Below are 56,211 nucleotides of genomic sequence, written 5' to 3' on the forward strand. Positions count from 1 at the left end.
GCAACTCGATGCCCAGCTCCTCGAACACCCCCTGCACGGCAAAGATCGCGGCCTTGGCGTTCAAGGTATCGAAGATGGTTTCGATCAGGATCAGGTCGCTGCCACCCTCGATCAGGCCTTTGGCCGCTTCGGTGTAGTTTTCCACCAGTTCATCGAAGGTCACGTTGCGGTAGCCGGGGTTGTTCACGTCCGGCGACAGCGAGCAGGTGCGACTGGTCGGCCCGATCACGCCAGCGACGAAACGCGGCTTGTCCGGAGTTTCCAGGGTCTTGGCATCAGCCACCTTGCGCGCCAGGCGTGCGCCTTCTACGTTTAACTCGTATGCCAGGCCCTGCATGCCGTAATCGGCCAGGGATACCTGGGTGGCGTTGAAGGTGTTGGTTTCGAGGATGTCGGCGCCGGCATCCAGGTAGGCTTTTTCGATCGAGCCGATCACGTCCGGGCGAGTCAGCACCAGCAGGTCATTGTTACCCTTGACGTCGCTCGGCCAGTCTGCGAAGCGTTTACCCCGGTAATCCTGCTCCTCGAGCTTGTAGCTCTGGATCATGGTGCCCATGCCGCCATCGAGAATCAGGATGCGCTCTTTGAGGGCGTGCTTGAGAGCTTGAAGGCGAACACTGCGATCGGACATGTGGACTACTCGGAAAGACCATTACGAAGGGCCGGGATCATAGCAAACCTGCGCGCTTTTAGAGCATGTACCGGTTTTGCATGAATATCGCTCATGTTGGTGATAGCCCCGTGCCGGTAGAATCGCGGCGTTTTCTCATGATCGGGACCAGGGACATGTCGTATCGCTTCGTCACCAGCATGATTGTGCTGTGTTTGAGCTGGGGCGCTGCGGCGCAGGAGCCGGCCATTTCCTATACGCGGGATATTCAACCGATCTTCACCGAAAAGTGCGTAGCCTGCCACGCCTGCAATGACGCCGCCTGTCAGTTGAACCTGGGCAGCGGCGAGGGCGCGGCGCGGGGCGCCAGCAAGACCCCGGTCTACGACGGCGAACGCACCAGCGCGGCCGCGCCAACCCGGCTGTATTACGATGCGTTCGGCAAGCAGGCCTGGCAGCAGAAGGGCTTCTATTCGGTGCTCGACGCCCGGGCGAGCCAGGCTTCCCTGATGGCGCGGATGCTGGAACTGGGCCACCGCACGCCGTTGCAGCCCAATGCCAAACTGCCCGAGGAGATCGCGCTTGGCCTGAACCGGGCCAACATGTGTGCCATGCCGGGCGAATTCGACGGCTACGCCGGTGCCCACCCCAAAGAGGGCATGCCGCTCGCAGTGACAGGCCTGACCGACCAGCAATACCAGACGCTGCAACGCTGGCTGGCCTCGGGTGCGCCCATTGATGAGCAAGGCCTGCAGCCGTCCGCCCGGGAAGCATTGCAGGTGCTGCAGTGGGAAAACCTGCTCAATGCGCCGGGTGCCCGGGAAAGCCTGGTGGGGCGCTGGTTGTTCGAACACTGGTTCCTGGCCCACCTTTACTTCAAGGACGGCGAGCCCGGGCACTTTTTCCAGTGGGTGCGCTCGCGAACACCCACCGGCCAGCCCATCGACCTGATCAAGACCCGTCGTCCCAACGACGATCCCGGGACCCAGGTGTATTACCGCCTGCGGCCCGTGCAAGGGGTGATCGTGCACAAGACTCACATCAGCTACCCGTTGAGCGCGCCGAAGATGGCCCGGGTCAAGAGCCTTTTCTACACCGGTAACTGGCAGGTCAACGCCTTGCCCGGCTATGGCCCTGAACGGCGGGCCAATCCGTTCAGTACCTTCGAAGCGATCCCGGCCCAGGCGCGCTATCAGTTCATGCTCGATAACGCCGAGTACTTCGTGCGCACCTTTATTCGCGGTCCGGTGTGCCGTGGCCAGATTGCCACCGACGTGATCCGCGATAACTTCTGGGCACTGTTCCAGGCGCCGGAGCACGACCTCTACATCACCGACCCCAACTATCGCGGCCAGGCCACGCCGCTGCTGGCGATGCCCGGGCAGGACGATGAAGTCGGCAGTGTGCTGACCCTGTGGCACGACTACCGCAATAAACGCAATGAGTACGAAGCCTTGCGCCGCGACAGTTATGCCGACGCGCCGGCGCCGAGCTGGTCGACGCTGTGGGCGGGCAATGACAATGCGCTACTGAGTATCTTCCGCCATTTCGACAGCGCGTCGGTGACCAAGGGCTTGATTGGCGAAGTGCCGCAAACGATGTGGCTGTTCGATTATCCGCTGCTGGAACGCACCTATTACCAGCTGGCGGTCAACTTCGACGTGTTCGGCAACGTGTCGCACCAGGCGCAGACGCGGCTGTATTTCGACCTGATCCGCAATGGCGCCGAGCAGAATTTCCTGCGCCTGATGCCCGCCGATTCCCGGGAGGGCTACCTCGACGACTGGTACCAGAACAGCGGTAAAATCAAGATGTGGCTGGATTACGAGAGCATCGACGACGACAAGGACACTGCGCTCAAGCTCGATGAAAAGGACCCCAAGCGTGACTTTGCCCGGCTGTTGCTGGCCCGCTACGGCGACCTCAACGCCAGCCCCGACCCGATCAATCGCTGTGACGGTGCGTATTGCTCGCGCCCCAACATCGACCCGGGCTTGCAGAATGCCGATCAAGCCTTGAGCCGCTTGACCTCGCGCCCGGCCGCCGGGCTGAGGGTCATCGACCTGTTGCCGGAAGCCACCCTGTTGCGCGTGCAGAGTGCCAGCGGTCAGCGTGAGGTCTACAGCCTGCTGCGCAATCGCGCCCACAGCAACGTCGCGTTTCTCCTGGGCGAGTCACTGCGTTATCAACCCGGCCTGGACACCCTGACCATTTTTCCAGGTGTGCTGAGCAGCTATCCGAATTTCATCTTCAACATTCCTGCCGACCAGGTGCCAGCTTTCGTTGATGCCATGGAGAATGCCAAGGACGCCAACCGCCTGGAGAAAATCATCGAGCGCTGGGGCATCCGCCGCAGCCATCCGCAGTTCTGGCAGTACTTTCACGACCTGAGCCGCTATGTGCACGAGACCCAGCCGGAGGAAGAGGGCGTGCTGGACATGAACCGCTACGAGAATCTTTGATAGACCTTTGCCGGCGCGCCGTTGTCCGATCTACAAGGCACACTTATGTACCTGTGGCAGCGAGCCTGCTCGCTCCCACAGATCGATTGCGGTGGTTTGTGGATGTTCAACGGAGGGCAATCAATGCTGATTTCTGTACAGGCATTACGCGCCCTGGCCGCCTGGACGGTGGTTTGCCACCATTTCATGCAGATATTCTTCGACTTCAAGGCCCGTGGCCCGATCGGGCAGATGTTCATCGACAAGGGCGCGGTGGGCGTTGATATTTTCTTTGTGATCAGCGGCCTGGTGATCTTTCTGTCCACCGAAGGCAAAGCACTGCCGCCCGGAAAATTCCTGTTGTATCGACTGTTTCGCATCGTTCCGGCCTACTGGTTCTACACCCTGTTGATGGCGCTACTGGTGGTGTTCGCCCAGCCGGTGCTACCAGACCAGACCGTTGACTGGTCGCACTTCCTCCTGTCCCTGCTGTTCGTTCCCAGCGAAAACCCCGGCGGCTACGGCATTTATCCGACACTCAATGTCGGCTGGACCCTCAACTACGAAATGCTCTTCTACGTGCTGTTCGCCTGGGCGCTGTTGTTTCGCCTGCAGGTCAGGCTGCTGGTGGTCGGGGCGTTATTGTTCGCGGTGTGCCAGGCATGGACGGGTTATGGCTGGGTCAGCCAGTTCTATCGCTCGGACATCGTCTATGAGTTCCTGCTGGGTATCGCCATCGGCATGCTGTACCGCCGGGGCTGGATCCGCCCGGGCCTGTGGCTGCCACTGGTGGGCATTACCGGCGCGTTACTGATGATCTACCATTCGCCCCCGCAACCGCGATTTTTGGTCTGGGGCCTGCCAAGCGCGGTGCTGGTCATGGCGTGCATGGCGCTTGAGCGTTTCTTTGAACACAATCGAACGCTCAAGCTATTGGGCGATTGTTCCTACTCGGTGTACCTGATGCATGTGCTGGTGCTGTCCGCCGGTGGTTTTATCGCACAACGGTATGGTGTGAACCCCTACGTCATGTTTGTGCTGTGCGTGCTGGCGATCGCCGTGGGTTCCTGGGCCAGCTACCACTGGGTGGAAAAATCCAGCTATCGGTGGCTTAAACAGCGTGTTGATGGCAAAACCGAGGCTCAACCGTCGCCGGCTCTTTCCCGACAAAAATACTAGGACTTTGTCCCGCGCGTTGATTGGCGTAAACTGCGCCCAAGCCTGCGAGGAGTTTCCATGACCGCTATTACCATCACTGACGCCGCCCACGATTATCTGGCTGATCTGCTCTCCAAGCAGAACACCCCGGGTATCGGCATTCGCGTCTTTATCACCCAGCCCGGCACCCAGTACGCCGAAACCTGCATTGCCTACTGCAAGCCGGGCGAAGAAAAACCTGAAGACACGGCGCTGGGGCTCAAGAGCTTCACCGCTTACATCGATTCGTTCAGCGAAGCGTTCCTGGACGACGCGGTAGTCGACTACGCCACCGACCGCATGGGCGGCCAACTGACTATCAAGGCACCCAACGCCAAGGTGCCGATGGTCAACGCCGACAGCCCGATCAACGAGCGCATCAACTACTACCTGCAAACCGAGATCAACCCGGGCCTCGCGAGCCACGGCGGCCAGGTCAGCCTGATCGATGTGGTCGACGACGGCATCGCCGTCCTCAAGTTTGGTGGCGGTTGCCAGGGCTGCGGCCAGGCAGACGTGACCTTGCGCGAAGGCATCGAGCGCACCTTGCTCGAGCGTGTGCCGGAGCTCAAGGGCGTGCGCGATGTGACTGACCATACGCAGAAAGAAAACGCCTACTACTAAGTAAGGTGTTCGCTGCGCAAGCAAAAAAACGGCACCCGTGAGTGCCGTTTTTTATGCCTGAAGCCAAAAGATCTTCTATTCTTGGGGCCTGTACAGATGCGCATGCCCCGCACGATACAGCGAAGACTCGCTGAACTGATCACTGCCCAACACCCGACCCACCAGAATCAGCGCTGTACGCCGGAAACCCTTGGCTTCAACCTTCCCGGCAATATCTGCCAAAGTCCCCACCACCCAATCCTGGTCAGGCCAGGTGGCCCGGTGAATCACCGCGATCGGGCATTCGGCACCGTAATGCGGGATTAATTCGAACACGATCTTGCGCAGGTGGCTGACCCCCAGATGGATCGCCATGGTCGCGCCATGTTGTGCCAGGCTTGCCAGTTCTTCACCGGCCGGCATCGCCGTCTTGTCGGCGTAGCGGGTCAGGATCACGCTCTGGGAAACGTCCGGCAGGGTCAATTCAGCACCCAAGAGCGCGGCACAGGCTGCCGTGGCCGTCACCCCGGGAATGATCTCAAAAGGGATACCCAGCTCGCGCAGGTGGCGAATCTGCTCGCCGATGGCGCCATACAGGCTCGGATCGCCGGAATGCACCCGCGCCACATCCTGGCCCTTGGCGTGGGCAGCCTTGATCAGTTCGATGATCTGTTCCAGGTGCAATTCGGCACTGTTGACCACCTGTTCAGCATGATGGCCTTCGAGCACGGCGGCGGGCACCAGCGAGCCGGCGTAAATGATGACGGCGCAGCTGCGAATCAGGCGCTGGCCTTTGACGGTGATCAGTTCCGGGTCGCCGGGGCCGGCGCCGATGAAGTAAACGGTCATCGTCGTATCCTGTGAAAAAGCGACATGGGCAGGCTTCAGATGAAGATTGCTCATGATCAGGCATGGGATTATCGGGGATTTTAAACGGCGCGGGCCAACGCGAGGGTGGCCTGGGCGTATTTTTGTCGTGAAATCAACAGTTTTGCCGGGGTGTGGGTTAGCTGTTCGGCCAGGGCGAGGGCAGCGCTTTCAGCGATTCCATAGCAACCGGTACGTTCGAAAGCGATGTCCGAGTGATGGCTGAGCTGGCCCTGATACCTGGCCAGTGCCTCACTGCTGAAAAACTGCACCTCAAGCCCAAGCTGGACGCCGAGCTCAATCAGGCCCGGCTCTTCTCGCTTGAGGTCAATGCTCGCCAGGGCACTGATCTGCTCGAGCTCGATAGAGTGGGCCTGCAGCGCCTGGTCCAGCAGCGCCCGCAGCGTGCTGAGAGGGCAGCCACGCTGGCAGCCAAGGCCGACGACCAGCGTCGGCACTTTGCCAGCTTGGGTCATGCCGGGTATTGATCAGGATTTTTGCGCCGGAACAGCCAGGCGCTGATCAGGCCGAGTGCCAGCCAGAACGCCACGTTGGTCAACTGTGAAGCAATCTTGAACTGGGTTTCCAATGCCTCTGGCGCGAGCATCGAATGCACCTGGGGTTGTGGTGCTCCGATCACGTGTGGCACGGCCAGGATCGCCACGCCAAGGACCTTCATCAGCCAGTGACGGCTGAAGACGATCAACGCAATACCGACCGCTGTGGAAGCGGCTGTACCCATCCACCAGATCTGCCGTTGAGTCAGGTCCGCCGCTGCAGTGCCCGGCAATTCAGGGGGCAGGCCGAGGGTTGGCGCCAGGACGAAGGTCGCGTAGCCGGCCAGGCCCCAGAGCAGGCCCTGGGACGTGCGAGTTGGCGCGCGCAGGGTGTAGAGGCCGGCCAGCATCAGGGCGAAACCCACGGCGACCACCAAGTTGCCGCCAGTTGTCGACAGCAGGCGCTGCCAACCGTTTTCCGGTTCCCAGGCTTCAGCGTCGTGGCTGTGCGCTGCGGTAGCGCCGGCTGCGTGTTCGTGGATTTGAACCGTGGCAGGTTCGGATTGTTCGTAGGTTTCCGCCTGCAGAATCAGCGGAGAGACCCAGAGGCTTTGCAGCAGGGTCAGCAGCAGGGCGGCCAGCAACCCGGTAAAACCTGCGGTTTGCGCGATACGCTTGATCATCTGGGCAGGTCTCAGTGGCACGGGAACGCGGAGCTGTGACGGGTATCGTGCGCCGCGTTGTGCACCGCCTCGATGTGCGAAAAACCGGCAAAATACACCAGGCCGGCGCCCAGGATCGACGCGAAAACAGCGGCGGTCAGGCGTTGGGTCAGGGTCGTGGTACTGCTGGCGGTACGGCTACCGGTGGTGCTGATGGTCGACATGGCGCTTCCCTCTGGTCTGTCAGCGGGGTTATGGAGCGCATGGCAAACCCCTGCGAACGGGCACGCAGAAGCTCAAACAGCGCCCGCCCACCGCGGGTTTGTTGGTCAGCGAACCTGATGTTCGCCATGTGTTGCGGGCCGGTCTCCGGGCTCGCGAGGGGTGCGGGCTTGCGCCTGTACCTGCAAGAGTCGCCTTCCCATGCCGTACTGCTGGCACAGTGGATCTGACTCTTCGCTCGCTTACCGTTGCGGGGGCAGCACCGGACTGACATGAGCTTCTAGTAAAGCACATGATTCACCGGTTTCCCGTTTCACCCTGTGAAGGGCACCCGTAACAAGTTGCGTAGGAGAGCATGGGGCGGGGTTTGGCGTCAATTGGCAGAGGTTCTCAATTGGGGATTGGCCCCGGTAGGAGCTGCCGGAGGCTGCGATCTTTTGATCTGGCTTTTTGACAGACACAATCAACTGATCGCAACCTTCGGCAGCTCCTGCAGGGGATAGCGTTTACCGCAGGAGCATTGACCCGCCCCGATACCATGCGTAGCCTTGCGCTTTCGAGGTTCTTCGGCGTTGGCCGAAGCTAAGAAGGGAACGCGGTCAATGCCGCGGCTGCCCCCGCAACTGTGAACGGTGATGTTCGCTGCCACGCCACTGCAAGCCCTGTACAACGGGTTCGCGGGAAGGCGCAGAGAATGCCAGGCTGCATGCCCGGCACGCCGTCAGCCAGGAGACCTGCCTCGATACAGTTTCTCACTACAACCGGGCGGGGTGATCCGGTGGCGAACTCTCCCGCGCGCGCTTCAGTCGCAGCGATTGTCGTCCCGTATGCCCGCCACCTTGCCAAAGGGCATCCGATGAAAACACTGGCCAAACTTCCCGTCACCATCGTTACCGGCTTCCTTGGCTCGGGCAAGACCACCTTGCTGCGGCACATGCTCGACAACGCCCAGGGCCGGCGCATCGCGGTCATCGTCAACGAATTTGGCGAACTGGGTATCGATGGCGAAATCCTCAAGCAGTGCTCCATCGGTTGCACTGAAGAAGAAGCCAGCGGCCGCGTCTATGAACTGGCCAACGGATGCCTGTGCTGCACCGTCCAGGAAGAGTTCTTCCCGGTGATGCGCGAGTTGGTGGCCCGTCGCGCCGACCTCGACCACATCCTGATTGAAACCTCCGGGCTGGCCCTGCCCAAGCCCCTGGTGCAAGCCTTCCAGTGGCCGGAAATCCGCAGCGCCTGCACCGTCGACGCTGTCATCACCGTGGTCGACAGTCCGGCCGTGGCGGCGGGCACCTTTGCTGCGTTCCCTGACCAGGTTGACGCCCAGCGCAAACTCGACCCGAACCTGGATCACGAATCGCCACTGCACGAACTGTTCGCCGACCAGTTGGCCAGCGCCGACCTGGTCATCCTCAACAAGGCCGACCTGATCAGCCCGCAAGACCTGGCCCGGGTGCGCCTGGAAGTCGCCGAGGAACTGCCGCCGGCGGTCAAGGTCATCGAAGCCAGCAGCGGTCGTGTGCCCCTGGACGTGCTGATTGGCCTGGGTGTCGGTTCAGAAGAACACATCGACCGCCGTCACAGCCATCACGATCATCACCACGAAGGTGAAGACGATCACGATCACGACGCCTTCGATTCGATCTCCATCGAACTGCCCCAGGCGGATGAAAGCCTGCTGCTGGACGCCCTGACGCAACTCGTAGTCAAGCACGGCATCCTGCGGGTCAAGGGTTTCGCAGCTATTGCGAACAAACCGATGCGCCTGCTGATCCAGGGCGTGGGCACGCGTTTCGACAAGCATTTCGACCGTCAATGGGGCGCCGATGAAGCGCGCACCACCCGCCTGGTGCTGATCGGCCAGGAGCTGGACGCCGCCCAACTCGAAGCACAACTGCGCGCCGCGCTCAGCGTATAAGCCATGCACCTGCTCAGGACCCAGCCCGGCGGTTTCGTTTCGGATGACAATATTGCCGATCTTGGACAGACCCCTGCTGAGCTGGTGATCCTGTGCAGCGGCGACTCCAGCCTGGCGTTGCTCGCCGAAGCCGCGCAACAGTTGCCCGACGACTATCCAAGCGTGCGCCTGGCCAACCCGATGCAGGTGCAGAATCATGCCTCGGTCGACCTGTATGTCGATGAAGTGCTGCGCCATGCCAAGGTGATTCTGATCTCGCTGCACGGCGGCATCGCCTATTGGCGTTATGGCGTCGAGCGCCTGGTGCAATTGTCCGAACGGGGCGTGCGACTGATTCTGGTGCCAGGCGATGACCGTCCCGACCCGGAACTCAGCGACCTCAGTACCGTGGGCGCCGAAGACCGCGACCGGCTCTGGCAGTTTCTACGCCAGGGCGGTCTGGGCAATGCCCTGGATTTCTTTCGCTGCCTGGCCAGTCGTTGGCTGGAACGCGACTACCCCTGGGCGGAGCCGCAGGCTTTGCCGCGCACGGCGATCTACCATCCGCAGCGAAGCCCAGCTGTACTAGCCGATTGGCAAGCCGACTGGCAGGCCGGACAGCCCGTGGCCGCCGTGCTGTTTTATCGCTCGCACCTGCAGGCGGCCAATACCGCCTTCATCGATATTTTCTGCCAGCGCCTGCAGGCGGCGGGGTTGAACCCGCTGCCGATTGCCGTGGCCAGCCTGAAAGAACCCGGCTGCCTGGCGGTGGTCGAGGACTGGCTGGACGAAGTCAGCGCCTCGGTAATTCTCAACACTACCGGCTTTGCCCAGTCGAGTCCCGAAGCGCCGCATATCCGGCCGTTTCGCCGCAATATTCCGGTGATCCAGGCCATTTGCGCCCAGGATAACGAGGCCGGTTGGCAAGCCAGCGACCAGGGTCTCGGCCCGCGGGACCTGGCCATGCACATTGCGCTGCCGGAACTGGACGGGCGGATCATCAGCCGACCGATCAGCTTCAAGGACCTGGCGTGGCGCAGCGAGCGCAGCCAGTCGGACGTGGTGTGCTACCGCGCGCAGCCCGAACGAATGGATTTCGTCGCTGAACTGGCGCGGCGTTGGACCGATCTGGCCCGAGTACCCAACCGCGAAAAACGCATTGCGCTGATCCTGGCCAACTACCCGACCCGCGATGGTCGCATCGGCAATGGCGTCGGGCTCGATACGCCGGCGGCGGCGCTGAATATCCTGCGCGCGCTGCGCCAGGAAGGTTATCCGCTGCCGGATCAACTGCCGGAAAGCGGCACCGCGCTGATCCAGCAACTGCTCGGCGGCGTCAGCAACGACCTCGACACTATTGATCAGCGTCCATGCCAGCAAAGCCTCGGGCTGGATGACTACCTGGCGATGTTCAACGCGCTGCCTGAGGCCAACCGGCTGGCCGTGCTGCAGCGTTGGGGGGCGCCAGAAAAGGATCCGATGTTCCGCAGCGGCCGGATGATGATCGCCGGCCTGCGTTTTGGCCTAACCTTTGTCGGCATTCAACCGGCTCGGGGGTATCAGGTTGACCCTAGCGCGGTGTACCACGACCCGGACCTGGTGCCGCCGCACGGCTATCTCGCGTTCTATTTCTGGTTGCGCAACACCTACGGTGCCCACGGTGTGATTCACGTCGGCAAGCATGGCAACCTCGAATGGCTTCCGGGCAAGGGTGTCGGGCTGTCGCAGCATTGCTGGCCGGATGCGCTGCTCGGGCCGTTGCCGAACATCTATCCCTTCATCGTCAATGACCCGGGCGAGGGCGCCCAAGCCAAGCGGCGCACCCAGGCCGTGATCATCGATCACCTGATGCCGCCGCTGACCCGCGCCGAAACCTATGGCCCGCTGCGCAACCTGGAGCTGCTCGCCGACGAGTACTACGATGCGCAGCTGCTCGACCCCCGTCGGGCGCGGGAGCTGCAGCGCGACATCCTGCAACTGGTGCGCGACAGCCATATCGACCGAGAGCTGCAGCTGGACGAACAGCTGGACAGTGATGCCGACGCGGCCATCTGGCTGCCGCGCCTGGACACTTATCTGTGTGATCTGAAGGAGTCGCAGATCCGCGACGGCCTGCACATCTTCGGCGAGTCGCCGAGCGGTCGGCTGCGCATCGACACCTTGCTGGCGTTGCTGCGTATTCCTCGTGGCGATGGACGCGGTGCCCAGTCGAGCGTGCTGCGGGCGCTGGCGAAGGCGTTCGAATTGGGCTTTGATCCGCTGGACTGTGCATTGGCCGAGCCGTGGACCGGGCCGCGTCCCATTGAACTGCAATCCATCAATGATGATACATGGCGCACCGCGGGCGACACCCGCGAACGCCTGGAACTGTTCGCCACGCAACTGATCGAGCAAACCACCTGTGGGAGCGGGCTTGCTCGCGAATACGCAGTGTCAGCCAAACTTGATTTGCCTGACACACCGTATTCGCTCCCGCAAGGTGAGAACTGGGCGCAAGTGTCGGCCATCCTCGACCACCTGCGCGAAGCCGTCGCCCCCCGCCTGGACGCCTGCGGCCCGGCAGAGATGCGCGGTCTGCTCGATGCGTTGAACGGCCTCTTCGTCCCTGCCGGCCCAAGCGGTGCACCCAGCCGGGGACGACTGGACGTGCTGCCCACGGGCCGCAACTTCTATTCGGTGGACGTACGCAACCTGCCGACCACCACCGCCTGGCGCATCGGCTTCCAGTCGGCCAACCTGATCCTTGAGCGCCATCTGCAAGACCACGGCGATCACCTGCGCCAGATCGGCCTGTCGGTCTGGGGCACCGCGACCATGCGCACCGGTGGCGACGATATCGCCCAGGCGATGGCCTTGATGGGCGTGCGGCCGGTGTGGGCCACCGGCAGTCAGCGGGTTGACGACTTTGAAATTTTGCCAGTGAGCCTGCTGGACCGCCCACGGGTGGACGTCACGTTGCGGGTGTCCGGGTTCTTCCGCGACGCGTTCGCCAATCTGATCCGGCTGTTCGATGCCGCCGTGCAAGCGGTTGCCGAACTCGACGAGCCCGACGACCTCAATCCACTGGCTGCCAAGGTGCGTGCCGAGCGGGAAACCCTGTTGCTGGCGGGGCTTGACCAGGAGGCTGCGCGCCGCCAGGCCGGGTGGCGTATTTTCGGGGCGAAACCGGGGGCCTATGGTGCTGGCGTGCAGGGCGCGGTCGAGGGTCGCTTGTGGCAGAGCCGCGAAGACCTGGCCGAGGTTTACCTCAACTGGGGCGGCTACGCCTATGGCGGTTCAGACGAAGGAACGGCCGCCCGGGAACAGTTCGCCCAGCGCCTGAGTCAGGTCCAGGCCGTGGTGCAAAACCAGGACAACCGTGAGCACGATTTGCTCGATTCCAACGACTACTATCAGTTCCAGGGCGGTATGCTCGCTGCCGTCGAAAGCCTGAGCGGGGAAGCGGCGGCCAGTTATCACGGCGATCACAGCCAGCCCGACCTGCCGAAAATCCGCACCCTCAAGGAAGAACTCAACCGGGTTATTCGCTCCCGCGCAGCCAATCCCAAGTGGATCGACGGGGTGAAGCGCCACGGTTATAAAGGCGCGTTCGAAATGGCGGCGACGGTCGACAACCTGTTTGCCTTCGACGCCACCACGCAGTTGATTGACGATCACCAGTACGCGTTGCTCGCCGATGCTTACCTGCTGGACCCGGCGACTCGCGAGTTTGTGCGCGAGCACAATCCCCATGCCCTGCGCGACATGACCGAGCGCATGCTCGAGGCGCAGCAGCGCGGCATGTGGAAAGAGCCCGGCGAGTACCAGGAGGCGCTGGAGAATCTGCTGCTGGACATTGAAGAAGATACTTGAGACTGCAATTACCCCCCCCTGTAGGAGTGAGCCTGCTCGCGATACTGCGACCATGACCATGACCGAGACTGACTAATGACTGAAACACCGCATTTTCCTTTATCCGCCGTGGTCGGCGCCGACGATCTGAAGCTCGCCCTGTGCCTCACCGCCATCGACCCGAAGATCGGCGGCGTGTTGATCGAAGGCCCCCGGGGTATGGCCAAGTCCACCCTGGCCCGGGGCCTGGCGGACCTGCTCGCCAGCGGCCTGTTCGTCACGCTGCCGCTGGGTGCGACAGAAGAGCGCGTGGTCGGTACCCTCGATCTTGATGCGGCACTGAATGAAGGCCGCGCGCGATTTTCGCCAGGCGTCCTGGCCAAGGCCGACGGCGGCGTATTGTATGTCGATGAAGTCAACCTGCTGCCCGATCACCTGGTGGACCTGTTGCTCGACGTGGCGGCCAGCGGCATCAACCTGATAGAACGCGATGGCATCTCCCATCGGCATTCGGCGAAATTCGTCCTGATCGGCACCATGAACCCTGAAGAAGGTGATCTGCGTCCGCAGTTGCTCGATCGCTTCGGCCTGAACGTTGCGCTCGGTGGCCACACTGTACCCACCGAACGCGGCGAAATCATTCGCCGGCGCCTGGCGTTTGATCATGATCCCGCGGCGTTTTGCGCCGAATGGGAAGCCGCCCAGCACGCCTTGCGCGAGCGTTGTGAGCAGGCCCGGAGTGTACTGGCCAGCATTCCTCTGGATGACCAGGCCTTGGGCAAAATCACTGAGCGCTGCTTCGCTGCCGGCGTCGATGGCTTGCGCGCTGATCTCGTCTGGTTGCGTGCCGCCCGGGCCCACGCGGCCTGGCGCGGTGCACAAGGGATAGGCGAAGAAGATATTGAAGCGGTTGCCGAGTTCGCCTTGCGCCATCGTCGGCGCGAACACACACCACCCGCGCCGCAAGCCAGCCAGCCACCCACAAGCCAAGGTTCGCAGCCAGGGGAAGGGCAGGGCCAATGGGGCGAAATGCCCGCCCAGGCACTGCCGACTGGCGCTCGCCGCGAAGTGCCGAGCTGGCCAAAAAAGCCCTAGGCATTCGCCCTCGATCTGCAGCGGGGGCGAATGCCAAAGCCCGCGCCGGACATCTCGACAGCGGCAAGCAAGGCCCGCAGCGGGTGACGCGCGAAGGTTCGGTCAACTGGCCAGGCACCTTGCTCAATGGGCGACCGCGCCAGCGTGATGACTTGCAATTTCAGGCACGCACTCGCTCGCCCCATGAACTGTGGCTGGTGATCGTCGACGCCTCTGCGTCCACTCGTCGCCACCAGGCACTGAGTGATGCCAAGGGTTTGCTCGCGCAGGTGTTCGATGACGCCTATCGCCAGCGTGCGCGGCTGGCGTTGCTGACCGCCAGCGGTACGACCCCGAGCTGGCAGGCACAAGGTTTAAAGGCGTCCAGCGGTTTGCACGCCTGGCTGGATCAATTGGGTGCCGGAGGCGGCACACCTTTGCTGGCAGCACTGTCCGAGGCGGAACAATGGCTGGCTAAGCGGCAAAAGCGCTTGCCCGCCGAGCAACAGCGGCTATTGCTAGTCACCGATGGGCGGTTGAAGGAGTGGCCGATACTGTCGTCGCTCAAGTGCCCCGGGCTGCTGATCGACATAGAGCGCGGCCCGATTCGCTTGGCACGAGCGAAGCAATTGGCCGCAGAGTTAACCATCGACTACCGCCACATCGACGAACTTGTCCCCCTGTAGGAGCTGCCGAGAGAAACGAGGCTGCGATCTTTTAATCTCGTGGCCTTTACCGGTTCATCCCGCCGCCCCGTGTCATCGTTTACGACCATCGCTGGCAAGCCAGCTCCTACAGGACCTAACCGGCCCTCAACGAAACAGATTAGTCCGCGCCAACTCGATCACCTCATCCCCGCGCCCGCTCATCACCGCCTTGAGCATGTACAAACTGAAACCCTTGGCCTGCTCCAGCCTGATGGTCGGCGGCATGGCCAGTTCCTGGGTTGCGGTCACCACGTCCACCAGTACCGGCCCGTCATGCGCCAGCGCCCGACGCAATGCCGCGTCCAGATCTTCGCTGGCCTCGACGCGAATCCCGAGGATGCCCATCGCGTTGGCCATCGCCGCGAAATCCGGATTATGCAGGTCGGTGCCCGTATCCAGCAGCCCGCTGGACTTCATTTCCATCGCGACAAAGCCCAGGGAGGCGTTGTCATAGACGATGATTTTCACTGGCAACCTGAGTTGCGCCAGGGAAATGAAATCCCCCATCAGCATGCTGAAACCACCGTCACCCGACAGGGAAATCACCTGGCGGTCAGGGAAGGCTGCCTGCGCGCCGATCGCTTGCGGCATCGCGTTGGCCATAGAACCGTGGTTGAAGGAGCCGAGCAGGCGCCGTTGGCCATTCATCTTCAGGTAGCGTGCAGCCCACACCGTTGGCGTGCCGACGTCAGCCGTGAAGATCGCGTCTTCATCCGCCAGTTCACTGAGCAGGCGGGTCAGGTACTGCGGGTGGATCGGACGCCCTGGCGCCGACGGCTGGGCCAGGTCATCCAGGCCCTGACGGGCTTTTGCGTAGTGCTTGAGTGATGACTCCAGGAAGCTTCGACCAGCCCGATAGGGCAGGCGTGGCAACAGGGCCGCGAGCGTCTCGCTGACGTCGGCGACTATGCCCAGGTCCAGGGCCGTGCGCCGCCCGAGGGCCTGCGGGTCGTGGTCGATCTGGATGATGGTTGCGTCGGTGGGATAGAACTGGCGATAGGGAAAGTCGGTGCCGAGCATCACCAGGGTGTCGCAGTTGAGCATGGCGTGGTAACCGGAGCTGAAACCGATCAGGCCGGTCATGCCCACGTCGAACGGGTTGTCCCACTCCACGTGTTCCTTGCCGCGCAAGGCATGCACCACTGGCGCGCCAAGGGCGTCGGCCAAGGCCACCACCTGATCATGGGCGCCCGCGCAGCCGGCTCCGCACATCAGGGTAACGGCCTTGCTTTGGCTCAATAGCTCGACCAGTCGATCGAGGTCATGGGGCGCCGGCAGGATGCGCGGTTGGGCGAGCGCGGGCCAGGGCTTGAAGGCGTCGTCAACTTCCTGCAACGCCACGTCACCGGGAATCACCACCACCGCCACGCCGCGGTTGAGGATTGCGCTGCGCATCGCCCGGTGCAGCACCTGGGGCATCTGCGCCGGGTTGCTCACCAGTTCGACGAAATGGCTGCACTCCTTGAACAGTTCCTGGGGATGGGTTTCCTGAAAGTAATTAAGGCCGACCTCCGACGATGGGATCTGGGCGGCAATTGCCAGCACTGGCACGTGGTTCCTGTGGCAGTCGAACAACCCGTTGATCAAATGCAGATTACCCGGCCCGCAACTGCCGGCGCACACCGCCAGTTCGCCAGTGACCGCCGCGTCGGCACCGGCGGCGAAGGCGGCGACCTCCTCATGGCGCACGTGCATCCACTCGATACTGTCCATGGTGCGCAGCGCTTCGGTCAGGCCGTTGAGGCTGTCGCCCGTCAGGCCCCAGATGCGCTTGACGCCGGCCTGTTCAAGGGTGGTTGCCAGTAGCTGGGCAAGGGTGATTTTCGCCATGGGGTACTCCGTTTTCCAAAAATCGAGCGATGAATTGTCCTCGGGTTAAAAGAGGACAACTCAATGCCGGTCATGACTCCCCTGTTTATTTCGCGCTCAGGGACAAGCCGCTCTGCACCGGAATCGGATGACGCATCAAGGTGCCGACTGCCAGCGCGCCCAATCCCGCCAACAGCCCGGCAACCAGCAGTAACAAGCTGAAGCCACTGATGAACGCTTGCCGGGCCAGAGGCTCCACCAACGTGCGAGCGGCCTCGGGCAGCAGGCTCATGGCTGCGGGCATGTCCCCGGCGACCACTCGCGAGCTGATACCTTGAGTGTGCTCCAGCCATTGCGGACCCTGGTTCGTCAGTTCGGCGTGCAACACCTGCGAGGAGTGGCTCGTCAGCAGGGCACCGTACACGCCGATTGCCAGGACGATGGCGCTGAAGCGCATGGTGGTGCTCATGCCCGATGCCATCCCCGTGCGTTCGCGGGGCACGCACGCCATGATGTTTTTCTGGGTGTCGCCATTGAGTAATCCGGCGCCGGCGCCGGTGACTGCAATCGCCAGGGCGAAAGGCAGGTAGCTGGCGCTGCTGACCGCCAACGCACTCAACAGGTTGCCGCTGGCGACCAGGGCCAGCCCGGTCGCCATCAACGTGCCTGGCGTAAATTTAGTGGCCAGGCGTGCACCGACCTTCGGGAAAATCAGCATGGTCGCAGCAAACGGCAACATGCCCAGGCCCGAACTGATGGCAGATAAGCCGAGGCCGTTTTGCAGATAGAACGGTAGCAGCGTCATCATTACCTGGGCGCAACCAGCGTAGGCGAACATGCCGAGCAGGGCGCCGATAAACCGCGGATGGCGGAGCAGCTGCAGGTCGACCATCGGCCTTTGCTGCATGCGCTCGATGAGCACAAACGCCCCCATCAATAAAGCGCCGCCGATGAGCCGGGCGTAGGTCAGCGGATTGCTCCAGCCAATGCGGTTGGCCTCGATCAGCCCCCAGATCAGGCACAGCAGGCTGGCACTGAAGGCCAGGCTCCCCCAAGGGTCCAGACGAGCGGACTGCGGGTCGCGCGATTCGGGAACAGCGCGCCACACCATCACCATCAGGAACGCTCCCACCGGCAGATTGAGGTAGAAAATCCAGCGCCAGCCAATGGTTTCCGTGATCAGCCCGCCGAGGGTCGGTGCGGCTGTCATCGCCACGCCCATGCAGGCACCCCAGAACGCCCAGGCCTTGGCCCGTTCCACCTCATCGTGAAAGGTATGGCCGATGGACGCCAGGGCCGAGGTCAGCAGCAGCGCTGCGCCAACGCCCTTGATCGCCCGCGCGATGTCCAGGACCAAAGCGCTGGGTGCGGCCCCGCAACCGATAGAGGCCAGGATAAAAATGCCCAGGCCCCACAGGAGGGTTTTCTGTCGGCCGAATCGGTCGGCAATACTGCCCGCCGGCAGCAACAAGGCGGCGAACGCCAGCATGTAGGCGCTGACTACCCATTCGATGTCGGCAAAATTGGCCCCCAGGTCGCGGGCAACGGTGGGCAAGGTGACGGCGACGATGTTGGTGTCGAGGACGATCAGTGAGCAAACGCCTGAGGCTGTAAGTAACGTCAGGCGTGGGCTGACCCGGGGTTTGACGAGCATGGCGGTTGTTCTCTAGGGTGGGAGTCGTTCAAGCTTATGGCTGCCAGCTACTGTCCGCGTTAGGCGAGCACCATGACTTCGTTACCTTTGAGCTAATACGCCTATGGATATCCGTCATTTTCGTTATTTCCTGGCCGTCGCCCGTCAGCGCAACTTCACCCGCGCCGCCGAGCAACTGGGTATCGCACCGCCGACCCTGAGCCGGCAGATCCAGGACATGGAAAGCGAACTCGGCACCCGGCTGTTTAACCGCCATCAACGTGACGTCAGCCTGACCGAGGCCGGCGTCGCGCTGATGCCCGAGGCGGACGCTGCCGTGCGCCAGTTTGAGGCGGCGCAGAATAATGCCCGGCGTGCCGGCCGCGGGGACATCGGCCACATTGAATTGGGATATGTGGCCTCGGCAGTCTATTCCGGGCTCCTGCAAAAACAGGTGCAGGCCTTCACTCGCGAGTATCCGGACGTCAGCGTGAGTGTGTGCGAAAGCCCGATGGCCGCCCTACCGGCGATGGTCCTGGATGGACGATATGACGTCGGTTACGTGCGCTCGCCCATGACGTTGCCGGACGGCCTGGAAGCTGTACGCCTGGATGCCGAAGGTTTTGTCCTGGCGGTATCGGGCGAGTCATGGCTGAGCCGGTTGCCGATGATCAGCCCGAGGCAACTGCAGGATGAGACCTTTATTCTGCCCGAGCAGATCAGCGGTACGTTGCAGGTGGCTGCCGAGGGCGGCTTTGCGCCAAAACTGGGGGCCCAACCGGGCGGATTGGTGGCGGTGCTGGCGCTGGTGTCCCTGGGGCAGGGCGTGGCCGTAGTGCCGGAATCGGTGGTCGGCCATGTGGGTTTGCCCGGGGTCTGGTATCGGCAGATTGACGGCTGTGAGGCGAGTTCGTGGTTGTCCTTGATCTATCGGCGGTTTGAAAAATCTGCGGCGGTGGGCCGGTACATCGAGCAGATTCGTTGCAGGAGCGAGCTTGCTCGCGATGGTCGTCAACGATAGCGGGGCAAGCCTGTCACCCTGCAGCGCCCTCAGGTTTTTCGCGAGCAAGCTCGCTCCTACAGATTTTGTAATGATTTCCATGTGTAGGAAAAATAGGATTCCGCTGTACGCTTGGAATCCTTTTTTCCCGCAGGATTTGCATGAACACCCTCTCGGAGCCTCCCAGTTACCCGTTCGCCCGGCGCCGCCGCGCAGTCTTGATGCACGCGAAGCACCCAGTCTTCCGCCCCCAGATATCCATTTCCCAAGTATTTTCACGGCCTGTGCGCCGCGCTTTGCCGTGCCTGGCATTCTGAATCAACTGAAGAGGTAGAGAGATTTTCATGGAATGGATTGCTGATCCCACCGCGTGGCTGGGCCTGTTGACCCTGATTGTGCTGGAACTGGTACTGGGTATCGATAACCTGGTGTTTATCGCGATTCTGGCGGACAAACTGCCCCCCGAGCAGCGCGACCGCGCCCGGCTCATCGGTTTGTCCCTGGCGTTGTTGATGCGCCTGGGCCTGCTGGCCAGTATTTCCTGGCTGGTGACCCTGACGCAGCCGCTGTTCGAGGTGTTCGACAAGAGCTTCTCCGGCCGCGACCTGATCATGTTGTTCGGTGGTGTATTCCTGCTGTTCAAGGCCACCATGGAACTGCACGAGCGGCTCGAGGGCCATGTCGGCGAGCGCACGTCCAATACGGCGTACGCGATGTTCTGGCCAATCGTGGCGCAGATCGTCGTGCTCGACGCGGTGTTCTCCCTGGACGCGGTGATCACCGCCGTGGGTATGGTTGATGAACTGGCGGTGATGATGATCGCCGTGATCATTTCCATTGGCCTGATGATCGTCGCCAGCAAGCCGCTGACCCGCTTCGTCAACGCGCACCCGACAGTGATCATGCTGTGCCTGGGCTTCCTGATGATGATCGGCTTCGCGCTGACCGCCGAAGGCTTGGGCTTCCATATTCCGAAAGGCTACCTGTACGCGGCCATCGGCTTCTCGATCCTGATCGAGGTCTTTAACCAGATCGCCCGCGCTCGTCGCAAACGCTCGGTGCAGGGCGTGCGGCCGATTCGCGAACGCACCGCGCATGCCGTGATGCGTTTGCTGGGCGGGCGCACGCTGGCAGCGGAGGAGGTCGACGACGAGATCGCCGACCTGCTGGACAATGGCGAGGCACCGAGTGAAGCGCTATTCGACCGGCGCGAGCGGGTGATGATCAGCGGTGTATTGCAGTTGGCCGAGCGGCCGATCCGCACCTTGATGACGGTCCGTGCCGACATCGATCACATCGACCTGGCGGATGACGCCGAAGCCATTCGCGCGCGGCTGATGCACTCGTCCTATTCGCGCCTGCCGCTGATTCGCGACGGCGCGGTGGACGAGCCCCTGGGCTTTGTGCACAAGAAGGAATTGCTCAAGGAATACCTGGCCGGCAACGAGCCGGACCTTGAGCACCTGGCGCGCAAGACTATCAACCTGCTGGACAGCTATTCGATCCTCAATGCCCTGGAGCAGATGCGCAAGGCCTCGACTCACATTGCCTTCGTGGTCAATGAGTTCGGTGACTTCGTCGGTTTGCTGACCATGACCGACATCCTGGAATCGATTGCCGGTGAGTTGCCTGACGCCAGTGAAATCGAAGGCCCGGACGTGATCGAGGACAATGGCGGGTTCATCGTCAGCGGCGCCTTGAACCTGATGCGGGTGCGCCAGCGCACTGGTTTCGCGGCAGAACCCACCGAGGATTATCAGACCCTGGCCGGCCTGGTGGTGAGTGTGCTGGATCGCCTGCCGGTCATCGGTGACAGTCATGAGTGGGACGGCTGGCGGATGACCGTGATGGCCGTTGAGGAGCGCCGGGTGACGCGCGTATTGCTGGTGCCTCGCAGCGTTTAATCTTGGCGGGCCCTTGAAGGCCTCTTCGCGAGCAGGCTCGCTCCCGCAGATTTTGTGATCGATCACAATTTCCTGTAGGAGCGAGCCTGCTTGCGATTTAATCTCTCAGCTGGCGCACGTTCAGAATCGGCGCACCCAGCATCCAGACCAGGAGAAATACCCATGAGCATTACTCGATACGGCACCGGCAGCACTGCAGGCGGCGGCCAGCCGCGGCCCTTCGCCCGCGCCGTGGAGGCCGATGGCTGGCTGTACGTGTCTGGCCAGGTCCCTGCGCTGGACGGCGAGATCATCGTCGGCGGTATCGTCGAGCAGACTCACCAGACCATGAGGAATCTGGTCGCGATCCTCGAAGAGGCCGGTTACGGCCTGAAGGACGTGGTTCGTACCGGTGTGTGGCTGGAAGACCCGCGGGATTTCTGGAGCTTCAACAAGGTGTTTTCCGAGTACTTCAGCCCTGAGCATGCCCCGGCCCGCGCATGTGTGCAGGCGAACATGATGGTCGACTGCAAGGTTGAGATTGATTGCGTGGCCTACAGGAAAAAAGCCTGAATCGTCACCGAAGGCAGGACAGCGGCTGTGTGACGTCGCGAAATTCGAGGAGTTGGACCATGACTACTGCCCCAATCAACGTCGCCGTCGAAAAAGGTGCGGCCTCGACCGGCGCCAGCCTGGTGCGCGACGTCAGCCTGCCGGCCCTGGTTTTGCACCGGGAAGCGCTGGAACACAACATTCGCTGGATGCAGGATTTTGTTCGCAACAGCGGCGCCGAGCTCGCCCCCCATGGCAAAACCAGCATGACGCCGGCTTTGTTTCGCCGCCAACTGGATGCCGGCGCCTGGGGCATTACCCTGGCCAGCGCCACCCAGGCCCGTGCCGGCTACGCCCATGGCGTGCGGCGGATACTCATGGCCAATCAACTGGTCGGCACGCCGAACATGGCGTTGATCGCGGATCTGCTGGCAGACCCGGGCTTTGATTTTCACTGCATGGTCGATCATCCGGATAACGTCGCCGACCTCGGTGGCTACTTCGCCTCGCGCGGCGTGCGCCTGAACGTGATGATCGAATATGGCGTGGTCGGCGGCCGGTGTGGCTGCCGCACGGAACAGGAAGTGCTTGATCTGGCCAAAGCCATCTGTGCGCAACCGGCACTGGCACTGACCGGTATCGAAGGCTACGAAGGTGTGATCCACGGTGATCATGCCGAGAGCGCAATTCGCGCGTTCGCCACCTCCCTGGTGCGCCTGGCGGTCCAGTTGCAGGACAGCGGCGCATTCGCCATCGCAAAGCCGATCATCACGGCCTCGGGGTCGGCCTGGTACGACCTGATTGCCGAATCGTTCGAGGCGCAGAATGCCGCCGGACGCTTTCTCAGTGTGCTGCGTCCTGGCAGCTATGTGGCCCACGACCATGGCATCTACAAAGAGGCGCAGTGCTGCGTGCTCGAGCGTCGCAGCGACTTGCACGAAGGCCTGCGCCCGGCACTGGAAGTCTGGGCCCACGTGCAGTCGCTGCCGGAGCCGGGGTTTGCGGTGATTGCCCTGGGCAAGCGCGACGTCGCCTATGACGCCGGACTGCCGGTGCCGTTGCGGCGTTATCGGCCGGGGGTGGTGCCTGCAGTGGGCGACGACGTGGGTGCCTGCAAAGTGACTGCGGTCATGGACCAGCATGCGTTCATGACCGTGGCGCCCGGGGTTGAACTGCGGGTGGGGGACATCATTTCCTTCGGCACTTCCCATCCATGCCTGACGTTCGACAAGTGGCGGGTAGGGTGTCTGGTGGATGAGCAGTTGAATGTCATCGAGACCATGGAAACCTGTTTTTAACAGTCAAGACCGAGGTGCGGCAATCGCGAGCACGCTTTGCTCCCACAGTGGCCGCAGGATCAATCCCGGTAGAACACCTGCACCAGGTGATAACCGAACTTGCTCTTGATCGGCCCGTGCACCACCCGCAATGGCTTCTTGAAAATCACTGCGTCTATCACCCCGACCATCTGTCCGGGCCGCACTTCACCCAGGTCACCACCGCGTTTGCCGGACGGGCAGGTGGAGTACTTTTTGGCCAGCACATCGAAGGCTTCGCCCTTGGCGATACGCTGTTTGAGCTGCTCGGCTTCTTCCGAGGTTTTCACCAGGATATGGCGGGCTTGAGCTTTCATTGGAAGTACCTTGCAACGGTGGTGGCTGGGCGGGTGCCAGCGCGGGGCGGGCGATTATGCCTCAACTTACCCCGGTTGACCGAGCATCGCGCGAATCTTGTTGGCTAGCAGGTCGATCGAAAACGGCTTGGCCACCATGTCCATCCCTTGCTCGAGAAAACCCTGGCGTTCGGCAGCTTTTTCCGCGTAACCGGTCATGAACAGCACCTTCAGGCCGGGCCGGCGCTGACGGGCGATTTCCGCCAGTTGCCGTCCGTTCATGCCCGGCAGGCCGACATCGGTCACCAGCAGGTCGACCCGCGCGTCCGACTCCAGCAAGGGCAGGGCCTCGATCGCATCCCGAGCCTCATGGGCCTGGTAACCGAGCTCCTTGAGCAGGTTCAGCACCAGCATGCGCACCGCCGGATCATCCTCGACCAGTACCACGGTCTCACCGGCATTGGCCGCCGGCGCTTCGCCTGTGAAGGGCAGCAGGGTGTCTGGCTGCTCCATGTCTTGCAGGCGAGGCAGGTACAGGCGCACGCAGGTGCCCTGGCCCGGCACGCTGTCGATATGGACATGCCCGCCGGACTGCTGGGCAAACCCGTAGATCATCGACAGGCCCAGGCCTGTGCCCTGGCCAATCGGCTTGGTGGTGAAGAACGGGTCGAAGGCCTTGGCCAGTACCGAAGGTGTCATCCCGGTGCCGTTATCGCTGACGGCAATCATCAGGTAATCCCCGGCCTTGAGCGGTTCCAGGGTGTTGATGTCGCTGTCTTCCAGGTAGACATTGGCCGTCTCGATCAGCAGCTCACCGCCGTCCGGCATGGCATCGCGGGCGTTGATCACCAGGTTTAAGAGGGCATTTTCCAGCTGGCTGACGTCGGTGCTGACCGGCCATGCGTCTTCAGTCAGCTGCAGGCGCAGCTCGATGTGATCGCCTTTGGTGCGGCGCAGCAGATCTTCCAGGGAGTGGACCAGGTCGTTGGCGTTCAACGGCTTGCGATCCAGCGACTGGCGTCGGGAGAAGGCCAGCAGGCGGTGGGTCAGGGCGGCGGCGCGGTTGGCCGACGACACGGCCGCTTCGGTGAACCGGCCGATCTCGGCGGCACGCCCGTCAGCGATGTAGCGTTGCACGAGGTCGAGGCTGCCGATGATCCCGGTCAACATGTTGTTGAAGTCATGGGCAATGCCGCCGGTGAGCTGACCCACCGCTTCCATCTTCTGTGCATGGCGCAAGGCGTCTTCGGCGCGTTCGCGTTCAAACATTTCGTTTTGCAGGCGCTGGTTGGTTTCGGCCAGTTGCCGGGTACGGGCGGCCACGCGCTCTTCCAGGGTTTCATTGAGGTTACGCAGGGCCTCCTCGGTTTTTTTGCGCTCGGTTTCGTCAATCACGAAAATGTAGAAACCGTTCACCGCACCGTCCGCACCATGGCGCGGCAGGTAGTTCATCAGGGCATGCCGGTAGCTGCCGTCACGGTGGCGAGTGTCGATGCCGAAGCAGCAGGTCTTGCCGTTCAGGGCGTCGGCAATGTGCGTGGCGCGCAATGCGTAGGCTTCCTCGCCGAGTACTTCGCGGATCGTGCGCCCGTAAAGTTCCTGGGGCGTGCGTCCGTACCAGTCGAGGTAGGCGGCATTGTTCAGGCGAAAGCGCTCCTCGCGATCCACGTAGCTGATCAGGATCGGCATGGCGTTGATGATCAGCTGCAACTCGGTCTGGCTCTGGCGCAAGGCCTGCTCGGTGTGTTTGCGTTCGGTCAGGTCCAGGGCGGCACCGAGGAAGCGGATCGGCCGCCCGTGGTGATCCTTGTAACACCGCCCGCGGGCGAACACCCAGCGCACCTGGCCGTCAGCCTGCAGCAGGCGGTATTCCTCGGCGTATTCAGTGCCGTGGGTAATGGCGTGCTTGATGCCCCGGGCGACGGTGGCCCGGTCTTCAGGGTGTACGCCTTGCAGATAGGCGGTGATGGGTAACAGGTTGGACAGCAGCGGGTCGACCCCGTGCAGCTGGGCGAAGTGGGTGTCGGCTATGAAGTGGTCTTCGTTGATGTCCCAGTCCCAGGTGCCAACCGCATCTGTCGCGGCGAGTGCCAGCTGCAGGCGCTCTTCGGTTTCGCGCTGGGCCTTGAGGCTGGCTGCCGAACGCTGTTCGAGCTCCACGGCAATGCGCCGGCGCTCGTTGGTTTCAATGGCTGTGACCAGGATGCCGGCGACCTGCGCGGCTTCGTCGCGGATCGGGCTGTAGGTCAGGTCCAGCCAGAATTCCGCATCAACGCCGTCACGCTGCAAGATAAAGCGCTGTTCGCTGTAGGTGCGCACCTGGCCTTGCAGCACTGCACTATAGATCGGGTTGGTGAAGTCCTTGAGTTCGGGCCAGACCTGATGTGCCGGTTGGCCAAACGCATGGGGATGTTTGCTGCCCGCCAGCAGGGCAAACCCGTCGTTGTAGATCTGCGTGAGGTCTGGCCCCCACATCAACAGCATGGGCATGGGCGAATGAAGCACGATGTCCACGGCGGTTCGCAGGCTTTGCGGCCAGGTGCTGGCTGCGCCCAGCGCACTGCGGCTCCAGTCGGTGCGGGCGATCAAGGCCTGGGCATCGCTGCCGGTCGGTGATGCGTTCATCAAATTGTCCTGCAGTAATGTCGGTCTGGCGGCGTCTATTATGCTTGCAAGGTGGTAGACGCTGGGTGGCCTGTTGGGGTCATACTGTCCAATTGAATGCTTCGCGGGTGTTTTTTGCCATGGAAATCGTTGCACTGTTAACGCTGCTGGCCCGCCGTAACGGCTCCGATCTGTACCTCTCCACAGGCGCGCCGCCCAGCGCCCGGTTCGATGGGATATTGCAGGCACTGGCCGAGCAACCGTTCAAGGCGGGAGATATCGCCGCCATTGCCGCGTCCATCATGGACGCCGAACAGCGCCTGGAGTTCGATCGGGAGCTGGAGATGAACCTGGCGATCTCGTTGCCGGGGGTGGGGCGCTTTCGCGTCAATATTTTCAAACAGCGTAACGACGTGTCCATCGTCGCGCGCAATATCAAGCTCGACATTCCTCGCTTCGAAGACCTCAACCTGCCAGCGGTGCTGCTCGATACCATCATGCTCAAGCAAGGCCTGATGCTGTTCGTAGGCGCCACCGGGTCGGGCAAGTCGACTTCCCTGGCCGCGTTGATCGACTACCGCAATCGCCACAGCAGCGGGCACATCATCACGATCGAGGACCCGGTCGAATATATCCATCGCCACAAGCGTTCTATCATCAACCAGCGCGAAGTGGGGGTCGATACCCGCAGCTTTCACGCCGCGCTGAAGAATACCTTGCGCCAGGCCCCGGACGTGGTACTGATCGGCGAGATCCGCGACCGCGAAACCATGGAGCATGCCCTGGCATTTGCCGACACCGGGCACCTGGTGATTTCCACGCTGCATGCCCACAACGCCAATCAGGCACTGGACCGCATCGTCAATTTCTTCCCGGACGAACGCCGCCCCCAGTTGCTGCATGACCTGGGCAACAACCTCAAGGCGTTTGTTTCCCAGCGCCTGGTGCGCAGCCGTAGTGGCCAGCGTCGGGCCGCGGTAGAAGTGATGCTGGGCACGCCGACCATCGCCGACCTGATCCGGCGCAATGAGCTGGATGAGCTCAAAGGCATCATGGAAAAATCGGCCGAGCAGGGGATGCAGACGTTTGATGGCGCGCTGTTCGGGCTGGTGGTCGAAGGGGCGATCGATGAGGAGGAGGCGTTGAAGCATGCGGATTCAGTGAACAATCTGCGCTTGCGACTGAAGTTGCATGGGGAGGTGACGCCGGCGGCGGCGCCGGCCTCTGGCGAATGGGGGCTGATGGATTGATGCTACCTCGGCGGGGCGATCTCCTACGTGACTGGTTTGTCAGTTGTGCAATTCGGGGCGGTTGCGGTATTGTTCCAGCGCCTCGGGATTGGCCAGTGCATCGGTGTTTTTGACCTGCTGCCCATGCACCACATTCCTCACCGCCAACTCCACCACTTTGCCGCTGATGGTGCGAGGAATGTCGGTGACCGCGACAATCTTCGCCGGAACATGCCGTGGCGTGGTATTGGCGCGGATGATCTGGCGAATCTGTTGTTGCAGGCCTTCATCCAGCGACACTCCCTCGCGCAGTTTCACGAACAGCACCACCCGCACATCATCCTGCCACTGTTGACCGATGGCCACGCCGTCCACGACCTGAGGGACTTTTTCGACCTGGCGATAGATCTCTGACGTTCCGATGCGTACACCGCCCGGGTTGAGTACCGCGTCCGACCGGCCGTGGATCATCATTGCGCCATGCACCAGTTGCTCGGCGTAGTCGCCTTGGGCCCACACGCCGGGAAACTGGCTGAAATAGGAGGCCCGCAGTTTCTCGCCATCGGCGTCATGCCACAATCCGATCGGCATCGCCGGAAAATGCCGGGTACACACCAGCTCGCCTTTCTCGCCGATGACCGGATGGCCTTCGTCGTTCCACACTTCAATGGCCATACCCAGGCTCTTGCCCTGCATTTCGCCACGGCGCACGGGCAATAGCGGGTTGCCGATGACGAAGCACGAGACGATGTCGGTGCCCCCAGACATTGAGGCCAGGCACAGGTCGCTCTTGATGTCGCGGTAGACGTAGTCGTAGCTTTGCGGCGACAAGGCCGAACCCGTGGACAGGAGGGTTTTCAGGCTGCCCAGGTCGTGGCTGTGCCGGGGCTTCAGGCCGCTGCTTTCCAGGGTCGCGAGAAACTTAGGGCTGGTGCCAAAGACGCTGATGCTTTCATCGTCAATCAGGTCGACCAGGCGTTCCGGACCTGGATGGAACGGCGAACCGTCGTACAGCACCACCGCGCTGCCGACCGCCAGGGCCGAGACCAGCCAATTCCACATCATCCAGCCGCAGGTGGTGTAGTAGAACAACCGGTCGCCGACTCTCAGGTCGGCGTGCAGGCCATGTTCTTTCACATGCTGCAGCAGCACGCCACCGGTGCTGTGGATGATGCACTTGGGTACGCCGGTGGTGCCGCTGGAGTAGAGGATGTAGAGCGGGTGCGCGAAAGGCACGGCAATAAAATCAGGCTCGCCACCGACTTCGTAGAAGTCTTCCCACAGGCTGACATTGGCCGGAGTATGGAAGTCGTCGATACGCGCCTGTGGCCGAGCGTAAGGAACAACGATCAGCTGTTGCAAGGACGGCAGCCGTACGAGGATTTCATTGACCTTGACGGTTTGCTCGATGTCCTTGCCGGCGTAGCGGTATCCGGCGCAGGTGATCAGCACTTTTGGTTCGATCTGGCCAAAGCGGTCGATCACGCCCTGGGTGCCAAAGTCAGGTGAGGAGCAGGACCAGATGGCCCCCAGGCTGGTGGTGGCGAGCATCGCCACCAGGGTTTGCCAGGTATTGGGCATGCATGCGGCCACCCGGTCACCCAGGCCGACGCCGGCAGCCTTGAGGCTGTTCTGCAATCCGGCGACGTGTTCACTGAGTTGCGCCCAGGTCAGCTGTTCGCGCTGACCGTTTTCTGCGATGGCGACCACGGCCACCGCATCGTCGCGGCGCCGCAACAGGTGCTCGGCGAAGTTCAGCGTGGCGCCGGGGAACCACTGGGCGCTGGGCATCTGTGCGCCTTCGAGCAGCACGCAGTCCGGTTGCTGGTGAAAGCGGATGTCGAAAAAGTCGACAATGGCTTGCCAGAAGTCCGCGCGCTGATCGATGGACCATTGGTGCAGGGCAGGGTAGTCATCGACATGCAGGTGATGGCGTTGATTGATAAAGCGCCGAAACGCTTCCATGCGTGTCTTGCCAATGCGGTCGGCATCGGGTTGCCAAAGGATGGTGGACATGGCTTGGCCTCTTTTTTTATTTTGAAATCCAATCGCGGGCAAGCCTTGCTCCCACAGGTCTTGCATATAGCCTGAGGGAGCAGACTTTGGCCCTACCTGGCTACTGAGCCAACCACCCACCATCGATATTCCAAGCGGCCCCCCGCACCTGGCTGCCCGCGTCACTGCACAGGAACAGCACCAGTTCACCCAGTTGCGGCGGCGTGACGAACTCCAGGGACGGCTGTTTCTCCGCCAGCAAATCATGCTGCGCCTGCTGCGGGTCAACGCCTTTGGCAATGCGATCATCGATCTGTTTCTGCACCAGCGGCGTCAGCACCCAGCCTGGGCAGATCGCGTTGCAGGTCACCCCGGTGGTCGCGGTTTCGAGGCCGACCACCTTGGTCAAGCCAATGACCCCATGCTTGGCAGCCACATACGCAGCCTTGCCAGTGGAACCCACCTGGCCATGCACCGAGGCGATGTTGATGATCCGCCCCCAGTTCTTCGCGCGCATGCCGGGCAGGCTCAGGCGCGTACTGTGGAACACCGACGAAAGATTGATCGCGATGATCGAATCCCAGCGCTCTACGGGAAAATCCTCCACGGCCGCGACGTGCTGGATGCCGGCATTGTTCACCAGAATGTCGATGCCGCCGAACTCGCGCCCGGCGTAGGCGATCATCTCGGCGATCTGCGATGGATCGCTCACATCAGCCGGATGATGGCCTACCTTGCCGCCAAATTGCTCTACCTGGGTGATCACTGCCGTGGCATCGCCAAAGCCGTTGAGCACCACGTTGGCGCCGGCCTTGGCCAGGCTCAGGGCAATGCCCAGGCCAATGCCGCTGGTGGAACCGGTAACCAGTGCGGTCTTGCCCGAAAGAGTGGTCATGAATACCTCACACAATGCCAGTGGCGTAGAAAGTGCCGATGACCACGAAAACCGCCAGGGTCTTGATCAGCGTAATACAGAAAATGTCTTTGTAAGCTTCCCGGTGCGTCAGGCCGGTAACGGCCAGCAAGGTGATCACCGCGCCGTTGTGCGGCAAGGTGTCCATGCCGCCACTGGCCATGGCGGCCACCCGGTGCAGCACTTCCAGGGGAATGTTGGCGGCATTGGCTGCGCTGATGAATTGTTCTGACATGGCCGCCAGGGCAATGCTCATGCCCCCGGACGCCGAGCCTGTAATCCCCGCGAGCAAGGTCACGGTAACCGCCTCGTTGACCAGGGGGTTGGGGATGTTCTTGAGCCAGTCGGCCAATACCAGAAAGCCCGGCAGCGAAGCGATCACTGCGCCAAAACCGTATTCCGAGGCAGTGTTCATGGCTGCCAGCAGCGCGCCGCTGACAGCACTTTTACTGCCTTCGGCGAGCTTGCTGCGAATCGCCTTGAAGCCAAATGCCAGAACCATGAGGATGCCGATCAGCAGGGCAGCCTGCACCGCCCAGATCGCTGTGAGCTTGGCGATTTCGGTGGTGACCGGTGCGCTCATGCCCGGCAGGGCGAGGCTATGAGTCTTGCCGTACCACTGGGGAATCCAGTGAGTGAATAGAAGGTTCATGACGCCCACGGCCAACAGTGGCGACAGGGCGATCCAGGGGTTTGGCAGCTTGATGTCTTCGGCTGTCTCCGGCTCGTTGCGCAGCTCGGTGCCATAGCCTTCGCCCGCGCGCTGGGCCTTGTTGCGCTGGCGCTGCAGGAACAGCATGCCGGCGCACACCACGAATATGGAACCGATCAATCCCAGCCAGGGCGCTGCCCATGCGGTGGTGTTGAAGAAGGTGCTGGGGATGATGTTCTGGATTTGCGGAGTGCCGGGCAGCGCGTCCATGGTGAACGAAAAGGCACCGAGGGCGATGGTTGCCGGGATCAGGCGCTTGGGGATATTGCTCTGGCGGAACATTTCGGCGGCGAACGGGTAGACCGCGAACACCACGACAAACAGCGACACGCCGCCATACGTCAGCAGCCCGCACACCATCACAATCACCAGCATCGCCTGGCGGGTGCCGAGCATGCGTATCGCTGCGGCGACGATAGAGCGCGAAAAGCCGGACAGCTCGATCAGCTTGCCGAACACCGCACCGAGCAGGAATACCGGAAAGTACAGTTTGATGAAGCCGACCATTTTTTCCATGAACACGCCGGTGAAGGCAGGTGCAACGGCGGAAGGGTCGGTGAGCAGGACGGCGCCGAGGGCGGCGATAGGGGCGAAGAGGATGACGCTGTAGCCGCGGTAGGCGGCCAGCATTAGCAGCGCCAGGGCTGCCAAGGCGATGATCACACTCATGGTGTGTCTCCTGAATTGTTATTTTTTTGGGTGAGGCTTGGTAGGAGACGCTTTAGCGAGTTTCGTGCCAGTGGTACAACTCATTGAAATATAAGGAAAATGTTGTTTCATTGAGATTAGCGTGAAGGTTTTTGTCTCGGATTTGAGAATTGCTTCGGCTGTGGGGGAGCCATCGAGGGGAAGCCTTGCTCCTACAGAACCCTGAAGACTGCAACAGTTGTGCTAGGCCTCGCACCTGTTGGAGCAAGGCGTGCCCGCGATGAGGGTCTATCTACCAATAGAGACCCATGTCTCATATTGGAGACTCGGCAATCCCCAAAGCGACCATCTTCTTGTACAACGTCGACCGCCCCAACCCCAGCAGTACTGCCGCATCACTGACCTTGCCGCTACATTGCGCCAGGGCTGATTCAATCAGTTGTCGATCAAAACGCTCCCGCGCCTGGCTGAACGTCTCATGCGCAGCTGTCACGATCACCGGTGGCGCCGCACGCTCCACCGGGGTCAACGTGCCGATTGCCGCCCGTATTTCCTGGGCGTCGAGGATCAGATCATCACTGAGCAATGCCGCCCGCTCCAGCACATTGCGCAATTCACGAATGTTGCCCGGCCAGGCGTGTTGCGCCAACAGCGCCAGGGCCTCTTGGTTGAGTTCATGCTGGCTGCGCAGCTCTTCAAGGATCGCCTCGCTCAGGGCTGGCAGGTCGCCTGGGCGATCACGCAACGGCGGCACATGGATCGGCAAGACATTGAGGCGGTAATACAGGTCGGCACGAAACTCGCCGCGCTTGATCGCCGCTTCCAGGTCCGTGGAAGTCGCCGCGATGACGCGCACATCGCTCTGGATCATTTCGTTGGAGCCCACTGGCTCGAACTCCTTCTCCTGAAGCACGCGCAGCAACTTGCTCTGCAGGGGCAGGGGCATATCGCCTATCTCGTCGAGGAACAGCGTGCCTCCTTGCGCCAATTGCAGCTTGCCGATGCGACCCTTGCGGTCTGCGCCGGTAAACGCACCGGGAGCGGTGCCGAAGAATTCGGCTTCCAGCAGTGCTTCGGGGATGGCCGCGCTGTTGATGCTGACAAAGGCTTTGTGGGCCCGGGGTGACGCGCCGTGGATCGCCTGGGCGAGCAATTCCTTGCCGGTGCCGGTTTCGCCGAGCAGCAACACTGGAGAATCGGCGCTGGCACCGCGTCGGGCACGGCGCTTGACTTCGAGGGTCGCGGTGCTGGTGCCAATAAAGTGGGCAAAGTTGTACTTGCTCTGGCGTGCCCGCAGCAACGAGCGGGTCGAGGCCAGTTCCTCTTGCATGCTCATGTAGCGCTTGAGCATGGGCGAGAGGCTGCGTAACTCGTCGAACAGCGCAAAGCCGATGGCGCCGATCACCACACCGGTATCGTCATGGATCGGCAGGCGCATGACCACCAGCGGCTCCTTGGGGGTGTCCTGCATGTCGAGCAGGATCGGCCGGCCGGTGCGCACCACCTCGCGCAGCAGACTGCCGGGGATCACGCTTTCGCATGGCTTGCCGATAGCCACTTCAGCCGATTCCAGGCCAAAGCGGCGGGCGTAGCGCTCGTTCATCCAGACGATGTTGGCATCGCGGTCGACTATTACCGTGCCTTCGCTCGATTGCTCGATGATCTCGAACAGCGAGCGGATCGCCAGCAGGCGCACGCGCTGGTAGTCCTTGAGGCTTTCGGTGGTGTTCATGATGGGGGCCCGCCAAGCAGCGCCGCGGCCAGCAACTCCTTGGTATACGGATGCTGCGGTGAATCGAACACCTCATGGCTGGCCCCGCGTTCCACCACCTTGCCGTCCTTGATCACGATCATATCGTGGGCCAGCGCGCGAACCACGGCCAGGTCGTGGCTGATGAACAGGTACGTCAGGCCATGTTTTTCCTGGAGCTGACGCAGCAGGGCGACCACTTGTTTTTGCACGGTACGATCCAGTGCCGAGGTCGGCTCGTCCAGCAGGATCAGCGCCGGTTTCAGCACCAGCGCCCGGGCAATGGCGATGCGTTGGCGCTGGCCGCCTGAGAACTCGTGGGGATAACGATGGCGACTTTGCGGGTCCAGGCCGACTTCTTCCAGCGCCCGGATCACCTCGGCCTGGCATTCATCAGCGCTCAGTTGGCTGTGCACTTCGAGACCTTCGCTGATGATCTGCGCCACCGACATGCGAGGGCTCAGGCTGCCGAAGGGGTCCTGGAACACCACCTGCATTTTCTTGCGCCATGGCCTTAGCTGTTTTTGCGTGAGACCGTCCAGCGCCGCGCCCTGAAAGCGGATGCTGCCTTCGGAGTCGAGCAGGCGCAGGATCGCCTGGCCCAATGTCGACTTGCCCGAACCGGACTCGCCGACTATGCCAAGGGTCTTGCCGCGCTGGATGTTCAAGCTGATGCCATCGACGGCGTGCAGGTAGGTCTTGCGCTGGAACAGCCCGCTACCGAGCAGGAACTTGACGTTCAAGTCATCGACTTCCAGCACATTCTCGCGCTCGTCCCGGGGCAATGCTTCGCCTTCCGGCTCGGCATTCAACAAGACGCAGCTGTAGGGGTGTTTCGGTTCGTTGAACAGGGTTTCGCAGGGCGCCTGTTCGACGATCTCCCCGGCCTTCATCACGCACACGCGCTGGGCGATGCTGCGCACCAGGTTCAAATCGTGGCTGATCAGCAACAGGGACATGCCCAGGCGCTGCTGCAGGGATTTGAGCAGTAGTAGAATCTTGCGCTGCACCGTGACGTCGAGCGCGGTGGTGGGCTCGTCAGCGATCAGCAGCTGCGGTTCGCAGGCCAGGGCCATGGCGATCATGACCCGTTGCCGTTGCCCCCCGGACAGTTGATGCGGGTAGGCCTTGAGCCGCTCCGCAGGTTTTTGAATGCCCACCAGGTGCAGCAACTCGAGGATACGTGCCTGGGCCGGTTTGCCGGTCAGGCCCTTGTGCAGCAGGAGCGCTTCGCCGATCTGCTTCTCGATGCTGTGCAGGGGGTTGAGCGACGTCATCGGCTCCTGGAAGATCATCGCTATCCGGTTGCCGCGCAATTCGCGCAGCACCTTGGGGTCGGCGCCGAGCAGCTCTTTGCCATGATAGCGGATGCTGCCGGTGGTCTCGGTGCCGGTCTCGGGCAGCAGTTGCAGGATCGAATGCGCGGTCACCGATTTGCCGGAGCCGGACTCGCCTACCAGTGCCAGGCATTCGCCGGGGCGAATGTCCAGGCACAGATTGCGCACCACGGTCTGGCCGCTGAAGGCCACGCAGAGGTCACGGATTTCGATCAGGTTACTCATATCAACGGTCCGTCATTCAAGATCGCGGATCAAAAGCATCGCGCAATGCCTCACCGATAAAAACCAGCAAGGAAAGAATCAGTGCCAGGGTGAAAAACGCCGTCAGCCCAAGCCAGGGTGCCTGCAGGTTCTGTTTGCCCTGGCCAATCAGTTCGCCCAGGGATGCACTCCCGGCGGGCATGCCAAAACCGAGGAAGTCCAGGGCCGTCAGCGTGGAAATCGCGCCGGTCAGGATAAACGGCAGATAGCTCAAAGTCGCATTCATGGCGTTAGGCAAGATGTGCCGCACGATCACCTTTCGATCGGTCAGCCCCAGCGCTCGCGCAGCCTTGACGTATTCGAGATTGCGTCCGCGCAGGAACTCGGCACGCACCACGTCCACCAGGGCCAGCCAGGAGAACAGCGCCATGATCCCCAGCAGCCACCAGAAATTGGGCTCGACGAACCCCGAGAGAATGATCAGCAGGTACAGCACCGGCAACCCGGACCACACCTCCAGCAAGCGCTGACCGAGCAAGTCTACCCAACCGCCGTAATAACCTTGCAAGGCGCCGGCGGCAATGCCGATGAGCGCGCTGACCACGGTCAACATCAGGGCGAACAGAATCGACACCCGCGCACCGAAAATCACCCGGGCCAACACATCGCGAGCCTGGTCGTCAGTGCCCAGCCAGTTCTCGCTCGAAGGCGGGCTGGGGGCGGGTTTGCTCAGGTCGTAATTAGGGGTGTCCGCGCTGAAGGGAATGGGCGGGAACAGCATCCAGCCGCCATCCTTTTTAATCAGTTTCTGCACATATTCGCTGCGGTAATCGGCCTGAAACGGCAGCTGCCCACCGAACTCCTGCTCGGTGTGGCGCTTGAAGGCCGGGAAATACAGTTCGCCCTGGTAACTGACCACCAGTGGTTTGTCATTGGCGATCAGTTCGCCGCCCAGGGTCAGCAGGAACAGACCGATGAACAGCCATAACGACCACCAGCCGCGACGATTTTTGCGAAAGCGTTCGAAGCGCCGACGACCCAGCGGCGAGAGCTTGAACATCAGGCGTTCCTCGCGGCGAAGTCGATACGGGGGTCGACCAGGGTGTAGCAGAGGTCGCCAATCAGTTTAATCAGCAGGCCAAACAGCGTGAAGATGAACAGGGAGCCGAAGACCACCGGGTAGTCCCGCGAGACGGCGGCTTCGTAACTCATGCGGCCCAGGCCATCAAGGGAGAAGATCACCTCGATCAGCAGCGAGCCGGCGAAGAACACGCTGATGAACGCCTGGGGAATGCCCGAAACCACCAGCAGCATGGCGTTGCGAAACACATGGCCGTACAGCACCCGGCGTTCGCTCATGCCCTTGGCGCGTGCGGTGACCACGTATTGGCGGGTGATTTCGTTGAGAAAGGAGTTTTTGGTCAGGATGGTCAGGGTGGCGAACCCGCCAATGACCAGCGCCGTGACCGGTAGCACCAGGTGCCAGAAGTAGTCGGCGATCTTGCCCACGGTGGACAGCGATTCGAAGTTGTCCGAGACCAGGCCCCGCACCGGAAACCAGTTCAGTGAGGTGCCACCGGCGAACACGACGATCAGGAACATCGCGAACAGGAACGCCGGCATCGCATAGCCGATGATGATCGCGGTGCTGCTCCAGATATCGAATGGGCTGCCGTGGTGCACCGCCTTGCGGATGCCCAGCGGGATCGACACCAGGTAGGTGATCAGCGTGGCCCAAAGGCCCAGGGAGATGGTGACCGGCATCTTCTCCAGGATCAGGTCGGTGACCGTGGCGCCGCGGAAAAAGCTCTTGCCGAAGTCCAGTCGCGCATAGCTGGTGAGCATCAGCCACAGCCGCTCATGGGCCGGTTTGTCGAAACCGTACTGTTTTTCAATTTCCTTGATCAATTGCGGGTCGAGCCCGCGACTGGCCCGGGAACTGCCCGACGGTGCATCGCCGGAACCGCCGCCGACACTCGCACCGCCGATGCCTTGCAGGTGCGCGATGGCCTGTTCGACCGGACCGCCAGGTGCGGCCTGAACGATGACGAAGTTGACCAGCAGGATGATCACCAGGGTTGGAATGATCAGCAGCAGACGCCGTAACGTATAAGCCCACATCAATGAGGCCCTCCGGGTTTGCTGCGGCTGATGCGCTCGGCGGTCATCTGTTGGTTGGTCAGGGGCGTGGTGCTCATTTCCCACCAGCTTTCGATGGCTTCGTCATTGCTCGCCTGCTCGTTGGGCATGCCGAAACGGTTCCACCAGACGGTGGAAGTGCCCGGCGGATAGTAGTTGGGGATCCAGTAGTAGTTCCACTGCAGTACCCGGTCCAGGGCGTGGGCGTAGCGCAGCATGTCGGCCTGGGTCGAGGCGCGGATCAGGCCGTTCACCAAACTGTCCACCGCAGGGTTCTTGAGCACCATGTAGTTGTTGGCGCCCGGGTCGTTGGCCGAGGCCGAGCCGAAATAGTTGAGCAGCTCGCCACCGGGTGACGTATTGACCGGGTAACCGGTGACGATCATGTCGTAGTCACGGCTCATGAGGCGGTTGACGTACTGGGAGGCATCGATGCGGCGGATGTTCAGGTCGATGCCGATCTGCTTCAGCGTGCGCTTGTAAGGCAGCAGCAAGCGGTCAATGCCGTTCTGGCTGACAAGGAAGGTGAAGCTCAGCGGCTTGCCTTCAGCATTCACCAATTGATCGCCCTCGGGTTTCCAGCCGGCCTGTTCAAGCAGCTCCAGGGCCTGCAACTGTTTGTCGCGGATGACTCCGCTGCCATCGGTTTTCGGCGCTTCGAACACCTGGGTGAACACCTCGTCGGGTATCTGCCCGCGCAACGGCTCGAGTATCGCCAGTTCCGCAGCGTCCGGCAGATGCCGGGCGGCGAGTTCGGTGTTGGAAAAGAAGCTCTGCTGGCGTATGTACAGGTTGCGCATCATCTGCCGGTTGCTCCATTCGAAATCCCAGAGCATGGCCAATGCCTGGCGCGTGCGCCGATCCTGGAACATCGGGTTTTGCAAATTGAACACGAAACCCTGGCTCGGTTGCGGTGCCTGGGTAGCCAGGTGGGCTTTTTGCAATCGGCCGTCGCGCAGGGCGGGGCTGTCATAACCAATGGAGTAACCCGTGGCGGAGAACTCGCGGTTGTAGTCATAGGCGCCGCCGCGCAGCACCTGCCGCGCCACGTCGGTATCACCAAAATACTCGATGCTGAAATGGTCGAAATTGTACAGCCCACGGCTCACCGGCAAGTCCTTGCCCCACCAGTCGGGGTTGCGCTCGAACGTGATGCTGCGCCCGGCATCGACTTTGCCGACCCTGTAGGGGCCGCTGCCCAGTGGTGCCTCGTAGCCGCCACCAGCAGCGAAGTCGCGAGTCTTCCACCAGTGCTCGGGGAATACCGGCAGGGTAGCGATGTCCAGGGGCAGGGTGCGGTTCTCGTTACTCTTGAAATCGAACCGAACCGTCAGCGGCGATTCGATCTCCACCCCTTTGACGTCGGCGAACTGGCTGCGATAGCGCAGGCTGCCCTGGGTCATCAGCAGTTCGAAGGTATAGCGCACGTCTTCGGCAGTGATGGGCGTGCCATCGGCGAAACGCGCTTTCGGGTTCAGGTAGAAACGCAGGGACAGGCCGTCATCAGAGCGTTCCATTTGTTGCGCTACCAGGCCATACACGGTGTAGGGCTCGTCCATCGAGCGCTGGGCCAGGGGCGAGTAGAGCATGCCGTCGATCTGCGTGACACCGATGCCTTTGTCGATGTACGGCAGCATGTGGTCGAAGTGACCGATCTCGACCGCCGAACGGCGCAAGGTGCCGCCCTTTGGGGCCAGGGGATTGGTGTAGGCAAAGTGGCTGAAGCCGGCAGGATACTTGGCGGGTTCGCCGTACACGGTCAGTGCATGTTGCGGTGCTGCATTCACACCGGCGGAGCCAAACAACAGGGCCACGGCAGTGAATAGCACAGTAGGGAAAGCCAGTCGCATTGTCAGCCTTAGAGCCGGGCGGTCGATAACCGTAATTTGTACGCTAGCGGCGCATCCCTCGCCAGCCGAATTGATCGTCCCATACACAACGGCCCACCAAAGGGCGGGCCGTCGTGGTGAAAGCTGCGCGGACTGATCAGTCCTGGCGGCTGGTCACTTCCAGCAGGTGATAGCCAAACTGGGTCTTGACCGGGCCTTGCACCGTGTTGATCGGCGCGCTGAACACTACAGTGTCAAATTCCTTGACCATCTGGCCCGGGCCGAACGAACCGAGGTCGCCACCCTGGCGGCTGGAAGGGCAAGTGGAGTTGGCTTTGGCGACTTCGGCGAAGTCTGCGCCGCCCTCGATCTGGGTTTTCAGTTCGTTGCACTTGGCTTCGCTGGCAACGAGGATGTGACGGGCAGTAGCTTTAGGCATGGGAAAAACTCCAATCAATGTTCAGTAAAGTGGTGAGCCTACCGGATTCAGTGGCCCAATTCTTCTCAAAGTTCCATCGGTTCTATGAGGCGGCCTGGCGCAGGCAGTCCGCCGGTTCGGAGCTGTGGTCAGATTCGTTACGGCGAAAATGGGTGTGTGGGCATGTAAAGACGCAGGGTCAAAAGATCGCAGCCTCGTTTCACTCGTCAGCTCCTACTCAGCTCCTACTCAGCTCCTACGCAGCTTTTGCGCCGCCTCGCGCAGCAATTGCTCGGTTGCACTCCAACCCAGGCACCCATCCGTGACCGACACGCCATAACGCAGGGACGCGCCCAGTGGCTGGCAGCCTTCGAACAAATGGCTTTCGATCATCATGCCAATCAGCGAGCGGTCGCCTTGCAGCCGTTGTTCGAGCACATCATTGAACACCGCCGGTTGCCGTAGCGGATCCTTGGCGCTGTTAGCGTGGCTGCAGTCGACCATGATCCGGGTCGGGATCTTCAAGCGACTGAGGTCACTGTTCACCTGGGCCAGGCTGGTGCGATCGTAATTCGGGCCGCTATGGCCCCCACGCAACACCAGATGAGTGTCCGGATTGCCCGGGGTCTGGATGATTGCCGGGTGCCCCTGGCTGTCAACGCCGAAATGGCGGTGCGGGTGGGCGGCTGAGCGCATCGCGTCGCTGGCGACGCCGACGCCGCCATCGGTGCCGTTCTTGAAACCGACCGGCATGCTCAGGCCGCTGGCCATTTCCCGGTGTATCTGCGACTCAGTGGTCCGCGCGCCTATGGCCACCCAGCTCAGCAGGTCTTCGAAGTAGCCTGCCGCCATCGGTTGCAGCAACTCGGTGGCGACCGGCAAACCGAGCCGAAGCATTTCGCGCATCAATTCCCGCGACAGCGCCAGGCCGCCGGCCATGTCGTCGCTGCCATCCAGTTCCGGATCGTAGGCCAGGCCTTTCCAGCCAACGGTCGTACGTGGTTTTTCGACGTAGGCGCGCATGACCAGCAGCATCTCGTCACTGACTTCCGTGGCGAGGCGTGCAAGGTGGGCGGCGTATTCGAGGGCTGATTGCGGGTCATGGATCGAGCAGGGACCGACGATCACCAGCAAACGGGAGTCTTCACCGTTGAGGATCGCCCGGACGGCGTCGCGATGGGCGGCGACTTGCTGCGTCAGGGTGTTGCTGAGGGGCAATTGCTGTTTGAGTTGCAATGAGCTCGGCAGGCGCAGTGTCAGCGCTTCGTTGGCAGGGCTCAGGGTGGACAGCGGCATGGCGGAGACGGACGAGTTCATATTCAGGCTTCCTGGACGAGGGGCGGGTTCGTTCCCGCGCGCTCGGCCCTACTGGGGTGTTCGACAATTAGCCGGATTGGCTGCGTGTGTGTGCTTGCCACCTGTGGGTGACCGATCGGAGGCGGCAGGCTGTCCCGAGCGGAGGCTGGTAAATCGCCAGGCGGTAAAAATGTCGTAACGGTAATAAGTGGCGTAGTTCATTGGGTAATCCTCGTGGTGTCTGGTATGACGCTAAAAAATGTGTGGAGCTGAAAAAACAAAACCCCCGGTCGGGAGGCCGACCGGGGGTTGAGAAATCTCTGGTGGCGACCCGTTTCAAGTGGGCGCCGTGTGGGTATCAGGCGCGCCAGTGGCTAAACCAATACCCAAAATAAAAGCTGACCGGAGCGCAGGCGTCATTCACCCGGGCAGCCGCAACCGAGCGCAGGGCGCTGGCGGTACGAAGCTGTGAAAGGGTGTTTGTCATGGTCTGTCTCCGATGGATGCAGGGAGCTTACTAGAGGCGGGCAGGCGGTTTCAATCAGAAATTGCGCGCGGTCGCAGGATTCGCTGAAACGCGCAGACGACAAGCCTCCCAAGACGAATTGAAACTTTTTAGTTGGCGCTTGGCGCTAGGTCTGGGAGTCGCTTTTTGCTAAGGTGTCCGGCAACCAATAAGACCATTGCGTGAGGTGTCTGCTTGATTAGGGTGCTAGTAGTCGATGACCATGATCTCGTTCGTACAGGCATTACACGAATGCTGGCTGACATCGATGGCCTGCAAGTAGTCGGCCAGGCCGAGTCAGGGGAAGAGTCCCTGCTCAAGGCGCGCGAGTTGAAACCCGATGTGGTCCTCATGGACGTCAAGATGCCCGGTATCGGCGGCCTAGAAGCCACGCGCAAGCTGTTGCGCAGCCATCCCGACATCAAGGTGGTCGCGGTGACCGTGTGCGAGGAAGATCCGTTTCCAACCCGGTTGTTGCAGGCCGGGGCGGCGGGGTACCTGACCAAGGGTGCCGGGCTGCCGGAAATGGTCCAGGCCATCCGCCTGGTGTTTGCCGGGCAGCGCTACATCAGTCCGCAAATTGCCCAGCAACTGGCGATCAAATCGTTCCAGCCTACCAGCGATTCACCGTTCGACGCCTTGTCCGAGCGGGAAATCCAGATTGCGCTGATGATTGTCGGGTGCCAGAAGGTGCAGATCATCTCCGATAAATTGTGCCTGTCCCCGAAAACCGTCAACACCTACCGATACCGTATTTTCGAAAAGCTTTCGATCAGCAGTGACGTCGAGTTGACGCTGTTGGCGGTTCGTCACGGCATGGTCGATGCCAGCCTCTGAAATGACTGAAACTTTCGATCCCAGCGCTTTTCTGTCCACGGTCAGTGGGCGCCCCGGTGTCTATCGCATGTTCGACAGCGATGCGCGCCTGCTCTACGTCGGCAAAGCCAAGAACCTCAAGAGTCGGCTGTCGAGCTACTTTCGCAAGTCGGGGCTCGCACCAAAGACGGCCGCGCTGGTCGCGCGTATTGCCCAGGTCGAGACGACCATCACGGCCAACGAAACCGAGGCGCTGTTGCTCGAGCAGACGTTGATCAAGGAATGGCGACCGCCCTACAACATCCTGATGCGCGACGATAAGTCCTATCCGTATGTGTTCCTTTCGGATGGCCAGTTTCCAAGACTCAGCATTCATCGCGGCGCAAAAAAAGCCAAGGGCAAGTACTTCGGTCCTTACCCCAGCGCTGGTGCCATCCGCGAAAGCCTGAGTTTGCTGCAGAAGACCTTTTTTGTTCGCCAGTGTGAAGACAGCTACTACAAGAACCGCACGCGACCGTGCCTGCAGTACCAGATCAAGCGCTGCAAGGCACCGTGTGTCGGCCTGGTGGAGCCCGATGTGTATGCCGAAGACGTCAGGCACTCGGTCATGTTCCTGGAGGGGCGCAGCAATGCGTTGACCGATGAATTGTCCGCGGGCATGGAAGAAGCCGCGATCAATCTCGAATTCGAGCGCGCGGCTGAGCTGCGCGACCAGATCTCCCTGCTGCGCCGGGTTCAGGACCAGCAGAGCATGGAAGGCGGTACCGGCGACGTGGATGTCATCGCCGCGTTCGTCAACCCGGGCGGTGCTTGCGTGCACCTGATCAGCGTGCGCGGAGGCCGGGTCCTGGGCAGCAAGAATTTCTTTCCGCAGGTGGGTATCGACGAAGACGTTTCAGAAGTCATGGCCGCTTTTCTCGGGCACTACTTCATCAGCAGTCCCGAACGCGACTTGCCCAGCGAATTGATCGTCAACGTGGTTCACGAAGACTTTCCGACATTGATCGCCGCCATTGAAGAGCTGCGTGGTCGTGAGTTGTCCATCAGTCATCGGGTGCGTGGCACCCGAGCGCGCTGGCAGCAATTAGCGGTGACCAATGCCGAACAGGCCCTGGGCGCACGGCTGGCCAACCGGCAACATGTTGCAGCACGTTTCGATGCCTTGGCAGAAGTACTGAACCTGGACGAGCCGCCGCAACGCCTGGAGTGCTACGACATCAGCCACTCCAGCGGCGAAGCGACCGTGGCGTCTTGCGTGGTGTTCGGCCCCGAAGGGCCGATCAAGTCCGACTACCGACGCTACAACATTGAAGGCGTGACTGCAGGCGATGACTACGCGGCCATGCACCAGGCCCTGACCCGGCGCTTCAGCAAGCTGAAGGACGGGGACGGCAAGCTGCCGGACATCCTGCTGGTGGACGGGGGCAAGGGCCAGCTGTCGATGGCCCGGGACGTGCTCAATGAACTGGCGGTGCCGGACCTCATCCTGTTGGGCGTGGCCAAGGGCGCAACCCGCAAGGCCGGGTTTGAAACCCTGTACCTCAACGACGCCGCCCATGAGTTCACCCTGCGCGGCGATTCCCCCGCGCTGCACCTTATCCAGCAGATTCGCGACGAAGCCCACCGGTTTGCTATTACCGGTCACCGTGCCCGTCGTGGTAAAACCCGTCGGACGTCTACGCTGGAAGGCGTAGCCGGAGTCGGGCCAACCCGTCGTCGTGATTTGTTGAAACATTTTGGTGGATTGCAGGAGCTGTCTCGTGCCAGCATCGAAGAGATCGCCAAAGCACCCGGAATCAGTAAAAAGCTCGCAGAGTTGATTTATGCAAATCTGCACAGCGAGTAGAATGCCACCTCACCTCGTAGCCAGTTGTGCCGATGAATATCCCTAATCTGATTACCGTTCTACGCGTCCTGCTCATCCCGATCTTTATTTTGCTGTTCTACCTGCCTTACCAGTGGAGCTATATGGCCTCCGCGTCGGTGTTCGCATTTGCCGCCGCGACGGACTGGCTGGACGGGTATCTGGCCCGCCGTCTGGAGCAGAGCACACCGTTCGGGGCGTTTCTCGATCCCGTGGCCGACAAGCTGATGGTTGCTGTCGCGCTGGTGCTGCTGGTGCAAGAGCATGGCAACCTGTGGCTAACGCTGCCGGCAGCCGTGATCATCGGTCGTGAAATTGTCGTTTCGGCATTGCGCGAGTGGATGGCTGAACTCGGCGCCCGCGCTCATGTGGCGGTGTCGAACCTGGGCAAATGGAAAACCGCCGCGCAAATGCTCGCGCTGGTGATCCTGCTGGCCAATCCATCGGATTTCACCTTCTGGGTGCTGGTGGGTTACGCGCTGTTGCTGATATCTGCCGGCCTGACTTTGTGGTCGATGGTCCAGTACCTGCGGGCTGCCTGGCCACATCTGAAGACCGAGGTTGAAAAGAAATAAAACTTTTTTGAATCAAGGGGTTGACGGGGCTTCTGGATTCTATAGAATGCGCCACACCAAGACGCGGGAATAGCTCAGTTGGTAGAGCACGACCTTGCCAAGGTCGGGGTCGCGAGTTCGAGTCTCGTTTCCCGCTCCAAGTTTGTACACATTTGATGTTGCGCTACACGACACCAAATGTTTTGAGGCCGAGTAGCAAAATGGTTATGCAGTGGATTGCAAATCCACCTACGCCGGTTCGATTCCGACCTCGGCCTCCACTATTAAAAAACCCGTAACTCAGTGAGTTACGGGTTTTTTTTTGGCTTCGGGAAAGTGCGGTGGTTGAGCGTATCAGCCTTCCACGCCGCTTTTATGGCCCACCGTCCCCATGGGCAAGACCGGCGGTTGGCTGGGCAGCTTCCTTCTGTCGATTAACATGACCCGCAGCCAATGGGTCATTGGAAGCTCCACCAGGCGGTAAATACCGATTGCCACGATGCAGCACAGAGCGATACTTACGGGCGTCATCAGATAGGCGAGGGCGCCAGGCTCGTCGAAAACATGGAATACCTTGTTGAAGACCTTCAGTACGTACGGGTGGAATAGATACAGGGAGTAACTGGCATCGCCGATCAATACCACCCACCCAGGCAAATTCAGCCCCGCCAACCCGTGCACCAGTGTGAGAAATACAACTGCAGCCGGGATACCCCAGGCCAGCCCGCGTCCCAGCCAGTGGGTCAAGTCAACGGCAAAGGGCATGTACACCAGAGCAGCCAGGCCGATCAGGATGAGCACAGTGCGCGCGCCGTTAGTCGTGCCGTCGGCACGCCACGTGGCGGTGCGGGCGTAGAAAGCGTAGCAGCCCATGCCAAGGACGAACTCGGCGAGGATCTGCTGTGTGTAGAACTGGGCCACTAGCGCGTCAAACGCCACCAGGTGGCCCGCCACCACTAATGCCAGAAGCAGGGCCGAGCAAATGAGCAGGCGATAACGGTGGCTGATGGCCATGGAAGTGGCGAACAAGGCATAAAAGAACATTTCGTAGTTCAGAGTCCAGCCCAAGTACAACAGCGGCTGAACGTACTCGCCTTTTTGGTACGGAATGAAGAACAGCGATTTAAGCAGCCCGACGCCATCGGCCGTAGTGTTGTCGAGCAAGCTCGGCAACAACAAGGCAACTGCGAATACACCGAGGGTGCCGAGCCAATACAACGGAACGACACGGATAATTCTTTTAATAAAAAAGTGGCTGCCTGATTTACCGGTGACCATGGCCATGATAAAACCGCTGATGACAAAGAATATATCGACGCCCCAGTCGCCATTGCGAAACAACGGAATATGAAAAAACACCACGGCGAGTGCTGCGATAGCGCGCAGCATTTGAACGCTTTCGAGCTTGTCGGTTGGAGCCTGTGGCGAGGAATTCATGGCGAGACCCTGATCAGTGTGGCTCGGAAGGTGGCGTCGAATCAGAGGGGAAGGCGATATGGCTGACGCAGTCTGATAATACCAATACGCTTGGCAGTAATACGTGCAAAGCAAACAATCGAAGAACCGAGCGTTAAACAGTTGCATAGTATCGAGTTGTCATAGACAACACGCCAACATGGCGGCTAATGATAGTTACCATCCTCGAGATGACGACTTAACCAAATCGCGCGGCGTGATAACACGTTAGCAGTGCTCTTTGAAAGAGCAAGGTGGTTTGTGGAGTTGTGACGAATGGACGATCGACTCAATAATGACGCCAGAAAATAATCTCAGTACTCAGTACATCAATAGTGAGTGGTAAGTCCTACACCGGTGTTTCGTAAACAGCCACTATGCAATTTAAGCCCATCCGGTGCTTTTCGGCGCAATCAGCCGGGGGTGGAGCACACATTGGAACCGTTGCAGGTCTCCCTCGCCAGCGCGCGACTGCATCTGCTGCTCGAGTATTGCGCTGTAGATCCATGATTTGCCAAGAGATTTAACCAGCGAGATTGAAAGATTTAGTCTCGAAAAAGAGGCTTGTGAACTTGCTTCACGCGGTCGGGATGTATATATTCCCATCTCTGCTGCACAAGCGTCGGATCTGCCAGGAGTGACTGGTGAAATTCAGGCTGCTTGACCGCGCTACCGCCCGAATGGCGAAACTGGTAGACGCATGGGACTTAAAATCCCCCGCTCGTAAGGGCGTGCCGGTTCGATTCCGGCTTCGGGCACCATATATATCAAGGGCTTGCATGAGATACTTCATGCAGGCACTTTTTGTTGCGCCTCCATAAACACCTCGCCTTTCGCGTGAGGGTCGATGATCCAGGCCGGGCGAGGCGCAGCCGCTACTTGGCTTTCCAGCTGCCACCGCCGCTCTTGCAGTCGATTTTAGATTGCCGCAAATTCTCGGCTCCGTAATAGAACGGGGCTACCACGACACCTGGGCTCAGGCAGGCGAGCAAAAGCAGGAGTTTTCTGTTACTCGGGATTGCCTCTGCGAAGCGTCCCAAAGCCAATTCGGGGGCATATGGAATTTGAAAAGCGCTTAACGGGCTCGTTCCATTGGATTGGGCGCCCACTGAATCCCAGGCAAAAAAATGACCCGCATGCGGGCGGGCCAAGGGGATTCATCAAAGGAGTGAATTCACTGTAGGGCACTCGATGTGAAAGAGGCGTGAAAAAACTGGCGCAAGACTCAGCGGTTAAACAGAGGTCAACCACCATCAGGTAAGGACGCACACGGTGACGGTGACGTCGCCGTTAATGCGTCCTGAATCAGAACAGCGCTTGCATCGGGGCGTCCAGTGCTTACTACCTGAAGCGCGGCAGCGGCCTGTCAACCGGTCGCAGTGAGGACAGGGTGTTGCGGATCAGCGGCGTGTCTTTTTCAATGTCATTGAGCCGATCGCGGATTCGCAGGGCAGTTGGGTGCCCGCCTTGATGATCAACCCAGTCGGCAATTTCCTTGCACGCAGCCGCCAGTCGCGCCTGGCGTGAATCAAGCAGGGTAAGCAGGGTGGTTATGGACTCTTTTTCGGACATGACACACCTCCGTTCAAGAAACCTGGTAAATGGCAGCAAACAACCCGCAAGGTGCGAGCAGTCTGTCGATGGGTACGCCGCTCCGTCAGCGCTTCAAGTATAGACCCGTACTTCAGCCCTGTCGGACCGTCACACGGGACCTGTCGTTGAGACGCTGACATTCACGGCGCGCGTCTTCTTCCAGATCGAATCCGTCGCCGATGAAGCCGCGGGTGCGAGTGTCCGTCACCCTGTACCAGACCGAGGCATCGGGTGGCGCATGGCTGACTTCACCGGCTCGGCGTCCGTGGATGATGATCTTGTTGCACCGCTTGACGACGAATATGTCTTCCATGGCTCCACCGCGCAGATTCTTGTTCACATCAACTATAGAAGCCATTTGCAATCGTGCAAAAAATCCGCGGGGCCAAAGCTCTACGAGTCCGGCATATTCGGGGCCAGCAACCAGCCCTGCGGGTGCCATTTGAGGAGGTGGGTCGGCGCCAGCGCGGCGAGGAAATGTGCGTCATGGGAGGCTGCGACAATCGCGCCGGGAAAATTCTGCAGGGCTGTCTCAAAAGCTTCCACGGACTCAAGGTCAAGGTGGTTGGTAGGCTCATCGAGCAGTAGTAACTGCGCAGGCGTCTTGCCCCAGCACGCGATGGCGATGGCGGCCTTCAGGCGCTCGCCGCCGCTCAGCGAACAACTGGGTCGCGTGACTCGGTCGGCGTTCAGGTGTAAGTGCGCCAGGTGGTTACGCAGCCTGTCTACTGGTATCGGGGTATCGAGCGCATGCAGTTGTTCCAGCACGCAGCGCTGGTCATCGAGTAGTGCCAGGTGCTGATCGAGCAAGGCGCTCGGGACGTGGGTCAGGCACTGACCGCTACGCGGGGCGATGTGCCCGGCCAGCGTGCGCAACAGGGTGGTTTTACCGCAACCGTTGGGCCCGCTGACTGCGATGCGTACCGGGCCTGCGATGGCCAAGGTCAGGCCGGCGGCCGTTCCTGCAGCGGCGTGGCCCATGTCCTCCACTGCGTATTGGGCAGTTCCGGCGTGGTTCAGGTGCACATCGACCAGTGTCAGTACCTGGCGACCGGCCGGCACCCGGCTGCCGGGCAAGTTGACCAGGACACTTTCCTGGACCACAACGTTGGCGCTGGCATCGCGCACCCTGGCCGCCAGGCCGTCTTTGCGCGCTTGATGCCCCTGGCGAACCGGACCCATGGCATCCCTGGCCGCGCTCTTGATTTTTCCCCGCTCGAAGCCCGAGACGTTGGCGATGTCCGCTTTTCTTCGGGCGGCGGCAGCATGTCGCTGCACAGTGTCATGCTCTCGCTGCAGGCGGCTGGTCTCGCGTTTGCGCTCGGCGCGGGCCTGATCGAGCTCTGCGCGTGCCGCGGCTTGTTCAATCTCTCGCTGCGCCTGAAACTCGCGATAATTACCGCCAAAGAGCCTGGCGCCGAGTGGGCTGATTTCGACGATTCGGGCAAAACCGCTCAGCAGGTGTCGATCATGGCTGACCACGATCAGGCCGCCGCGCCACTGTGCAAACTGATTTGTCAGCCAACCGCGCCCCTGATCGTCCAGGTGGTTGGTGGGCTCATCCAGGACGATCAGCTGTGCCTCACCCAGAAACGCACCGATCAGAGCGACCCGCGCTCGTTGACCCCCGCTCAAGGTGTGGGTGGGCGTATCCGGTTTGACGTGGCAAAGCCCCGCCTCGTCGAGCTGCCTGCGCAGGCGGGCAGCCAGATCCCAGCGCCCGGCCAGGGCTTGCAGGTCCGCCTCGTCGAAGTGCCCAAGCTCGACTCTGGCCAACGCTTGCAACACTTCACGAGTACCGGTGGCATCGGCGACGGTGTGTCCCGGTGCATCGGTAAACGATTGCGCCACATAGGCCACCTGACCCTGGACCGTCAGGGTGCCCGAGCAGGGTTGCAGCTGTCCGGCAATCAGGCGCGCCAGCACGCTCTTGCCACTGCCGTTGCGACCGACGATGGCCGTGTGGACGTGATCAAAGCTTAAATTGAGGTCGTGAAAAACTGTTTCGCCATCGGCGAATTGAAAGCCCAGTTGGTTCAGGGAAACGAGTGCAGGCAGACGCGTGACGTGAGTCATCGGCACCTCCGGAAAATGTCGAGAAGATCAACAAGCGCCGTGGGCGGCTTGTCGCGAACACATTTCTGGACGGCTTAGTTATTCACGTCAAAGGTCAACCTGAGAAAGCGGAGGTGGCTAGCCTACTCGCCTCTCGAGGGTTATCGCAAGTCGCCATTCTGCGTGGCTTCGACCATTTTCTCCAGGAACATGGCCAATCCGACTTCCTCGGCTCGCAGCCCCTTGCGGGTTCTGGGCCTCGGCAGCTCAGCCAGGGCGCCGAGGAGAAAATGCTCCAGTACCGCCGGATGGATGTAGCACTTACGGCACACCGCCGGGGTATTGCCCAGTTGTTTGGCGACATTTTTCACCATTTCAACCACGTGGCGCTTGGCGTCCGATTCCGGCTCCCAGTGCAATTCGCGCAACACCGACAACGCCAGCGCGCTGCCTGCCCAGGTGCGGTAATCCTTGGCGGTGAAGTCGGCGCCGGTGAGCGTTTGCAGGTAGGCGTTGACGTCTGAAGAACTCACCGTGTGGCGCTCACCGTTTTCGTCCAGATACTGGAACAGGTTCTGTCCGGGTATCTCCAGGCAGCGCTTGATGATTCGCGCCAGGCGCCGGTCCTTGACGGTGATCTGATGCTCTACGCCGCTCTTGCCGCGGAACTGGAACAGGATCGCACTGCCATTGACTTCAACATGGCGGCTGCGCAGGGTCGTCAGGCCGTAGGAGCGGTTGTCCCGGGCGTACTGGGTGTTACCGACGCGGATCAGTGTCGCGTCAAGCAAGGTTATTACGGTGGCCATGACCTTGTCGCGGCTGAAGCCGGGAGCCTCCAGCAGTGCTTCAAGTTGCTTGCGTAACTTGGGCAAAGCCAGGCCGAAATCTCTCAGGCGTGAGTATTTGTCGGCGTCGCGTACTTCGCGCCAGCGCGCATGATAACGATACTGCTTGCGACCCCGTGCATCACGTCCGGTCGCCTGCAGATGGCCGCGTGGATCGGCGCAGATCCACACGTCAGTGTAGGCCGGCGGCACCGCGAGGGCATTGATGCGTTTGACCTCGTCCGGATCGGTGATGCGCTGGCCGGTCGAGTCGAAGTAGCAGAACTTGCCGCGTAGTTTCCTGCGGGTGATTCCAGGTTGCGTGTCATCGACATAGTGCAGGTCGGGAGGCAACGCAACGGGCAGATCGGTATCGGGCATGGCGGTAGTCCTGGCTTGCAATCAATTGGCCGTTACAGCGATTGACCGCACGCAATCGCAGTGGTGCCGGCGAATTTAAGCCAGCACCGCCACCGCCTTGATCTGCGCCCACAATTGCTGGCCGGGGTACACACCCAACTGGTCCCGGGAGTAACGAGTGATGCGCGCCAGCAGCGGCGTGCCACCGGCTTCCAGGCGTATCAAAACGTGAGCGGCATTGTCTGCGGGCATTTCACTGATTACCGTGACGGGCAGGCGATTGAGAATGCTGCTGTGCTCGGCGGCGTTCAGGCTCAGGCTGACATCCCGCGCCTGCACCTTGCACCGCAGCGCCTGGCCCAGGGTCATTGGCGAGTGCGCCACGCGAATGTTCATGTCGCTGGCGGGCAGTTGCAGCGTCAGCAACTGGTAGTGGGCATCGTAGGCGCTGACCTGGCCCTCGATCACCACGCCAGCGTCGTCACCGAGTGCAAGCGGCAGGTCGAGACGCGCCAGGGTGGCGCCGATCGGGCCGCTGGCCAGGGCCTTGCCATCGCTTAGCAGAACAATATGATCGGCCAGGCGCGCCACTTCATCCTGTGAGTGGCTGACGTACAGCACGGGGATTTCCAGTTCGTCGTGCAAGCGCTGCAGGTACGGCAGGATCTCGTTCTTGCGCTGACTGTCGAGCGCCGCCAGCGGCTCGTCCATCAACAGCAGCCGGGGACTGGTGAGCAATGCGCGGGCTATGCCGATGCGCTGGCGCTCACCGCCCGACAGGTTGTGCGGATGACGATCGAGCAGATGGCCAATGCCCAGCAGATCGGTGGCGTGCGTCATATCAACCCGCCGCTGGGAGGCGGGAATGCGCTTGAGGCCGAACTGCAGATTGGCCAGCACCGACAGATGCGGAAACAGGCTCGCTTCCTGGAATACGTAGCCCAGGGCGCGCTTGTGTGCTGGCACGAAAATCCTCTTCGCGCTGTCTTGCCAGACTTCATCATTGACCTGGATAAAAGCCTGACCAGCCTTCTCCAGCCCGGCGATGCACCGCAGGCAGGTGGTCTTCCCGGAGCCGGAATGCCCGTACAGCGCCGTCACGCCACGGCCGGGCAATTGCAGGTCGACGTCCAGGGCAAACCCCGGATAGTCCAGTTTCAAGCGCATATCAATCATCGATCAGCTCCAGCCCGCACGGGTCTTGCGGCTGGAGTAGAGCGCCAGCAACACGGCAAACGAAAAGACCAGCATCGCCCCGGCCAGCCAATGGGCCTGGGCGTATTCCATGGCTTCGACATGGTCGTAGATTTGTACCGAGACCACCCGGGTTTTGTCCGGAATGTTGCCGCCGATCATCAGTACGACTCCGAACTCGCCGACCGTATGGGCAAAGCCCAGAATGGCTGCCGTGATGAAACCGGGACGTGCCAGGGGCAGGATCACGCTGAAAAAAGTGTCCCAGGGATTGGCCCGCAGCGTCGCGGCCACTTCCAGTGGCCGCGTACCGATAGCGGCAAAAGCATTCTGCAGGGGTTGCACCACGAATGGCATGGAATAGAGCACCGAGCCAATCACCAGGCCGGCAAAACTGAAGGTCAGGGTGCCGAGCCCGAGTGATTGGGTGAGCTGGCCGACAACGCCGTGGGGACCTAGCGCGATCAACAGGTAAAAACCAATCACCGTAGGGGGCAAGACCAGGGGCAGGGCGACGATCGCCCCGACCGGACCGCGTAGCCAGGAGGTGGTACGCGACAGCCACAACGCGATCGGAGTGCCGATCACCAACAGGATGACCGTCGTCAGCGACGCCAGTTTCAGGGTCAGCCAGATGGCAGCAAAATCGGCACTGGTCAGGCTCATTTAAAGTTGATAACCGTAGGATTTGATAACGGCAGCGGCTTTGGGCCCCTTGAGGTAGTCAACCAGCGCCTTGGCGGCTGGATTGTCCTTGCCCTTGTTGAGGATCACCGCGTCCTGCTTGATCGGGTCGTGCATGTCGCCCGGAACGATCCAGGCCGAGCCGCCGGACACTTTGCCGTTTTTGTAAACCTGCGACAAGGCGACGAAACCGAGCTCGGCGTTGCCGGTGGACACAAACTGGTAAGCCTGGGTGATGTTTTGGCCTTCGACGATCTTGGCTTTGACTTGATCGGTCAGGCCCAGCCGGGCCAGCACTTGGGTAGCGGCCAGCCCGTACGGCGCAGCTTTCGGGTTAGCGATGGCCAGATGCTGATACTGGTTATCGCTAAGGACCTTGCCCTGGTTGTCGACGTATCCGTCCTTGGCCGACCATAGCGCCAGGGTGCCAATGGCGTAAGTGAAACGTGAGCCCTTGACGGTATCGCCTTCGTTTTCAAGTTTCTGCGGCGTGCTGTCATCGGCTGACAGGAACACTTCGAAGGGCGCGCCATTCTTTATCTGGGCGTAGAACTGGCCGGTGGCACCGTAGGCAGCGATCAGCTTGTGACCGGTGTCTTTCTCGAAATCGGCAGCGATCGCCTGGAGGGGGGCGGTGAAATTGGCCGCGACCGCGACCTGGACTTCTTCGGCCTGGGCCGATCCAACCGTGCAGACAGCCACCAGGCTCATAAGGGCAGCAGGGGCAAAACGTGAGGCGCGAGAGGTCATGAACGGCTCCGTGACGGGCAGGTACAGCAGTGGGGACTAAACGCTATGTAGGGAAATATATAGCGAAAAACCCGCAAACGGAACTCGATTGTATACATGTTGCCCAGATCGACCCCGGTAGGAGCTGCCGCAGGCTGCGATCTTTTGATCTTGATCTTGATCTTGATCTCTAAACCACGAGGATCAAAAGATCGCAGGCTGCGGCAGCTCCTACAGGGATGGCGGCGACTTGAGGTTTAGTGGATCAGCTTCGCCAACCCTTCCTCTGCCATTTTGCGGGTCAGTTCTGCCGTGCTCAGCTCCTTCCCGAGGGGAAACGCCTGACCTGCCCAGAGGTTGCTGAAGTCGGCTTCTCCCTTGGCGCGCAATGGCATCAACGCACCCCCGGCGAGCGGAAAGGCCGGGGCCTTGTCACTCATAGGCCCCAGCTCGCGCATCACTCGATTGAGAATGCCCCGTGCCGGGCGGCCGGTGAAAAGGTTGGTCAAGGCCGTGTCACTTTCCCTGGCGGTGCGCAGTGCCTTGTGGTGAGAGGCGCTGACCTTGGCTTCCGGGGTGAACAGGTAGGCGGTACCGACCTGCACCGCGCTCGCTCCCAGCATGAACGCCGCCGCCACGCCACGGGCGTCACTGATGCCGCCTGCGGCGATCACCGGGATTTTCACGGCATCAACAATCTGCGGCACCAGGGCGAATGTACCCACCTGGCTACTCAGGTCGTCGCTGAGGAACATGCCGCGATGACCACCCGCTTCATTGCCCATGGCAATGATCGCGTCGCAACCGTTCTGCTCCAGCCAGATCGCTTCTTCGACCGTAGTAGCGGACGACAGCACTTTTGCGCCGGTCGCCTTGACGCGGTCGAGCAGTGACTTTTCCGGCAGGCCAAAATGAAAGCTCACCACTTGCGGGCGCAGTTCTTCAATGACTTCGCATGTCGCGCTATCAAACGGCGCGCGATTGGACACCGGCGTCGGCGCATCGAAGTCCACGCCCAGTTCGCGGTAATAAGGCTCCAGCAGATTCTTCCAGTCCCGGGCGCCTTGTTCGTTGGCCACGGGTGGTTGATGGCAGAAAAAATTCACGTTGATCGGGCGCTGGGTCTGCGCGCGAATGGCCTTCAGTTCTTCGCGCAGTTGGTCGGTGCTCAACAGGGCTGCGGGCATGGACCCCAGGCCTCCGGCGTTGCTCGCCGCGATCACCATGGCCGCACCCGTCGCGCCAGCCATGGGCGCCTGGATGATCGGCAGCTCGATGCCAAGCAGGTCAAGGATGCGGGTATCTGGCCATTGACTCATTTTGCGGGCTCTCCGGCGGGTAGGCAGGGCAGGGACAGTCGGGCTGGATTTGTACCAGCAATGGCGGCGCCAAGGCCAGTGCTGGCGCAGCGCTCATTTCAAACAAGTCTCATGTCCAACAGCAGATTTGGGGCGTGCTTCGCGCTCCAGCAACTCTCGCTTGCGCTCCACGCCCCACCGATACCCCGACAGGTCGCCGTCACTGCGCACCACGCGATGACAAGGAATCGCCACTGCCAGATGATTTGCGCCACACGCCTGCGCTACCGCCCGGAAGGCTTTCGGGGCGCCGATATGCCGGGCAATTTCAGCATAGCTGGCGGTGCTACCCGGCGGAATATCCCGCAGCGCCTGCCATACCCGCTCCTGAAACGCCGTTCCCCGCACATCCAGCGGCAAGTCCAGGCCCAGGGCCGGGGCTTCGATGAAGCCGACGACCTTGGCAATCAACTGCTCGAAAGCCTGATCAGCCCCCAGCAGGTTGGCCTGCCGAAACCGATCCTGCAGATCGCAGACCAACTGATGCGGGTCGTCCCCCAGCAGGATCGCGCACACCCCGCGCTCGCTTTGCGCCACCAGGATCGCGCCGAGTGAGCACTGGCCCACGGCAAAAAGAATGTCGTTGTTCTGGCCGGCGGCGCGGTAATCGGTTGGTTTCATGCCCAGTACACTATCCGCCGCTGCGTAGAAGCGGCTATTGGAGTTAAAACCGGCGTCGTAGAGCGCCTCAGTGACCGAGCCGCCATCGGCCAGGCGCTGGCGCACCTTGCGGGCACGATGTGCGGCGGCATAACCCTTGGGGGTCAGGCCAGTGATCGCCTTGAACACCCGATGGAAGTGAAAGCTGCTCATGCCTGCAGCCGAGGCGAGGTCAATGAGCACCGGCACTTGCTCGGCGGTTTCTATCTGGCGGCACGCCGCTGCTACAGTTGCGGCATGCTGCGCGGCGAGATCACTTTGATCCTTCGCCGCCCTTTTGCTTGGGCGATATCCTGCGGCCTGGGCTTGCTCGGCAGTATCGAAGAACTGCACATTCTGTGGATTGGGCAAGCGCGCCAGGCTACTGGGGCGGCAATAGACACCCGTGGTTTTCACCGCATAGACGAATTGCCCGTCTGCGCGCGGATCGCGCGCAACCACGGCAGCCCAGCGGGGATCGTCCTCGATGGGGCCAGTCGTCGAAGGAGTGGTCATGGCTTCACCTGCATGGAAGGGTTTGATCCAGCTTAGGGGGGCGCGCGCTACGCAACACTCCGCGGCTTGCGATTGAACTCGAAAGGCTCACCGCGCCGCCCGGAAGGTGAAGTTGATGCGCTGCTCCCCCAGCCGTGGATGCTGGCCGTCCTTGATAGGCAATACCCCGTGATAGCGCAAGCGATCGACACCGCCCCATACCACCACATCGCCATGAAACAGCGACACCCTCTGGCATTTGTCACCGCGTTCGAATCCACCAAACAGGAAGACCGCCGGCAACCCCAGGGATACCGAGACGATTGGCGCTGCCATGGACGTCTCGTCCTTGTCCTGGTGCAATGACATTTTCGCGCCGGGGGGATACCGGTTGATCAGGCAGGAGTCGGGGACAAAGCCTGCAAACCCAGCTTCCAGGGCGGCTGCCTGGGCCAGGTGAAGAAACACCTCGGGCATTGGCGGCCAGGGCTTGCCGCTCGCTGGATCCTGGCGGCTGTAGTGATAGCCACTGCGGTCGGTGGTCCAGCCCCAGGTACCGCAGCTGCTCAGCGCGGCCGACATGGTGAAGCCCCCTGGGGTGACCATCTGCCGAAAAGGCGCGGCCGCGAGGACAGCATCCAGCTCCGGCAGCAAGCGTTCAAGCCAGGGCAGGACGAAACCCCGCAGCACCCAGGATTGTTCGGCAATTTGCTCGCGCTTTGGCTGTTGCTCAGGTTCGTGGTCGGCGAACAGGTCCAGGGTGACAGAGCTCATAGGTGGTCACTCATCGAGACGATGATCAGCGATTCGCAAGATGTCGGCGTTACAGCGCCTTGCTCACGCTGATCTCGCTGATGACATCTTCGCCCTGGCCGTGAATCACGTCCAGCGCGGCCTTGGCTTCTTCGGCAG

Annotated in this window: 46 protein-coding genes, 3 tRNA genes and 2 riboswitches (2 of these 51 only partly in view); of the genes, 18 read left to right on the top strand and 31 right to left on the bottom strand. The window is 61.3% G+C overall.

The annotated features are described in order from the left end of the window. Positions 1–631: the 5' portion of a methionine synthase gene (metH, locus tag AAEZ09_RS18405; protein WP_205892851.1), read on the bottom strand. Its footprint begins 3,080 nt before the window's first position; the window shows 631 of its 3,711 coding nt (coding positions 1–631); its start codon is at positions 629–631; its stop codon lies off the left edge, out of view. 155 nt (positions 632–786) lie between these two features. Here metH and AAEZ09_RS18410 point away from each other — a divergent pair, with 155 nt between their 5' ends. The 3 genes from AAEZ09_RS18410 to nfuA all read left to right on the top strand — a co-directional run bounded on the left by AAEZ09_RS18410 (position 787) and on the right by nfuA (position 4,872). Then, positions 787–3,072 carry a fatty acid cis/trans isomerase gene (locus tag AAEZ09_RS18410; protein WP_350600269.1) on the top strand — a complete coding sequence of 762 codons (2,286 nt, stop codon included), beginning with the start codon at positions 787–789 and terminating at the stop codon, positions 3,070–3,072. A 123-nt stretch (positions 3,073–3,195) separates the two neighbouring features. Continuing rightward, positions 3,196–4,230 carry an acyltransferase family protein gene (locus AAEZ09_RS18415; RefSeq protein WP_350600270.1) on the top strand — a complete coding sequence of 345 codons (1,035 nt, stop codon included), beginning with the start codon at positions 3,196–3,198 and terminating at the stop codon, positions 4,228–4,230. Between the two features lie 57 nt (positions 4,231–4,287). After that, positions 4,288–4,872 (top strand): Fe-S biogenesis protein NfuA, encoded by a 585-nt coding sequence (gene nfuA / locus AAEZ09_RS18420; RefSeq protein WP_045057579.1) that lies wholly within the window; start codon positions 4,288–4,290, stop codon positions 4,870–4,872. A 75-nt stretch (positions 4,873–4,947) separates the two neighbouring features. Here the strand turns inward: nfuA and cobM are convergent, their stop codons facing one another. The 4 genes from cobM to AAEZ09_RS18440 form a co-directional block, all read right to left on the bottom strand. Further along, entirely contained in the window at positions 4,948–5,700 is a 753-nt protein-coding gene (gene cobM / locus AAEZ09_RS18425; RefSeq protein WP_350600272.1) for a precorrin-4 C(11)-methyltransferase, read from the bottom strand. Positions 5,701–5,780: 80 nt separating this feature from the next. Then, complete coding sequence (locus tag AAEZ09_RS18430; protein ID WP_350600273.1) at positions 5,781–6,194, bottom strand: cobalamin biosynthesis protein; 414 nt, start codon at positions 6,192–6,194, stop codon at positions 5,781–5,783. After that, positions 6,191–6,898: a CbtA family protein gene (locus AAEZ09_RS18435; RefSeq protein ID WP_045057576.1), complete on the bottom strand. Its 708-nt coding sequence runs from the start codon at positions 6,896–6,898 to the stop codon at positions 6,191–6,193. Before AAEZ09_RS18435 ends, AAEZ09_RS18430 begins: the two co-directional genes overlap by 4 nt. An 11-nt stretch (positions 6,899–6,909) precedes the next feature. Beyond that, positions 6,910–7,101 carry a CbtB domain-containing protein gene (locus AAEZ09_RS18440; protein ID WP_266018641.1) on the bottom strand — a complete coding sequence of 64 codons (192 nt, stop codon included), beginning with the start codon at positions 7,099–7,101 and terminating at the stop codon, positions 6,910–6,912. Between the two features lie 119 nt (positions 7,102–7,220). Next, positions 7,221–7,449: riboswitch (cobalamin riboswitch) on the bottom strand. A 192-nt stretch (positions 7,450–7,641) separates the two neighbouring features. Then, positions 7,642–7,855, top strand: a riboswitch (cobalamin riboswitch). Between the two features lie 100 nt (positions 7,856–7,955). Between AAEZ09_RS18440 and cobW the strand changes: the two genes are divergently transcribed. From cobW to AAEZ09_RS18460, 4 genes are all read left to right on the top strand, one after another. Beyond that, the gene (gene cobW, locus AAEZ09_RS18445) at positions 7,956–9,017 is read left to right on the top strand and encodes a cobalamin biosynthesis protein CobW (protein WP_350600275.1); all 1,062 of its coding nucleotides are present in this window, start codon (positions 7,956–7,958) and stop codon (positions 9,015–9,017) included. Between the two features lie 3 nt (positions 9,018–9,020). Next, on the top strand, positions 9,021–12,848 hold the full coding sequence (gene cobN, locus AAEZ09_RS18450) for a cobaltochelatase subunit CobN (RefSeq protein ID WP_350600276.1): 3,828 nt from the start codon (positions 9,021–9,023) through the stop codon (positions 12,846–12,848). 75 nt (positions 12,849–12,923) lie between these two features. Further along, positions 12,924–13,922, top strand: a complete 999-nt coding sequence (locus AAEZ09_RS18455; protein ID WP_350600278.1) for a magnesium chelatase ATPase subunit I — start codon at positions 12,924–12,926, stop codon at positions 13,920–13,922. Further along, a complete protein-coding gene (locus AAEZ09_RS18460) occupies positions 13,847–14,587 on the top strand; it encodes a vWA domain-containing protein (RefSeq protein WP_350600279.1) in 741 nt (246 codons plus the stop codon). The genes AAEZ09_RS18455 and AAEZ09_RS18460 overlap by 76 nt, the downstream gene beginning before the upstream one ends. 126 nt (positions 14,588–14,713) lie before the next feature. Here the strand turns inward: AAEZ09_RS18460 and poxB are convergent, their stop codons facing one another. Further along, positions 14,714–16,438: a ubiquinone-dependent pyruvate dehydrogenase gene (gene poxB, locus AAEZ09_RS18465; RefSeq protein ID WP_350600280.1), complete on the bottom strand. Its 1,725-nt coding sequence runs from the start codon at positions 16,436–16,438 to the stop codon at positions 14,714–14,716. 85 nt (positions 16,439–16,523) lie between these two features. After that, complete coding sequence (locus AAEZ09_RS18470; protein ID WP_350600282.1) at positions 16,524–18,071, bottom strand: MFS transporter; 1,548 nt, start codon at positions 18,069–18,071, stop codon at positions 16,524–16,526. A 103-nt stretch (positions 18,072–18,174) separates the two neighbouring features. Between AAEZ09_RS18470 and AAEZ09_RS18475 the strand changes: the two genes are divergently transcribed. From AAEZ09_RS18475 to AAEZ09_RS18495, 4 genes are all read left to right on the top strand, one after another. Continuing rightward, positions 18,175–19,071 (top strand): LysR family transcriptional regulator, encoded by an 897-nt coding sequence (locus AAEZ09_RS18475; RefSeq protein WP_045057569.1) that lies wholly within the window; start codon positions 18,175–18,177, stop codon positions 19,069–19,071. 323 nt (positions 19,072–19,394) lie between these two features. Beyond that, on the top strand, positions 19,395–20,954 hold the full coding sequence (locus AAEZ09_RS18485) for a TerC family protein (RefSeq protein WP_045057568.1): 1,560 nt from the start codon (positions 19,395–19,397) through the stop codon (positions 20,952–20,954). Between the two features lie 162 nt (positions 20,955–21,116). Then, the gene (locus AAEZ09_RS18490; protein WP_045057567.1) at positions 21,117–21,506 is read left to right on the top strand and encodes a RidA family protein; all 390 of its coding nucleotides are present in this window, start codon (positions 21,117–21,119) and stop codon (positions 21,504–21,506) included. 59 nt (positions 21,507–21,565) lie between these two features. Then, positions 21,566–22,783 (top strand): amino acid deaminase, encoded by a 1,218-nt coding sequence (locus AAEZ09_RS18495; RefSeq protein ID WP_350600284.1) that lies wholly within the window; start codon positions 21,566–21,568, stop codon positions 22,781–22,783. 59 nt (positions 22,784–22,842) lie between these two features. Here the strand turns inward: AAEZ09_RS18495 and AAEZ09_RS18500 are convergent, their stop codons facing one another. Beyond that, positions 22,843–23,118, bottom strand: a complete 276-nt coding sequence (locus AAEZ09_RS18500) for a peptidylprolyl isomerase (protein WP_007898282.1) — start codon at positions 23,116–23,118, stop codon at positions 22,843–22,845. Positions 23,119–23,184: 66 nt separating this feature from the next. Continuing rightward, entirely contained in the window at positions 23,185–25,722 is a 2,538-nt protein-coding gene (locus tag AAEZ09_RS18505; protein WP_350600286.1) for a PAS domain-containing hybrid sensor histidine kinase/response regulator, read from the bottom strand. A gap of 119 nt (positions 25,723–25,841) precedes the next feature. Here AAEZ09_RS18505 and AAEZ09_RS18510 point away from each other — a divergent pair, with 119 nt between their 5' ends. Further along, positions 25,842–26,951 (top strand): PilT/PilU family type 4a pilus ATPase, encoded by a 1,110-nt coding sequence (locus AAEZ09_RS18510; RefSeq protein ID WP_350600287.1) that lies wholly within the window; start codon positions 25,842–25,844, stop codon positions 26,949–26,951. Between the two features lie 39 nt (positions 26,952–26,990). On the opposite strand, the gene AAEZ09_RS18515 is transcribed toward AAEZ09_RS18510, so the two are convergent. From AAEZ09_RS18515 to AAEZ09_RS18560, 10 genes are all read right to left on the bottom strand, one after another. Beyond that, a complete protein-coding gene (locus AAEZ09_RS18515) occupies positions 26,991–28,946 on the bottom strand; it encodes an acetoacetate--CoA ligase (RefSeq protein ID WP_350600289.1) in 1,956 nt (651 codons plus the stop codon). Positions 28,947–29,046: 100 nt separating this feature from the next. Continuing rightward, positions 29,047–29,820, bottom strand: a complete 774-nt coding sequence (locus tag AAEZ09_RS18520) for a 3-hydroxybutyrate dehydrogenase (protein ID WP_045057563.1) — start codon at positions 29,818–29,820, stop codon at positions 29,047–29,049. Positions 29,821–29,827: 7 nt separating this feature from the next. Further along, positions 29,828–31,219 carry a GntP family permease gene (locus tag AAEZ09_RS18525; RefSeq protein WP_045057562.1) on the bottom strand — a complete coding sequence of 464 codons (1,392 nt, stop codon included), beginning with the start codon at positions 31,217–31,219 and terminating at the stop codon, positions 29,828–29,830. A gap of 292 nt (positions 31,220–31,511) precedes the next feature. Continuing rightward, positions 31,512–32,930 carry a sigma-54 interaction domain-containing protein gene (locus AAEZ09_RS18530; RefSeq protein WP_350600291.1) on the bottom strand — a complete coding sequence of 473 codons (1,419 nt, stop codon included), beginning with the start codon at positions 32,928–32,930 and terminating at the stop codon, positions 31,512–31,514. Continuing rightward, positions 32,927–34,510: an ABC transporter ATP-binding protein gene (locus AAEZ09_RS18535; protein WP_045057560.1), complete on the bottom strand. Its 1,584-nt coding sequence runs from the start codon at positions 34,508–34,510 to the stop codon at positions 32,927–32,929. The genes AAEZ09_RS18530 and AAEZ09_RS18535 overlap by 4 nt, the downstream gene beginning before the upstream one ends. 16 nt (positions 34,511–34,526) lie before the next feature. Next, positions 34,527–35,549: an ABC transporter permease gene (locus AAEZ09_RS18540; protein WP_205892838.1), complete on the bottom strand. Its 1,023-nt coding sequence runs from the start codon at positions 35,547–35,549 to the stop codon at positions 34,527–34,529. Next, positions 35,549–36,610, bottom strand: a complete 1,062-nt coding sequence (locus AAEZ09_RS18545; RefSeq protein WP_205892837.1) for a microcin C ABC transporter permease YejB — start codon at positions 36,608–36,610, stop codon at positions 35,549–35,551. Before AAEZ09_RS18545 ends, AAEZ09_RS18540 begins: the two co-directional genes overlap by 1 nt. Beyond that, positions 36,610–38,478, bottom strand: coding sequence for an extracellular solute-binding protein (locus tag AAEZ09_RS18550; RefSeq protein ID WP_350600292.1), 1,869 nt, complete (start codon positions 38,476–38,478; stop codon positions 36,610–36,612). The genes AAEZ09_RS18545 and AAEZ09_RS18550 overlap by 1 nt, the downstream gene beginning before the upstream one ends. A 136-nt stretch (positions 38,479–38,614) precedes the next feature. Further along, complete coding sequence (locus AAEZ09_RS18555; RefSeq protein ID WP_045058291.1) at positions 38,615–38,896, bottom strand: peptidylprolyl isomerase; 282 nt, start codon at positions 38,894–38,896, stop codon at positions 38,615–38,617. A gap of 228 nt (positions 38,897–39,124) precedes the next feature. Then, positions 39,125–40,192, bottom strand: coding sequence for a 3-deoxy-7-phosphoheptulonate synthase (locus AAEZ09_RS18560; protein ID WP_350600294.1), 1,068 nt, complete (start codon positions 40,190–40,192; stop codon positions 39,125–39,127). 679 nt (positions 40,193–40,871) lie between these two features. Between AAEZ09_RS18560 and gacA the strand changes: the two genes are divergently transcribed. The 5 genes from gacA to AAEZ09_RS18585 all read left to right on the top strand — a co-directional run bounded on the left by gacA (position 40,872) and on the right by AAEZ09_RS18585 (position 44,191). Further along, entirely contained in the window at positions 40,872–41,513 is a 642-nt protein-coding gene (gene gacA / locus AAEZ09_RS18565; protein WP_082069126.1) for a response regulator transcription factor GacA, read from the top strand. A 1-nt stretch (position 41,514) separates the two neighbouring features. Next, complete coding sequence (gene uvrC, locus AAEZ09_RS18570) at positions 41,515–43,338, top strand: excinuclease ABC subunit UvrC (RefSeq protein WP_045058351.1); 1,824 nt, start codon at positions 41,515–41,517, stop codon at positions 43,336–43,338. Between the two features lie 32 nt (positions 43,339–43,370). Further along, positions 43,371–43,931 carry a CDP-diacylglycerol--glycerol-3-phosphate 3-phosphatidyltransferase gene (gene pgsA, locus AAEZ09_RS18575; RefSeq protein WP_045058294.1) on the top strand — a complete coding sequence of 187 codons (561 nt, stop codon included), beginning with the start codon at positions 43,371–43,373 and terminating at the stop codon, positions 43,929–43,931. Between the two features lie 63 nt (positions 43,932–43,994). Then, positions 43,995–44,070: transfer RNA gene (locus AAEZ09_RS18580), tRNA-Gly, on the top strand. Positions 44,071–44,117: 47 nt separating this feature from the next. Further along, positions 44,118–44,191, top strand: a tRNA-Cys gene (locus AAEZ09_RS18585). Between the two features lie 73 nt (positions 44,192–44,264). Here AAEZ09_RS18585 and AAEZ09_RS18590 read toward each other — a convergent pair. Then, positions 44,265–45,347 (bottom strand): acyltransferase family protein, encoded by a 1,083-nt coding sequence (locus tag AAEZ09_RS18590; protein ID WP_350600295.1) that lies wholly within the window; start codon positions 45,345–45,347, stop codon positions 44,265–44,267. 692 nt (positions 45,348–46,039) lie between these two features. Between AAEZ09_RS18590 and AAEZ09_RS18595 the strand changes: the two genes are divergently transcribed. Further along, positions 46,040–46,126: transfer RNA gene (locus AAEZ09_RS18595), tRNA-Leu, on the top strand. 580 nt (positions 46,127–46,706) lie between these two features. Here AAEZ09_RS18595 and AAEZ09_RS18600 read toward each other — a convergent pair. The 11 genes from AAEZ09_RS18600 to AAEZ09_RS18650 form a co-directional block, all read right to left on the bottom strand. Then, positions 46,707–46,937 (bottom strand): hypothetical protein, encoded by a 231-nt coding sequence (locus tag AAEZ09_RS18600; RefSeq protein ID WP_045058296.1) that lies wholly within the window; start codon positions 46,935–46,937, stop codon positions 46,707–46,709. A gap of 112 nt (positions 46,938–47,049) precedes the next feature. After that, the gene (locus tag AAEZ09_RS18605) at positions 47,050–47,307 is read right to left on the bottom strand and encodes a hypothetical protein (RefSeq protein WP_082069131.1); all 258 of its coding nucleotides are present in this window, start codon (positions 47,305–47,307) and stop codon (positions 47,050–47,052) included. Positions 47,308–47,351: 44 nt separating this feature from the next. Further along, complete coding sequence (locus AAEZ09_RS18610; RefSeq protein WP_350600297.1) at positions 47,352–49,034, bottom strand: ABC-F family ATP-binding cassette domain-containing protein; 1,683 nt, start codon at positions 49,032–49,034, stop codon at positions 47,352–47,354. A 140-nt stretch (positions 49,035–49,174) separates the two neighbouring features. Then, positions 49,175–50,221: a DNA topoisomerase IB gene (locus AAEZ09_RS18615; RefSeq protein WP_045058299.1), complete on the bottom strand. Its 1,047-nt coding sequence runs from the start codon at positions 50,219–50,221 to the stop codon at positions 49,175–49,177. A gap of 75 nt (positions 50,222–50,296) precedes the next feature. After that, on the bottom strand, positions 50,297–51,376 hold the full coding sequence (modC, locus tag AAEZ09_RS18620; protein ID WP_045058300.1) for a molybdenum ABC transporter ATP-binding protein: 1,080 nt from the start codon (positions 51,374–51,376) through the stop codon (positions 50,297–50,299). A 3-nt stretch (positions 51,377–51,379) separates the two neighbouring features. Further along, positions 51,380–52,060 carry a molybdate ABC transporter permease subunit gene (gene modB, locus AAEZ09_RS18625; protein ID WP_122840612.1) on the bottom strand — a complete coding sequence of 227 codons (681 nt, stop codon included), beginning with the start codon at positions 52,058–52,060 and terminating at the stop codon, positions 51,380–51,382. Then, positions 52,061–52,828 carry a molybdate ABC transporter substrate-binding protein gene (modA, locus tag AAEZ09_RS18630; RefSeq protein ID WP_350600299.1) on the bottom strand — a complete coding sequence of 256 codons (768 nt, stop codon included), beginning with the start codon at positions 52,826–52,828 and terminating at the stop codon, positions 52,061–52,063. Between the two features lie 236 nt (positions 52,829–53,064). Continuing rightward, positions 53,065–54,126 (bottom strand): NAD(P)H-dependent flavin oxidoreductase, encoded by a 1,062-nt coding sequence (locus tag AAEZ09_RS18635; protein ID WP_350600301.1) that lies wholly within the window; start codon positions 54,124–54,126, stop codon positions 53,065–53,067. 93 nt (positions 54,127–54,219) lie between these two features. Next, positions 54,220–55,320 (bottom strand): bifunctional DNA-binding transcriptional regulator/O6-methylguanine-DNA methyltransferase Ada, encoded by a 1,101-nt coding sequence (gene ada / locus AAEZ09_RS18640; protein ID WP_350600302.1) that lies wholly within the window; start codon positions 55,318–55,320, stop codon positions 54,220–54,222. A gap of 87 nt (positions 55,321–55,407) precedes the next feature. Further along, a complete protein-coding gene (alkB, locus tag AAEZ09_RS18645; RefSeq protein WP_350600304.1) occupies positions 55,408–56,073 on the bottom strand; it encodes a DNA oxidative demethylase AlkB in 666 nt (221 codons plus the stop codon). Between the two features lie 49 nt (positions 56,074–56,122). Beyond that, on the bottom strand, positions 56,123–56,211 hold the 3' portion of the coding sequence (locus AAEZ09_RS18650) for a hypothetical protein (protein WP_163019503.1). The gene runs 82 nt beyond the window's last position; only the last 89 of its 171 coding nucleotides appear in the window; its start codon lies beyond the right edge, outside the window; its stop codon occupies positions 56,123–56,125.

The organism is Pseudomonas sp. 65/3-MNA-CIBAN-0223, assembly GCF_040310425.1.
Classification (GTDB): Bacteria; Pseudomonadota; Gammaproteobacteria; order Pseudomonadales; family Pseudomonadaceae; genus Aquipseudomonas; species Aquipseudomonas gregormendelii.

What these genes read in the sequence shown, in the direction of transcription:
- cobW (WP_350600275.1), top strand. Translation starts at nt 7,956, where the DNA reads ATGAAAACACTGGCCAAACTTCCCGTCACCATCGTTACCGGCTTCCTT.
- AAEZ09_RS18440 (WP_266018641.1), bottom strand. Translation starts at nt 7,101, where the DNA reads ATGTCGACCATCAGCACCACCGGTAGCCGTACCGCCAGCAGTACCACG.
- AAEZ09_RS18495 (WP_350600284.1), top strand. Translation starts at nt 21,566, where the DNA reads ATGACTACTGCCCCAATCAACGTCGCCGTCGAAAAAGGTGCGGCCTCG.
- cobM (WP_350600272.1), bottom strand. Translation starts at nt 5,700, where the DNA reads ATGACCGTTTACTTCATCGGCGCCGGCCCCGGCGACCCGGAACTGATC.
- AAEZ09_RS18560 (WP_350600294.1), bottom strand. Translation starts at nt 40,192, where the DNA reads ATGAACTCGTCCGTCTCCGCCATGCCGCTGTCCACCCTGAGCCCTGCC.
- AAEZ09_RS18415 (WP_350600270.1), top strand. Translation starts at nt 3,196, where the DNA reads ATGCTGATTTCTGTACAGGCATTACGCGCCCTGGCCGCCTGGACGGTG.
- AAEZ09_RS18435 (WP_045057576.1), bottom strand. Translation starts at nt 6,898, where the DNA reads ATGATCAAGCGTATCGCGCAAACCGCAGGTTTTACCGGGTTGCTGGCC.
- pgsA (WP_045058294.1), top strand. Translation starts at nt 43,371, where the DNA reads ATGAATATCCCTAATCTGATTACCGTTCTACGCGTCCTGCTCATCCCG.
- AAEZ09_RS18615 (WP_045058299.1), bottom strand. Translation starts at nt 50,221, where the DNA reads ATGCCCGATACCGATCTGCCCGTTGCGTTGCCTCCCGACCTGCACTAT.
- AAEZ09_RS18500 (WP_007898282.1), bottom strand. Translation starts at nt 23,118, where the DNA reads ATGAAAGCTCAAGCCCGCCATATCCTGGTGAAAACCTCGGAAGAAGCC.
- modB (WP_122840612.1), bottom strand. Translation starts at nt 52,060, where the DNA reads ATGAGCCTGACCAGTGCCGATTTTGCTGCCATCTGGCTGACCCTGAAA.
- AAEZ09_RS18535 (WP_045057560.1), bottom strand. Translation starts at nt 34,510, where the DNA reads ATGAGTAACCTGATCGAAATCCGTGACCTCTGCGTGGCCTTCAGCGGC.
- poxB (WP_350600280.1), bottom strand. Translation starts at nt 16,438, where the DNA reads ATGGCGAAAATCACCCTTGCCCAGCTACTGGCAACCACCCTTGAACAG.
- AAEZ09_RS18505 (WP_350600286.1), bottom strand. Translation starts at nt 25,722, where the DNA reads ATGAACGCATCACCGACCGGCAGCGATGCCCAGGCCTTGATCGCCCGC.
- AAEZ09_RS18600 (WP_045058296.1), bottom strand. Translation starts at nt 46,937, where the DNA reads ATGTCCGAAAAAGAGTCCATAACCACCCTGCTTACCCTGCTTGATTCA.
- AAEZ09_RS18475 (WP_045057569.1), top strand. Translation starts at nt 18,175, where the DNA reads ATGGATATCCGTCATTTTCGTTATTTCCTGGCCGTCGCCCGTCAGCGC.
- uvrC (WP_045058351.1), top strand. Translation starts at nt 41,515, where the DNA reads ATGACTGAAACTTTCGATCCCAGCGCTTTTCTGTCCACGGTCAGTGGG.
- AAEZ09_RS18485 (WP_045057568.1), top strand. Translation starts at nt 19,395, where the DNA reads ATGGAATGGATTGCTGATCCCACCGCGTGGCTGGGCCTGTTGACCCTG.
- AAEZ09_RS18470 (WP_350600282.1), bottom strand. Translation starts at nt 18,071, where the DNA reads ATGCTCGTCAAACCCCGGGTCAGCCCACGCCTGACGTTACTTACAGCC.
- AAEZ09_RS18515 (WP_350600289.1), bottom strand. Translation starts at nt 28,946, where the DNA reads ATGTCCACCATCCTTTGGCAACCCGATGCCGACCGCATTGGCAAGACA.
- AAEZ09_RS18555 (WP_045058291.1), bottom strand. Translation starts at nt 38,896, where the DNA reads ATGCCTAAAGCTACTGCCCGTCACATCCTCGTTGCCAGCGAAGCCAAG.
- AAEZ09_RS18525 (WP_045057562.1), bottom strand. Translation starts at nt 31,219, where the DNA reads ATGAGTGTGATCATCGCCTTGGCAGCCCTGGCGCTGCTAATGCTGGCC.
- AAEZ09_RS18550 (WP_350600292.1), bottom strand. Translation starts at nt 38,478, where the DNA reads ATGCGACTGGCTTTCCCTACTGTGCTATTCACTGCCGTGGCCCTGTTG.
- AAEZ09_RS18490 (WP_045057567.1), top strand. Translation starts at nt 21,117, where the DNA reads ATGAGCATTACTCGATACGGCACCGGCAGCACTGCAGGCGGCGGCCAG.
- modC (WP_045058300.1), bottom strand. Translation starts at nt 51,376, where the DNA reads ATGATTGATATGCGCTTGAAACTGGACTATCCGGGGTTTGCCCTGGAC.
- nfuA (WP_045057579.1), top strand. Translation starts at nt 4,288, where the DNA reads ATGACCGCTATTACCATCACTGACGCCGCCCACGATTATCTGGCTGAT.
- AAEZ09_RS18430 (WP_350600273.1), bottom strand. Translation starts at nt 6,194, where the DNA reads ATGACCCAAGCTGGCAAAGTGCCGACGCTGGTCGTCGGCCTTGGCTGC.
- modA (WP_350600299.1), bottom strand. Translation starts at nt 52,828, where the DNA reads ATGACCTCTCGCGCCTCACGTTTTGCCCCTGCTGCCCTTATGAGCCTG.
- AAEZ09_RS18460 (WP_350600279.1), top strand. Translation starts at nt 13,847, where the DNA reads ATGGGGCGAAATGCCCGCCCAGGCACTGCCGACTGGCGCTCGCCGCGA.
- AAEZ09_RS18610 (WP_350600297.1), bottom strand. Translation starts at nt 49,034, where the DNA reads ATGACTCACGTCACGCGTCTGCCTGCACTCGTTTCCCTGAACCAACTG.
- AAEZ09_RS18590 (WP_350600295.1), bottom strand. Translation starts at nt 45,347, where the DNA reads ATGAATTCCTCGCCACAGGCTCCAACCGACAAGCTCGAAAGCGTTCAA.
- ada (WP_350600302.1), bottom strand. Translation starts at nt 55,320, where the DNA reads ATGACCACTCCTTCGACGACTGGCCCCATCGAGGACGATCCCCGCTGG.
- alkB (WP_350600304.1), bottom strand. Translation starts at nt 56,073, where the DNA reads ATGAGCTCTGTCACCCTGGACCTGTTCGCCGACCACGAACCTGAGCAA.
- AAEZ09_RS18635 (WP_350600301.1), bottom strand. Translation starts at nt 54,126, where the DNA reads ATGAGTCAATGGCCAGATACCCGCATCCTTGACCTGCTTGGCATCGAG.
- AAEZ09_RS18530 (WP_350600291.1), bottom strand. Translation starts at nt 32,930, where the DNA reads ATGAACACCACCGAAAGCCTCAAGGACTACCAGCGCGTGCGCCTGCTG.
- AAEZ09_RS18545 (WP_205892837.1), bottom strand. Translation starts at nt 36,610, where the DNA reads ATGTGGGCTTATACGTTACGGCGTCTGCTGCTGATCATTCCAACCCTG.
- AAEZ09_RS18455 (WP_350600278.1), top strand. Translation starts at nt 12,924, where the DNA reads ATGACTGAAACACCGCATTTTCCTTTATCCGCCGTGGTCGGCGCCGAC.
- AAEZ09_RS18510 (WP_350600287.1), top strand. Translation starts at nt 25,842, where the DNA reads ATGGAAATCGTTGCACTGTTAACGCTGCTGGCCCGCCGTAACGGCTCC.
- cobN (WP_350600276.1), top strand. Translation starts at nt 9,021, where the DNA reads ATGCACCTGCTCAGGACCCAGCCCGGCGGTTTCGTTTCGGATGACAAT.
- AAEZ09_RS18410 (WP_350600269.1), top strand. Translation starts at nt 787, where the DNA reads ATGTCGTATCGCTTCGTCACCAGCATGATTGTGCTGTGTTTGAGCTGG.
- AAEZ09_RS18520 (WP_045057563.1), bottom strand. Translation starts at nt 29,820, where the DNA reads ATGACCACTCTTTCGGGCAAGACCGCACTGGTTACCGGTTCCACCAGC.
- AAEZ09_RS18540 (WP_205892838.1), bottom strand. Translation starts at nt 35,549, where the DNA reads ATGTTCAAGCTCTCGCCGCTGGGTCGTCGGCGCTTCGAACGCTTTCGC.